This is a genomic window from Paenibacillus sp. J22R56 (genome assembly GCF_056269375.1).
This window is the reverse complement of record NZ_JBWDNV010000014.1, coordinates 1-57,671: the sequence shown is the minus strand read 5'-3', so window position 1 is coordinate 57,671 and position 57,671 is coordinate 1. Positions and strand designations below refer to the sequence as shown.

The 57,671-nt window shown below is 46.3% G+C and carries 47 protein-coding genes, 1 pseudogene and 1 riboswitch (1 of these 49 running past the window's edge); of the genes and pseudogenes, 41 read left to right on the top strand and 7 right to left on the bottom strand.

Features of this window, described 5'->3' with window-relative positions; genetic code table 11:
- From AC0YNT_RS28100 to AC0YNT_RS28050, 11 genes and pseudogenes are all read left to right on the top strand, one after another.
- Positions 1–632: the 3' portion of a DUF5808 domain-containing protein gene (locus AC0YNT_RS28100; protein WP_475807598.1), read on the top strand. 454 nt of this gene lie to the left of the window's left edge; the window shows 632 of its 1,086 coding nt (coding positions 455–1,086); the start codon falls outside the window, past its left edge; it ends in the stop codon at positions 630–632.
- Between the two features lie 25 nt (positions 633–657).
- Complete coding sequence (locus AC0YNT_RS28095; RefSeq protein WP_475807597.1) at positions 658–2,790, top strand: serine hydrolase domain-containing protein; 2,133 nt, start codon at positions 658–660, stop codon at positions 2,788–2,790.
- Positions 2,791–3,245: 455 nt separating this feature from the next.
- Positions 3,246–3,593 (top strand): annotated as a pseudogene (locus AC0YNT_RS28090) (formylglycine-generating enzyme family protein); the annotation flags it as partial.
- A 1,434-nt stretch (positions 3,594–5,027) separates the two neighbouring features.
- Positions 5,028–5,378: a hypothetical protein gene (locus tag AC0YNT_RS28085; protein ID WP_475807596.1), complete on the top strand. Its 351-nt coding sequence runs from the start codon at positions 5,028–5,030 to the stop codon at positions 5,376–5,378.
- Between the two features lie 725 nt (positions 5,379–6,103).
- Entirely contained in the window at positions 6,104–6,814 is a 711-nt protein-coding gene (locus AC0YNT_RS28080; protein ID WP_475807595.1) for a glycerophosphodiester phosphodiesterase, read from the top strand.
- A gap of 328 nt (positions 6,815–7,142) precedes the next feature.
- Complete coding sequence (locus tag AC0YNT_RS28075; protein ID WP_475807594.1) at positions 7,143–11,594, top strand: family 43 glycosylhydrolase; 4,452 nt, start codon at positions 7,143–7,145, stop codon at positions 11,592–11,594.
- A gap of 200 nt (positions 11,595–11,794) precedes the next feature.
- The gene (locus tag AC0YNT_RS28070) at positions 11,795–12,745 is read left to right on the top strand and encodes an ABC transporter permease (RefSeq protein WP_475807593.1); all 951 of its coding nucleotides are present in this window, start codon (positions 11,795–11,797) and stop codon (positions 12,743–12,745) included.
- A complete protein-coding gene (locus tag AC0YNT_RS28065; RefSeq protein WP_475807592.1) occupies positions 12,739–13,635 on the top strand; it encodes a carbohydrate ABC transporter permease in 897 nt (298 codons plus the stop codon). Before AC0YNT_RS28070 ends, AC0YNT_RS28065 begins: the two co-directional genes overlap by 7 nt.
- A gap of 126 nt (positions 13,636–13,761) precedes the next feature.
- Positions 13,762–15,351, top strand: a complete 1,590-nt coding sequence (locus AC0YNT_RS28060; protein WP_475807591.1) for an extracellular solute-binding protein — start codon at positions 13,762–13,764, stop codon at positions 15,349–15,351.
- A 226-nt stretch (positions 15,352–15,577) separates the two neighbouring features.
- A complete protein-coding gene (locus tag AC0YNT_RS28055) occupies positions 15,578–17,020 on the top strand; it encodes a response regulator (RefSeq protein ID WP_475807590.1) in 1,443 nt (480 codons plus the stop codon).
- A 29-nt stretch (positions 17,021–17,049) separates the two neighbouring features.
- Complete coding sequence (locus AC0YNT_RS28050) at positions 17,050–18,849, top strand: sensor histidine kinase (RefSeq protein WP_475807589.1); 1,800 nt, start codon at positions 17,050–17,052, stop codon at positions 18,847–18,849.
- A 71-nt stretch (positions 18,850–18,920) separates the two neighbouring features.
- On the opposite strand, the gene AC0YNT_RS28045 is transcribed toward AC0YNT_RS28050, so the two are convergent.
- On the bottom strand, positions 18,921–21,644 hold the full coding sequence (locus AC0YNT_RS28045) for an MGH1-like glycoside hydrolase domain-containing protein (RefSeq protein ID WP_475807588.1): 2,724 nt from the start codon (positions 21,642–21,644) through the stop codon (positions 18,921–18,923).
- A 129-nt stretch (positions 21,645–21,773) separates the two neighbouring features.
- Between AC0YNT_RS28045 and AC0YNT_RS28040 the strand changes: the two genes are divergently transcribed.
- The 6 genes from AC0YNT_RS28040 to AC0YNT_RS28015 all read left to right on the top strand — a co-directional run bounded on the left by AC0YNT_RS28040 (position 21,774) and on the right by AC0YNT_RS28015 (position 27,541).
- Positions 21,774–22,718, top strand: coding sequence for a helix-turn-helix transcriptional regulator (locus tag AC0YNT_RS28040; protein WP_475807587.1), 945 nt, complete (start codon positions 21,774–21,776; stop codon positions 22,716–22,718).
- Positions 22,719–22,907: 189 nt separating this feature from the next.
- Positions 22,908–23,011: riboswitch (purine riboswitch) on the top strand.
- Positions 23,012–23,136: 125 nt separating this feature from the next.
- Entirely contained in the window at positions 23,137–23,739 is a 603-nt protein-coding gene (locus tag AC0YNT_RS28035; protein WP_475807586.1) for a xanthine phosphoribosyltransferase, read from the top strand.
- A 2-nt stretch (positions 23,740–23,741) separates the two neighbouring features.
- Positions 23,742–25,013 (top strand): nucleobase:cation symporter-2 family protein, encoded by a 1,272-nt coding sequence (locus AC0YNT_RS28030; protein WP_475807585.1) that lies wholly within the window; start codon positions 23,742–23,744, stop codon positions 25,011–25,013.
- A 199-nt stretch (positions 25,014–25,212) separates the two neighbouring features.
- Complete coding sequence (locus AC0YNT_RS28025) at positions 25,213–26,079, top strand: ABC transporter substrate-binding protein (protein WP_475807584.1); 867 nt, start codon at positions 25,213–25,215, stop codon at positions 26,077–26,079.
- 75 nt (positions 26,080–26,154) lie between these two features.
- Positions 26,155–26,826 (top strand): amino acid ABC transporter permease, encoded by a 672-nt coding sequence (locus AC0YNT_RS28020; protein ID WP_475807583.1) that lies wholly within the window; start codon positions 26,155–26,157, stop codon positions 26,824–26,826.
- Positions 26,819–27,541, top strand: a complete 723-nt coding sequence (locus tag AC0YNT_RS28015) for an amino acid ABC transporter ATP-binding protein (RefSeq protein ID WP_475807582.1) — start codon at positions 26,819–26,821, stop codon at positions 27,539–27,541. The genes AC0YNT_RS28020 and AC0YNT_RS28015 overlap by 8 nt, the downstream gene beginning before the upstream one ends.
- Positions 27,542–27,626: 85 nt before the next feature.
- Here the strand turns inward: AC0YNT_RS28015 and AC0YNT_RS28010 are convergent, their stop codons facing one another.
- Positions 27,627–28,892, bottom strand: a complete 1,266-nt coding sequence (locus AC0YNT_RS28010) for an alkaline phosphatase (RefSeq protein ID WP_475807581.1) — start codon at positions 28,890–28,892, stop codon at positions 27,627–27,629.
- A gap of 144 nt (positions 28,893–29,036) precedes the next feature.
- On the bottom strand, positions 29,037–29,522 hold the full coding sequence (locus AC0YNT_RS28005) for a CAP domain-containing protein (protein ID WP_475807580.1): 486 nt from the start codon (positions 29,520–29,522) through the stop codon (positions 29,037–29,039).
- A gap of 103 nt (positions 29,523–29,625) precedes the next feature.
- Between AC0YNT_RS28005 and AC0YNT_RS28000 the strand changes: the two genes are divergently transcribed.
- Positions 29,626–30,105 (top strand): GAF domain-containing protein, encoded by a 480-nt coding sequence (locus tag AC0YNT_RS28000; protein WP_475807579.1) that lies wholly within the window; start codon positions 29,626–29,628, stop codon positions 30,103–30,105.
- A gap of 150 nt (positions 30,106–30,255) precedes the next feature.
- Positions 30,256–30,390, top strand: coding sequence for a sporulation protein YjcZ (yjcZ, locus tag AC0YNT_RS27995; RefSeq protein ID WP_167282572.1), 135 nt, complete (start codon positions 30,256–30,258; stop codon positions 30,388–30,390).
- Positions 30,391–30,479: 89 nt separating this feature from the next.
- On the opposite strand, the gene AC0YNT_RS27990 is transcribed toward yjcZ, so the two are convergent.
- The gene (locus AC0YNT_RS27990; protein ID WP_475807578.1) at positions 30,480–31,469 is read right to left on the bottom strand and encodes a diaminopimelate dehydrogenase; all 990 of its coding nucleotides are present in this window, start codon (positions 31,467–31,469) and stop codon (positions 30,480–30,482) included.
- Positions 31,470–31,664: 195 nt separating this feature from the next.
- Here AC0YNT_RS27990 and AC0YNT_RS27985 point away from each other — a divergent pair, with 195 nt between their 5' ends.
- The 3 genes from AC0YNT_RS27985 to AC0YNT_RS27975 all read left to right on the top strand — a co-directional run bounded on the left by AC0YNT_RS27985 (position 31,665) and on the right by AC0YNT_RS27975 (position 35,910).
- On the top strand, positions 31,665–32,645 hold the full coding sequence (locus AC0YNT_RS27985; protein ID WP_475807577.1) for a CobW family GTP-binding protein: 981 nt from the start codon (positions 31,665–31,667) through the stop codon (positions 32,643–32,645).
- Between the two features lie 96 nt (positions 32,646–32,741).
- Positions 32,742–33,200 carry a hypothetical protein gene (locus AC0YNT_RS27980; RefSeq protein ID WP_475807576.1) on the top strand — a complete coding sequence of 153 codons (459 nt, stop codon included), beginning with the start codon at positions 32,742–32,744 and terminating at the stop codon, positions 33,198–33,200.
- Positions 33,201–33,426: 226 nt separating this feature from the next.
- Positions 33,427–35,910 carry an EAL domain-containing protein gene (locus AC0YNT_RS27975; protein WP_475807575.1) on the top strand — a complete coding sequence of 828 codons (2,484 nt, stop codon included), beginning with the start codon at positions 33,427–33,429 and terminating at the stop codon, positions 35,908–35,910.
- Between the two features lie 59 nt (positions 35,911–35,969).
- Here AC0YNT_RS27975 and AC0YNT_RS27970 read toward each other — a convergent pair whose 3' ends face one another.
- Both AC0YNT_RS27970 and AC0YNT_RS27965 read right to left on the bottom strand, forming a co-directional pair.
- Entirely contained in the window at positions 35,970–36,632 is a 663-nt protein-coding gene (locus tag AC0YNT_RS27970) for a hypothetical protein (protein WP_475807574.1), read from the bottom strand.
- Positions 36,633–36,818: 186 nt separating this feature from the next.
- The gene (locus AC0YNT_RS27965) at positions 36,819–37,598 is read right to left on the bottom strand and encodes a helix-turn-helix transcriptional regulator (protein WP_475807573.1); all 780 of its coding nucleotides are present in this window, start codon (positions 37,596–37,598) and stop codon (positions 36,819–36,821) included.
- 137 nt (positions 37,599–37,735) lie between these two features.
- Between AC0YNT_RS27965 and pyk the strand changes: the two genes are divergently transcribed.
- Positions 37,736–39,157, top strand: coding sequence for a pyruvate kinase (pyk, locus tag AC0YNT_RS27960; RefSeq protein WP_475807572.1), 1,422 nt, complete (start codon positions 37,736–37,738; stop codon positions 39,155–39,157).
- A 126-nt stretch (positions 39,158–39,283) separates the two neighbouring features.
- Here the strand turns inward: pyk and AC0YNT_RS27955 are convergent, their stop codons facing one another.
- On the bottom strand, positions 39,284–40,003 hold the full coding sequence (locus AC0YNT_RS27955; protein WP_475807571.1) for a YqaA family protein: 720 nt from the start codon (positions 40,001–40,003) through the stop codon (positions 39,284–39,286).
- Between the two features lie 364 nt (positions 40,004–40,367).
- Here AC0YNT_RS27955 and AC0YNT_RS27950 point away from each other — a divergent pair, with 364 nt between their 5' ends.
- The 18 genes from AC0YNT_RS27950 to AC0YNT_RS27865 all read left to right on the top strand — a co-directional run bounded on the left by AC0YNT_RS27950 (position 40,368) and on the right by AC0YNT_RS27865 (position 57,582).
- Positions 40,368–41,747 (top strand): asparaginase, encoded by a 1,380-nt coding sequence (locus AC0YNT_RS27950; RefSeq protein ID WP_475807570.1) that lies wholly within the window; start codon positions 40,368–40,370, stop codon positions 41,745–41,747.
- 34 nt (positions 41,748–41,781) lie between these two features.
- Positions 41,782–44,226, top strand: a complete 2,445-nt coding sequence (locus AC0YNT_RS27945) for an asparaginase domain-containing protein (protein ID WP_475807569.1) — start codon at positions 41,782–41,784, stop codon at positions 44,224–44,226.
- 165 nt (positions 44,227–44,391) lie between these two features.
- Positions 44,392–45,627, top strand: coding sequence for a LolA family protein (locus AC0YNT_RS27940; RefSeq protein WP_475807568.1), 1,236 nt, complete (start codon positions 44,392–44,394; stop codon positions 45,625–45,627).
- Positions 45,628–45,791: 164 nt separating this feature from the next.
- On the top strand, positions 45,792–46,976 hold the full coding sequence (alr, locus tag AC0YNT_RS27935) for an alanine racemase (protein WP_475807567.1): 1,185 nt from the start codon (positions 45,792–45,794) through the stop codon (positions 46,974–46,976).
- Between the two features lie 214 nt (positions 46,977–47,190).
- Positions 47,191–47,472 (top strand): CopG family ribbon-helix-helix protein, encoded by a 282-nt coding sequence (locus AC0YNT_RS27930; RefSeq protein WP_041613299.1) that lies wholly within the window; start codon positions 47,191–47,193, stop codon positions 47,470–47,472.
- Positions 47,473–47,475: 3 nt separating this feature from the next.
- A complete protein-coding gene (locus AC0YNT_RS27925; RefSeq protein WP_015842701.1) occupies positions 47,476–47,826 on the top strand; it encodes a type II toxin-antitoxin system PemK/MazF family toxin in 351 nt (116 codons plus the stop codon).
- Between the two features lie 256 nt (positions 47,827–48,082).
- Positions 48,083–48,796, top strand: coding sequence for a CpaB family protein (locus AC0YNT_RS27920; protein ID WP_475807566.1), 714 nt, complete (start codon positions 48,083–48,085; stop codon positions 48,794–48,796).
- Positions 48,796–49,644: a CpaE/TadZ family protein gene (locus tag AC0YNT_RS27915; RefSeq protein ID WP_475807565.1), complete on the top strand. Its 849-nt coding sequence runs from the start codon at positions 48,796–48,798 to the stop codon at positions 49,642–49,644. Before AC0YNT_RS27920 ends, AC0YNT_RS27915 begins: the two co-directional genes overlap by 1 nt.
- Complete coding sequence (locus AC0YNT_RS27910; protein ID WP_475807564.1) at positions 49,641–51,008, top strand: ATPase, T2SS/T4P/T4SS family; 1,368 nt, start codon at positions 49,641–49,643, stop codon at positions 51,006–51,008. Before AC0YNT_RS27915 ends, AC0YNT_RS27910 begins: the two co-directional genes overlap by 4 nt.
- Positions 51,001–51,936, top strand: a complete 936-nt coding sequence (locus AC0YNT_RS27905) for a hypothetical protein (protein WP_475807563.1) — start codon at positions 51,001–51,003, stop codon at positions 51,934–51,936. The genes AC0YNT_RS27910 and AC0YNT_RS27905 overlap by 8 nt, the downstream gene beginning before the upstream one ends.
- Before the next feature lie 94 nt (positions 51,937–52,030).
- A complete protein-coding gene (locus AC0YNT_RS27900) occupies positions 52,031–52,903 on the top strand; it encodes a hypothetical protein (RefSeq protein ID WP_475807562.1) in 873 nt (290 codons plus the stop codon).
- A 50-nt stretch (positions 52,904–52,953) separates the two neighbouring features.
- Complete coding sequence (locus AC0YNT_RS27895; protein ID WP_167282607.1) at positions 52,954–53,115, top strand: hypothetical protein; 162 nt, start codon at positions 52,954–52,956, stop codon at positions 53,113–53,115.
- A gap of 12 nt (positions 53,116–53,127) precedes the next feature.
- The gene (locus AC0YNT_RS27890; RefSeq protein WP_167282609.1) at positions 53,128–53,274 is read left to right on the top strand and encodes a hypothetical protein; all 147 of its coding nucleotides are present in this window, start codon (positions 53,128–53,130) and stop codon (positions 53,272–53,274) included.
- The gene (locus tag AC0YNT_RS27885) at positions 53,271–53,696 is read left to right on the top strand and encodes a hypothetical protein (RefSeq protein WP_475807561.1); all 426 of its coding nucleotides are present in this window, start codon (positions 53,271–53,273) and stop codon (positions 53,694–53,696) included. The genes AC0YNT_RS27890 and AC0YNT_RS27885 overlap by 4 nt, the downstream gene beginning before the upstream one ends.
- Positions 53,697–53,721: 25 nt before the next feature.
- Entirely contained in the window at positions 53,722–54,207 is a 486-nt protein-coding gene (locus tag AC0YNT_RS27880) for a hypothetical protein (protein WP_475807560.1), read from the top strand.
- 170 nt (positions 54,208–54,377) lie between these two features.
- Positions 54,378–55,601, top strand: coding sequence for a M24 family metallopeptidase (locus AC0YNT_RS27875; protein ID WP_475807559.1), 1,224 nt, complete (start codon positions 54,378–54,380; stop codon positions 55,599–55,601).
- Positions 55,602–55,631: 30 nt separating this feature from the next.
- Complete coding sequence (locus AC0YNT_RS27870) at positions 55,632–56,111, top strand: PH domain-containing protein (protein ID WP_475807558.1); 480 nt, start codon at positions 55,632–55,634, stop codon at positions 56,109–56,111.
- The gene (locus AC0YNT_RS27865; protein WP_475807557.1) at positions 56,104–57,582 is read left to right on the top strand and encodes a PH domain-containing protein; all 1,479 of its coding nucleotides are present in this window, start codon (positions 56,104–56,106) and stop codon (positions 57,580–57,582) included. Before AC0YNT_RS27870 ends, AC0YNT_RS27865 begins: the two co-directional genes overlap by 8 nt.
- Positions 57,583–57,671: the final 89 nt, after the last annotated feature.

The window sequence follows — 57,671 nt, the reverse complement described above, 5'->3', positions numbered from 1 at the left end:
CGCTATGCATCTTCTTCGCCATTGTGAGGTGGGATACGATTCCGCAATGGTTCGCGTCGTATCTCGTAGATCATGACTCTTACAAATCCGTGCGGACGGTATTCATGTGGAACATCTGGCAAGTGCTGACGATTGCTTTATTTGCCGGTATTCATCTGATGATCGGTCGCACTAGGACGTCTCTCGATCCCCAGGACCGGGAAGGCTCTTTGCAAAAAAAGTTGAAGCTCAAGAAAATCTATTCGGTTCTGACTTGGAGCGCTTCGCTCCTCATGGTTGTATTCCACGGTGTAACGCAAGCTGTAACGTTGTACGGTTGGAATGACGATCTGATCTTCTGCTCCGGCCTCTCACTTTGGGTGGTGCTCTTCTTGGCACTAATGGGCGTCATGCTTTACCTGCGAGTCAGTGGTCTTGATCAATTAAGGGACTATCCGTCGCAGGAGGAAAGGCACTGGAAGTGGCTCGGCAGCGTTTATGTGAATCCTGAAGACCCGACGTTGTTTGTTCCGGATAGATACGGATTTTTATGGACGATTAATATGGCCAATCGGATTGGCAAGATCATCGCCGCCGCGGCAATAGCCTTTCTGGCGATCATCATTCTCGTAGGTGTCTATTTGATCAAATAAGGCAATCTCCAGGGGGAGAGTTCAAATGATGAAAAGTCGATGGATCATGGGGGCCGTGCTATCTTCCTGTCTGCTGCTAGCCTCCTGCGATGACAACAACAAAGCACCGGCAGAGACGCAGAACATAGCAGGGGTCCTGTCAACGACGGTAACGGAATCGCCTTCGAACAAAGCTATGATCACCTACGAGGATACCCGAAAAGCTGCACAGGAGAAGGCGGATCTCCTCACGACAACTTACGGCACGAACAGCGTGCAGTACGCCCTTATCGATCATGGTCGCATCGTCGTATCCGGCCAATCGAGCAGGAATGATGAGCAGGGGCTAATGCCGCTCACGAAAGACACGATGTACGGGATCGGCTCGACGAGCAAAATGTTTACCGCAGTTGCCGTCATGCAGTTGGTCGACCAAGGGAAAATCGATCTCGATACGCCAGTCGTCCGGTATATCCCCGAGTTTACGATGAAGGATGAACGCTACAGTCAGATTACGCCGCGCATGCTGCTGAATCATTCTTCCGGCCTGAACGGATCGTCACTTACAAATGCCTTTTTATTCGAGGATAACGATACTTACGCCCACGACACTCTGCTGAAGCAATTGGCCGATCAGACTTTGAAGGCGGACCCGGGCGCTTATTCGGTGTACTGCAATGACGGATTTACACTTGCCGAGATTCTGGTCGAGCGGGTCAGCGGCACGGACTTTACCTCGTATATACATCGCAATATGACGGAACCTCTGGGTATGCCCCATACGGAGACGCCGCTCGATTCTCCGGACGCAGCGAAGATGGCGGGACTTTATTCTCCTACCTATCCAGGTCAACTTCCCAACGAGACGGTCAACGTGATCGGAGCGGGAGGCATCTATTCTACGGCGGAAGATTTGGCTAGATTCTCTCAAATTTTCACGGGGGGAGCGGAAGAAGTCTTGTCCGACAAATCGGTTGCGGCCATGGTGCAAGACGAGTACAAGACGCCTATGTGGCCTGACGATGCGGATAACTCCTCATTCGAATACGGTCTAGGCTGGGACAGCGTCCATGTATATCCCTTCGGCGAATATGGGATAAAGGCGCTGACCAAAGGCGGGGATGCGCTTCTCTATCATTCATCGCTCATTGTACTCCCTGAGCAGGACATGTCGGCAGCTGTCGTCACTTCCGGCGGGAGCAGCTCTACCGACGAGCTTCTGGCGAACGAAATTCTGCTTCAGGCACTGAAGGAGAAAGGGACAATTGCCGAATTTAATTCTGAGAAGTCGTACGGAGTTTCAATAAAGGCCGATATGCCGGAGTCTGTGCTGCAAGCTTCGGGAATCTATGGTGCGTTCAGTGGAACGTTTAATATCGATATTTCCAAGAGCGGTGTCATGTCCATTACTTCGGAGCAATTGCCTAATAATCCGGCCCAGATCTACCAGTATTCGGCGGACGGCACCTTCCGCAGTACGGATGGGAATATGAGTATCAGCTTCGTGACGGAGGAGAACGGCAGCACCTACTTATGGCTTCGTCAATACGCTTCGGTGCCGGGTCTTGGGCAATGGGCTGTATCAGAGTACAACGCCGAGAAACTCCAGTCCCAGGATCTTCCAAAAGAGGCGACGGAAGTATGGGCTCAGCGCGACGGCAAGAAGTATTATCCGTTGAATGAGAAGTATTCGTCGATCGTATATTTGATGATGCACCCTCTCCAATTGAATGTGTCGAAACAATTGCCGGGGTACGTGTTGGATAAGCGAATAACAGGTCCGAATACGGCAGTCTCGGAATTGCAAATTTCGAGAATGAACGGACGGGATCTCTCAGGTTATACGTTTTTTAATCAGGACGGCGTTGAATATCTGAATGTCGGGGGAAGCCTCTTAGTAAGTGAGAACGCCGTGAAGCCCATCAACGTCGCTAAGAAGGCTAACGTTACGATTCCATCAAGCGGATACGCCCAGTGGTATACGATAATAGACCAGGATGAGGGCAAGGCCTTGAAGGTAAAAAAGCCTTCGAATGCCTCCTTCGCCGTCTATAGTGCGGAGGGAACCTGCCTTTACTTCAGTGTCATCGGAGGTGAGGATCGGGTCAAGCTGCCCACGGGAGGGAAGATTGTCTTTGCCGGGGATGCCGGAGCGAAGTTCGAGATTACAGCACAGTAAAACAACGAAGGAGTTTATCCCTGTAATACCTGGTTACCAGATCTTATCGTGCACTATGGAAGCATAGAGGGTAAACAGTTAACCGGTGAAGCCTGGACCGTACCTGTTAGAATTACAAGTTTAATTGAAGGCACTCATGATAGCTATGCAGATGTACGCTTTTTATTTGATGAAGCACCATGGCATCTTCTTGTCAGCGGATATATGTTTAAATTATGGGCTGGGAAGGAAGTTGCATCTGTTAAAGTCTTATAGTATGCAATAGGAAGTTGAGCTAACTGTGAACGTTAGTTCAACAAAACAGCAGCAGTCTAGGACTTTATTTTCACGTCCATGACTGCTGCTGTTCCATTTCTAGGGGTCAGTCTAATACTTGTTTTTCAGTGCCTGACGGTTTTGCAGTACGAAACTCCGCACGAATTCAATACATCCAGTCTAATACTTTATTTTCTCAGAACATTTGGCACGGTAATTTTCCCGTCAAAAATAACGCCAGCGACGGTTACACAGGAACCGCTCCCGCCATCTCTTTTACGTCGAATGGATATGGATTGCATAATATGTCCGGCAACGTATGGGAATGGTGCTCCTATTGGTTTGACAGCGGTTATCATCTGAATATCGCCTATGAGAATCCTTTCGGAGCGACTATAGGTGAGACGAAATCGATTCGAAGCGGCTCCGATTTATGTCATAAATCGTACTGTAATCGTTACCGGGTAGTCGCAAGAAACTCGAATACACCAGATAGTTCCACTGGCAATATTGGATTTCGCTGCTCGGCGGATAAAGATGCCATCTAGAGAGAGCCTAATCGCATCACACAAAAATGGATCAGGAAGCAAATACCCTCAGGAACGAAGATAAATCAAGGGAAGCTCGCAAGTTGTGTAACCTGGATAATAATTTTCCTTCATTAATATAGCGAAACAAACTTCTACACCATCAAGTGCAGTGTTTGATTCTCTTTTGAAAGAGACTAATTTATATATAAGTAAAAACCACTAGGCCATAACGACCTAGTGGATTTATTCAGAATACAGGTAGCTTATTTGACTACAAATAAGGGTAACAGAAGGGTAACCCATGCTAGTGAAATACGGTTCTCTTTAGTTAAAGATGTTACAACAACAATCTACAAAAACCTTGATTTTTCGCGCTTTAGTTAATTGTTGTGAACAGTGTTACAGCCTCTGACCTTATGGGCGGCATGATGTAAGAAGGGGTGAAATCCCTTTTAGAATAAGTGGGTTTGAAGTGCGGGGACTGTGTTTCCCCACATTTTCCCCACATGCGGTTAAATGAGAGGCTTTGCATGAGTTGAGAAAACTTGTGCGAAGCCTCTTTTTTCGTTGTCTTGGTAACGTGTATGTAAACATTACGGGTAGTATGTGACGGAGTGAATGTGGAGTTATCGTTTCATTTAACTTTGCAATCTTCAGCAATCAACGCATCCGATTTTTAAGTTGATATCCCCCCTGCGTAACAAAATGGTGGAGCATCTATTCTTGTTCCAGCTCCTCGATCGTTTTCTGAACAAGTGGTAGCTTTGTATACTGCGTAGGGTTATTTTTTATTACATCCATCGCAACAGCTTTTGTAAAAAGCATTCTTCCGATGGTTTTCTGACACTGTGAGGTATTAATAAAACATTACAAAGTCAAAGAAATTTATAGAGGCATTTTCTAAGAATTATCTACTACTTGAAGAGATTACTGAAATGTTAGGCGATGTAATAAAATGCTTCCAAACAGATGATCCAGATAATGCAAAATTTACTAGGAGACTTTTACTTATTACCTCTCATTACTCCACTCTCGCATAGTGTAGCCCTATTTCTAATAAATATTTCTAAAAAGTAGCTTTTCGCTTCTGAAAAGCTACTTTTTTATTTGTTCTTTAAGGGATAACAGCTGCTGCAGAGCTCGCTGACGACGTCGGGCACAGTTGCTTGGCGGATTCTCTCCGCGCTGCATGGGATCGTTAAGCCAAAAGAGAAGTTCGATCCGTATGACTTTACGCTGACGCTGGTAGGACAATGTGACAGGGCTATTTTGTGTTTTCTTAGGGTAGCTTCGATTCACTACCCGATTCGCGGTTTGGAGGGGCGCTTCATAAAATGAGATGTTTTGTACAGATGTAGAGCCTAAGTAGAGCCCATTTAATAGATTGGTATAAATAGTACAAGCGAAACTTGTCCGGTTACATAGATTATAGGGACCAGAAAGGAGTGTGATTTGTTATGTGTTGTTGTAAAAAAAGCTGTTGTTGTAAAAAAAGCTGTTGTTGTAAAAAAAGCTGTTGTTGTAAAAAAAGCTGTTGTTGTCAAAAAAACTGTGATTGTCATAAAAGCTGTGATTATCAAAAAAGCTGCGGTCAAAAAAACTGGAGTCAAAAAAGCTGCGGTCAAAAAAGCTGTGATTGTCAAAAAAGCTGCGGTCAAAAAAACTGGAGTCAAAAAAGCTATGGTCAAAAAAGCTGTGATTGTCAAAAAAGCTGCGGTCAAAAAAACTGGAGTCAAAAAAGCTATGGTCAATAAAGTTACAGTCTTAAAAGCTATGGTTGGTGAAAGTACTATTGCCGTTTAATCTCCAAAAAGACGATTACAGTGTAATCAGCCGTAATCGTCTTTTTTTGATAGGGCTTTGAACATTATACCCCGGTCTTAAAGCGTTGAGGGAGACGCCATAATGAATAAAAGGTTGGATCAGCAATAAATGGGAGAAACCAATCAATGGCTTCTCCCAGATATTTGTTTATTAGCGTTACTTAGCACCTTTAGTATCGAAAGCCTGGCAGAAAAAAATCAGCGGCAAAAGTCTCCCTGGTATGCCCAAGAGAAGCTCAGCAGCGGGTCATTTTCCGCATTTATTGCGCTAACCATAATCATATAAGCTCATTTATGACCGCATCATCAAAACAACCGACCTCGCTAAAGGTCGGTTGTTTCTGCTTATCAACTTACTTCAGTATCGCCTTCGCTACGATCGCGAGGTCTGTGATACCTATCATGCCGTCCTTGTTTAGATCGTATTTCGAAACCTGCTGCCAAATTTATCTGGTCTAAACAGCAACCTCCGTATTCACTCCGATCGACATTGCTCGGGGATTAATCCAAAGCCAAATCATTAACCTGTTGAAAGGATTTAAAAGAGCAGTATAAAATTACTTATATATAAATCTCATACAATTTGTATAGCTATGGCGAAAAAGGATGAGGTAGAAGACGAGGGCGATTATACGGAACATATGAACAATACAAATAAAATCGTGGAGGGAGCTCCTGTTCTACGATAAAAGGAGAGTGGTTTGATTGAAGCGGCCATTGATAGGCGCCCATACTGGCAGCGGCGCAAGTCCTGATAACACGCTTGCTTCGTTCATGGAGGGTGTCCAAAGTGGGGCAGATATCGTGGAGGTGGACGTGCATGCCGCGATGGACGGTACGGCGGTACTGCTGCATGACGATTCTCCTTATCTGCAGACCTGCACGTTCGAGCAGTTGAACCAGCCTGAGATGCGGCGGTGGCTGAGCCCGGCTTACGCAGAGCATGAAATCGCAACGCTGGAGCAAATATTTCAGATATCGGATCGGCTTGGAACGAAGCTGAATATCGATTTGAAATCGGCGCACAGCATCGAACCGGCCGTCAAGCTCATTCGGCAGTACGGCGCATGGGATCGGGTCCATATTACCGGCTATTCGGAGACAATGACGGCTCGCTTCCCTGATATTCCGGTCATGATCAACACGACGCTCGAGATCGATCCGAAGCAACTGGAGCAGTACGACAAGATCGCGCAGCGCATCTGCGAGGCGGCGAGGCGAGAAGGGTATGCTGGCCTCAATATGAATTATAGGACGTGCATCGAGCCGATCGTGGAGACGGCTCACAAGCACGGGTTAACCCTGTGGGTCTATACGGTTAACGAGCCAACGCAGATGGAGAGATTCATCCGGATGGGCGTAGATGCCATTACGACACGTAAGCCGGAGACGTTGCTTAGCCTCCTGGGGCAATAATTGAAGAAACCGCCTTTTGAGGCCTCACATGAGTTATGTAACTTATGCGAGGCTTTTTTCTATGTCTTGTGATTACATGCATCATTTAGTTATCAATTTTTTCTAAAACGGTTACAAAAACAACTTAAGATAGTACATTTTGTAAGTTTTCTTCGGGAGGTAGAATGAGAACACTAGCCAGAAAAATCAAGTACAACAGGGAGATGAAAAAAATGAAAGCGGTTTATTTTGGCCGTAGGGCTGAGGGGGTGACGTTCGGTCCGAGAAGCAGGTGAGAAGCCATTAGGTTTTCTAAGAAACCATGATAATAGACCAAGGAGGATTGCAAATGCAAAGGAAAAGATTCAGGTATCTGCTGCTTTGTCTCGCAGTGCTGTTAATGCTGCCGCAATGGAGCGGAGCAGTTGCAGCAGCAGAGCCGACGTCAGATACAATAGATTCATTGCCGGCGTCGACAACAGGGGGGGGTGAAGTGTCAAATTTCTATAATGTTATTATGCAGACAGGAGCCGACCCATGGGTTTACAAGCACACGGATGGCTATTACTACAACGTCTTTGTCAACGGTAGCGGCATCAATATCCGTAGATCGAAGACTATCACCGGCATTGATACGGGCGAGAGAAGCCTAGCCTGGACACCGGTTAAGGATACCATGTACAGTTCCGATGTTTGGGCGCCAGAAATGCACTATCTCAAAGATACAGATGGCAATTACAAATGGTATATCTATTTCGCGGCTGACAATGGAACCAATGCAAACCACCGCATGTACGTGCTGGAGAACGCCAGTGATAATCCTCTGACTGGAACCTGGGAGTTCAAAGGGAAAATTACCGATTCCACAGACCGCTGGGCGATCGATGGAACAGTGATGACTGTAAATGATAAACAATATTTCATCTGGTCCGGCTGGGAAGATACAGACGGTAGTTTTCAAAACTTATATATTGCGGAAATGAGCGATCCACGGACCATCAGCTCGGAACGGGTATTGCTTTCGACACCTGACCATGATTGGGAAACGTCTCCGGGTCGAATCAATGAAGGTCCAGAAGTAACTATACATGGTAACACGATCAACCTGGTTTATTCCGCAAACGGAAGCTGGACAGATAGTTACTGCCTTGGTCTAATCACTGCCAAGATTGGCGACGATTTGATGAACCCCAGCTCCTGGGTAAAACAGGACAAGCCGATTTTTTCCAGCGCCAACAGCGTTTACGGACCTGGTCATCATAGTCTCACCACTTCTCCAGATGGCAGTGAAGACTGGATTATCTACCATTCCGCCCGCTGGTCAGGATCAGGGTGGACTCGTAATGTCCATGCACAGAAATTCACCTGGAATGCAGACGGAACGCCGAACCTGGGAGAGCCCGTCGACCCTAACAAACCGATTGCTATACCTTCAGGGGAGCCGATACGTCAACGTTATGAGGCGGAAGCGGCCCTATTAGTGAAAGATCCGAGCGGAGAGACAGGTCCCAGTGTCTTAAGGGAAAATACGGCTTCCGATGGGAAGAAAATTACTAATATTAAGAATGCAAATGATAATGTCCAGTTTACAGTCAACGTGCCAGAGGCCGGAATGTATGTGCTATCCGTGCGAAATGCCAACGGCTCATCGAATGGAGCGGATGCTTCCCATATCTTATCGGTAAACGGAAAATCCGGAGCCAACTTGAACATCGTCTATTCCAGCTCGAATCGTTGGGGTGCCTCCACAGCGAAAGTCTATTTACAGCAAGGCGACAATATCATCCGCTTCTCGAAGGGGAATAACACTGCCGAAATTGACAGTATGGATGTCTTCAAGCTTGATTCGTCAGAGTTGGTATTCGATTCTCCGGGGTATACGCTGGGTCTCGGTGAAAGTCGCAGTTTGCCCGTGTATGTGGTAACGGGCACTACCAATTCTCGTATTGATAGCGGGGTTTCTTTCAGTTCCTCCAACAATGAGGTTATTGAGATTAGTGGGGCTCAGATCAAGGGACTTAAGGCGGGCAGCGCCACGATCACCGCCGCATATAACGGGAAAACGGCCACGGCCACGGTTGTCGTTGCTGCTGAACCTAAGTCAGTCCAATCCATTGCCATCAGCGGATTGGATAATATACTGACCAGCGGGATGACCAAGCAACTGCAGTTAACTGCAAACTACAACACCTATGAAGCTCAGGATGTGACAGCTGGCGCAACATATTCCAGCAGCAGCCCCAACGTGGCTAAGGTCACAGATGCCGGTCAGATCTATGACGCTCAGCCGGGAGAAACGGTGATTAAAGCGGCATACGATGGCAAGGAAGCAACGTTTAACTTGACGGTAACTCCTGATCCGTCGCAGCTTCCTCATGTTCTTTCTCAAGTGAAAACTCCTTCTGGAGTAACACCTAGGTTGCCTAGCGTTGTTGACGTCGATTATAACGGAGAGAAAAGTACTGCCGAAGTCAGCTGGAAGCTTGAAGGAATTGACTTCAATTCACTGGGCATTGTACAGGTGCCCGTCCTATTGACCCTGAATGGTGAGGAGATTCCGTCCGCTGTTTCTGTGGAGGTTATCCCGGGATGGGGCCTTGATGAAATTGTGAATCAAGTTCGCAGCAGAATAGACAATTTCTCGTACCCTCTAGGAGAGGGCTTGGGCAGCTATAGTCGGTCTGCTTATGATGCTCTTCTGGATAAGCTGGACCATGCGGAGGAAATATCCACAGACGCCAGTCTGACGGAAGAGCAGTTCAACGAGGAACGGACTTCCCTTGCCGAGCTGGAAGCCGATCTGTTAGGTTCGCTTAATAGTACACAGGATGGCGTGTTCTATAATGCTTATCGGGACTTCTCCAGCGATCAGACGGGCAAGTACCCGTTCGGGTTTACTGCAGAAGACCTGACCAACGGCGCTGCCGCTACTGTACAGGATGAAGACGGGAATAAATTTCTTCGCCTGACCACCACCGCTACTTCTGGCAAAGCTAACCTGTTTCTGCCCTATCTGAATGAAGTGACAGCTGCAGCGGATCAGCGCATCGTTATCGAATATCGCGCCAGATTAAACACCAACTTCCAGTACGCCAATGGTGCCATGACGAGGAATGACAGCGGTACTAGCAACTATTCGATGGTCACGGCTTTTGATACAGGTAAAATAATGGTGCAAAATGGAGCTTCCAAGAAGTCCGTCCTAAACTACACACTTAATACCTGGTACAACATTAAAATGGTGGCAAACTGGGATGCCAAGACTTATACCGTCTATATCAACGATGATCCAGTTCCCGTGGCTACTGACTTCGTCTTCCGCCATACAGGCGGCAGCAAGCTGACCGGACAGCGGTTTGGTATCGACGGCTACGCCAACGCGTCAATTGACTTTGACGACTTCAAAGTGATGGTTACCGGAGGAGCTAAGGCTGCTCCCGAGGGGCTTGGGACAATGAATGAAACTGCGGCAGGTGCCAATGATGGACGCATTACCGGCGTGAACACCTCCATGGAATGGTCCTCCAATAACGGAGGTACGTGGTCTAATGTAGAGGGGGATGCCATCCCAAATCTGTCTCCGGGGACCTATTGGGTTCGTTACCGTGAGACCGAAACCCATAAAGCAAGTCCCCATATGGAGCTGTCCCTTACGGCTTACAGCCAGCCGAATTCTGTCACCGGCGTGAGTCTAGACAAGACCACCGCCCAGCTGTACACCAACCATGGAAGCACTACCGTCCAGCTCACTGCAAATGTGGAGCCTGCTGATGCAGCTAATAAGACGGTGACATGGACTACATCAAACCCAGCAGTAGCTACTGTTGACGAAAACGGTCTTGTGAGCGTCCACACCTCCGGCACAGCAGTGATTACGGCAACGACGGCAGATGGCAGTTACACAGCGTCCTGCACGGTAACTGCGGCAGTATATACCACTGGCGGCGGAGAATCTAGTGGCTCTACTAACACGTCTACTACCGTTAAGAACGAGGACGGCAGTACCACTACCATCGTCACGAATAAAACAACCGGCGCGTTGACCGAGACGACCACTTGGCCTAATGGAGTTAAGGTGGAGACTATTACGACTTCCCTTGGGGAAGTAACAGCGAGCGTTGATCTGCCAGAAGGAGTGGCAGAAGCACGGATTACGATTCCTGTTAAGAATGCATCTGTCTCCACGGTAGCCTATACGGTAAGAGCAGACGGCTCTATGAAAATCATCGGGGACTCTGTTCTAACGGAAGACGGAATAAGTTTCATAGCCAGAGGCGATATGACGGTGAAACTGATAGACAACAAGATCAGCTTCACGGATGTGCCTGATAGCTACTGGGCGGCCGAAGCCATTGCCTTTACCGCAAGCCGAGAACTGTTCCTTGGAACAGGACAAAATGTGTTTACTCCCAATGCATCCATGAGCCGCGCCATGCTCTTCACCGTATTAGCCCGGCTGAACGGCGTTGAGACCGAAGGCGGCGTAAATTGGTACAGCAAGGCGCAAGAGTGGGCTATGACTGCCGGGATCAGCGACGGCAGTGCCCCGGAAGCTGGCATTACCCGGGAGCAGCTGATCACTCTCCTGTTCCGGTACGCCGGACAACCAGCTGTGAATGATAACAGCAAGAGCTTTGCGGACATTAGTGCAATTTCCGCTTGGGCAAAGGAAGCCATGGATTGGGCTGTGGAGACGGGTATCCTGAACGGAAAGCCGGGGAATCTTCTGGAGCCTGGCAATGTTGTCACTCGGGCTGAAGTGTCCGCTATACTTGCACGTTTTATAGCTTGGCGAAACTAGTGAAATGAAAAAACCAAGGAGCCAGGCGGGTTGTTCCCGCCCGGCTTCTTGGTTTTTCTAAGCTCAGTTCTGACTGGTATATATCAGCCACCATTTTAAGTTATTACCAAATTCATTTAAATGAGTACATTTTCTAAATTTCCCCGGAAGATATAATGAAAACATGAGAGCTCCTTAATACAGCCGGAGGGATGAGAGAAATGAAAGCGGTTTTAGACCAATCTCGAGAGTACGCTGCAACCAAGAAGAAAAACAAATTTCTGCACAACATCAAAAGAGACGCATGGTTATACATCCTCTTGCTGATGCCCTTTGCATATATCCTGATCTTCAAGTATGCCCCGATCTATGGCGTGATTATGGCATTCCAGGATTATAACATCTTTGCAGGAATTAAGGGGAGCGAATGGGTAGGACTAGATGTGTTCCAGTTTATTTTCCAGCAGGACAGCTTCTACCGTGCGCTCAAGAATACGCTGGCCCTGAATGTTTATGACTTAATCGCTGGATTCCCGGCACCTATTATTCTTGCGATTTTGCTCAATGAAGTAAGAATGGCAAAATTCAAGAAAATCACACAGACCGTGTTATATCTGCCTCACTTTTTATCCTGGGTTATTATAGGCGGTATGGTCTATCTGATGTTCTCTAACAGCGGCATGGTCAACACGTTCTTGGCTAGTCTAGGTTTAGACAAGATAGAGTTTCTATCGCAGAAAATACCTTGGTTAGTCACTTATATCTCCGTTGGCGTATGGCAGCATATCGGTTGGGGCACGATCATCTATTTGGCGGCTATGACCGGAATTAATAAGGAATTGTATGAGGCTTCCGATATTGATGGCTGCAGCAGGTTTCGCCAAATATGGCATATTACACTGCCAGGCATTAAATCAACTATCAATATTTTGCTGATTCTCCAAATTGGCAGAATGGTTTCCATCGGGTTCGATCGTCCCTTTGTTATGGGGAATTCACTGGTTAGCGAATATTCGGATGTTATTAGTACTTTCGTATACAGAGTGGGTATTAGTTCAGGGGATTTCTCCCAGGCAACAGCGGTAGGATTGTTCCAATCCGTTATTGGCTTGATCCTGCTGCTTGCTGCTAACTATATCGCGAAAAAATTGGGTGAGGATGGGATATGGTGAGTATGGCGAGCAGCATGGGCAAAAGGAAAAAAATGAGTGTAGCAGATATCGTGATTATCGTATTTATTGTAGCATTGTCCTTTACATGTATCGTGCCGTTCCTATATATGATTGCGCTTTCCCTAAGCTCCAACGAAGCGATTATTTCCCAAAAAGTAGGACTGTGGCCGGTAGGCTTCACATTAGAAACGTACAAAACCATCTTAAGCGATGTGGAGATGCTTTATTCACTTGGATACAGTATTGTACTTACAATTATGTACACTGCGGTATGTATGTTTCTGACCATTTGCGGAGCGTATCCGTTAACAAAGAAACGGCTGATGGGAAGAAGTTTTATATTGTCAGCTTTGGTCTTCACCATGTATTTCAGCGGCGGTTTGATTCCTTCCTATATGCTGGTTAAAAATCTAGGCATGATGAATACGGTGTGGAGTTTGGTTTTACCAGGCGCTATGAGCGTGTTTAACTTAATCATTCTGAAGACCTTCTTCACCAACCTTCCGGAGAGTCTGGAGGAATCGGCTGCCATTGACGGGTGTTCGGATCTGGGTATTCTCATCAAGATTGTACTTCCTCTGTCGCTGCCTTCGATCGCCACATTAAGCCTCTTCTATGCGGTGGATAGATGGAACGGATTCCAAGATGCTTTGTTCTATATAACAGATAAAAATCTGTATCCTTTGCAATTGAAGCTGTATCAGATCATTTCGGCCAATCAGCAGCTGGACAGCCAACAAGGAGGAGAAGGAAGTGTCGGCGCCTTCATTGTGCCGGAGTCTCTGAAAGCGGCCAGCGTTATGTTTACAACCATCCCGATTCTGCTCATCTATCCCAAACTGCAGAAGTATTTCGTAGATGGTGTGATGACGGGAGCTATCAAGGGCTGATAGGGATACAGACAAGGATGAAAGGGGTGATTCCCGGGCTGGTGGATGGTGGATGTAAAAATGTTTTACAGTGCGAATAATTTCAATACATATCATTTGAAAGGGTGGTTTAAAGTGAATACAGGCATGAAAAAGAAAGCAGCAATTCTGTTAGGTACAGCGCTTCTAGCAAGTGTTATGGCAGGCTGTGGAAATAACAGCAATAATGAACCAGCACCGGCGGCATCTAACGATGGATCAGCAGCAGCCTCTACCGGCCCTGCTGAAACCTTGACTGTGGAAGTGTTCGACAGAGGTATTCAGGGACAGCCGGACTTAAACAACAACACATGGACCAAATATGTGAATGAAAAATTCGGCAAACCTAATAACGCCATTGTAAAATTTGTAACGGTACCCCGCTCCCAGGAAGTCGACAAGCTGAATGTATTGATGGCAGCCAACGAAGCTCCTGATATTTCCTTCACCTACGACGGCACTACAGTAACCCGCTTTGCCAAAAACAATGGCCTCTATACACTGGACGAATTGCTCGAGAAGTATGGTCAGCAATTGAAATCTTACTTGGGCGACACGGTTCTTTCCTACGGGCAATATGAAGGGAAACAAGTGTCCATCCCGGCGAAGCGGACCCTACTTGCCTGGAACGGCATGTTTATCCGCAAGGATTGGCTGGATAAGCTGGGACTGCCTGTTCCGACGACTAAGGATGAATTGTTCGATACACTCGTTGCCTTCCGCGACAAGAACCCTGGTAATGTAAACGGCGTCATTCCGTGGGCAACAGCAGCTGCCGGGATGAACTACACGTTTGGCAACCTGGTTCCATCCTTCTGGGGTCCGATGTCAGAAGAGGAGTTTGTTACCACCACCAATTGGCTGAAGCCGGGCAACAAGGATGCGTATAAATGGCTGAACAAGCTGTACTCTGAAAAGCTGATCAGCCCCGACTTTGCACTGGACAAAACGGCTAAACAAGCGGATGCTGATGTTACCAACGGCAAGGTAGGCTTCTATGGGGCTAACTGGGATTATCCGCTTACTGCAAAAATTCGTGAACCGCTGAAGCAAAATGCGCCGGATGCTAACTTTGTTGCTATTGATACCTTCAAGAACGCCGACGGGAAATATATAAAAGAGACGTATAATGAAAACGGACTTTTCTCCTTCATTCCGAAAAGCAGCAAACATGCAGAACTGGCTATGAAGTATCTGAACTGGATGGCTGATCCGGAGGTACTGTTCTTCCTGCAGTTTGGTGAAGAAGGTGTCAACCACACGATGGTGGATGGCATCCCGCAAGGGATTGCGCAAACCGGTGAAAATATGCAGATGAGCAATCTGAATCTGGATTATACGCTGGTTGTAAACGGTGCAGAGCTGGGCGATACCGAAAAGAATGTCAAAACGTATGCAGCAGCCTTGTCAACCGGAGATCAGAGCTATGAGAAGCTGGCTGTTGATTCCTACAAAATCAATACGACAGACGGCTATACCGGCTTCTACTATGGTGTCCCGAACGAAGCTAGTATTAAATTCGGCAAGACGCTTGGTGATATGAACAAGCAAATGATGGATAGGCTAATTGTTGCCAAGCCGGCAGAATTCGATGCTTTGTATGACAAGCTGGTGAAAGAATATATGGACGCTGGCGGTAAGGCTATTCAAGATGAGAATGTGAAGCACTACAGAGAAATTAAAGAGAGCAGCAAGTAATAGTTTAGTATACGGATAAGCCATCGAACACCATGGTTTATCCGTATTTTCAACCACATAATGTATAAGTTTCCGAGCAATCGGATACTCAAATTCTTATTGGCGATAAAACCTACCTATCAACGCGGTCGCTCATCTTCGAAAGACTTCGATAGAGGTTTTCTCATTGCTATTCCCGGAAAGCTTTGCTATCATTCGGAGAATTCATGTGTTCAGGAGGCTACCCATGTACAAGGTCATAATTGTAGATGATGAGTCGTGGGCGATTAGAGGAATCCGCAACGCCTTTGACTGGGATAAGTACGGTTTTGAAATCATAGGGCAATTTACAAGCGCTTACAACGCGTGGGATGCTATTTTATCGAAGAAACCAGATTTGGTGTTTACGGATATTCGTATGCCGGACATCTCGGGATTGGATTTAATGAAGAGGGCTAAAGCACATGATCTGGACACCCAGTTTGTTGTCGTAAGCGGATATGCAGAATTTGAATATGCTCAGGAAGCGATGCGTTACGGCGCGCTTAATTACTTCTTGAAGCCCTTGGATATTGATATGGCTGATCCGTTCATTGAGGAGCTGGCCATGCACTTCTCCCAGAGAAGCGTATCACGCAATCACCTTCTTCTGGATGCACTGACCTCATCGGATCAGGACGAGATAAAGCGGTATTTACCGATTCCCGATTGTGAAGCTATATTCTATTACCAGGTACTTTCCATCTATTTCGAAGGTGAGAACAAGGGTTTCATACAACTGCTTTCTTTGGAAGGAAAGCACGTTTATGCTCTGGAAGTTGAGGCGGGGGCCAGACAAAAGCTGATTATTCTGATGACGGAGCAGAGAACTTGTTTGGAAGGGCATTGGGAACAATTAGTCGTGAATAATACTGGTATTAATACTGTGGGCATCAGCAGCATTTCCAGCCAGCTGCAACATATGAGCAGGCTGATTAAAGAAGCAGACCTGTCAGCCTCCCAAGCTTTTCTAAACGAAGCTGCATGCGCCGTTCATTTCGAGCCGAAGCTTCATCTGGTGAAGCCATGTATTGATGAGGTTAATCGTATCCTTCAGGAAAATCAATTTGATGACATGGATGGGTACGTTAATGGGCTGCAGGAATACTTCAAGGATCAGCATCTTGGCATGAGTGAGGTTGTCTACTTGTGGAATCAGGCAGTCGGGATACTTATAAATACATATTCTGAGGAATTAAAAGATATGGAACTGGAATTTCTTAATTACTCCGAGATCAAGGAACGATTTGAAAACTTTGAGTCTCTGTGCAGCTTTTTGCAAGATGTCCTTGCCTCTATCCTGCAAGGAAACAGTCGCTCCTTGCATGAGGGGGACATCCTGTCCTGCTTTAACCGGATGGTAGCTTATATCGACAGTCACTATGAACAGAAATTGTATTTGAAGGATTTATCGGCGCAATTCTTCATTAATCAGGTGTATTGCTGCCAATTATTTAAGAAGAATCTGGGTAAAACCTTTTCCGAATATGTATCGGAGCTCAGGATCAAGAAAGCCCGCGTACTCCTGAAGCAAACGGACCTGTCCATAGAGGAAATTGCCATTAAGACCGGTTATGTGGAATATTACTATTTCAATAAAGTATTCAAGAAGCATTGCGGGATCACGCCCACCAAATTTAGAAAGAGTTAATAGGAACGGAGCGGCGGCGGGCTATGAAAATGAGTAAATTGAAATTGAAACATCAGATATGGCTTATCTTTTTTTTCGCTATCGTTATTTTCACAGTCTTCGTATTTTATTTTTTTAATAGTTTCTCTAATCTAACCCAGAATAGGGCTGCCAATTTCGGCAACCAAATGATTGAGCAAACTCGAGGTAAGATTGATTCCGTATTTAACGATATTAGGGTCAGCACCAGCATTGCGGTCAATAGCAAACTGATACAGGAATATTCCGTAGAGGATGATGATTACAAAAGGGCATTTGATAGCGGTAACTACGCACTGGATCTCATGGATTATATGAGGTCCTTTAATTCGTATGTGAGCGGAATGGTCATTGATGATATTCGGGGGAAACAGCTTTACAGTCTGGATTCCTCAGGCGGAGATGTTTTTTTTCTCAATCGTTATGAAAGCTTTATCCGAGCATATAAGAATGATTCTTCGCTTCGCGATAAGGGGATGTTCACCACCATCTTAAAAGACGAGAGTACAGAAGCGGAACAGTTCTTTTATATAGCGCCAATTGTGGAATCCCTTGGGGGAATTAACTTCTCCCAGATTACGGGTTACTGCACAGTGATGGTCAATATGGAGAAGCTGCAGGGGCTTGTGGAAAATACGGAATTAACGCCTAACTCTATCTTGTACATTCTCAATAATCGGGATGAGGTTATTGCATCCACCAATTCTAATGACCAAGGCACATTGTTAAGGGACGTTCTGTCTATGGATAAGGACACCTTGCTTAACGGTGTGAAAACAACGATCGACAGGGAATCCATTCTTGTTCAGAGCAAGGGCTTGGAGCAGGCTGATGGGTGGCGGATTATTAGTATGATTCCAGTTCATGAATTAACTGCGGACATGAATCCCATGCGGAAGGTCAGTATTATCGTTGGAATTGGGATTATTCTAATTATGATCATAATGGGTATTTTCTTTATGAATAATCTGATGGGTCCGGTGATGGGACTTATTATGGATATGAAGAGGGTGGGAAGGAGGGACAGAGGCTTCCGTATTAAAGTCCGGTCTACCAATGAGGTAGGCTCGCTGGCTCGCGACATCAATCGAATGATGGATGAAATGGATGAAATGACAAGGGACATGTTCAATACCCAGGCCAGATTATACAAATCTGAGTTAAGCCAGAAGCAGGCGGAGTTTTCTGCCCTGCAGAGCCAGATCAACCCGCATTTCCTCTATAATACTTTAAATTGTATAAGCAGCATCGGATTAGAATATGGAAGCAGAGAGATCGCGCAAATGACATCATGCATGTCTAAGATTTTTCGATACAGCATTAAAAAAAATGAACTAGTACGGATCCGGGAAGAACTGGACTGTATTCAGGCATATATGAAGATTATCTCTATACGGTACGAAAATAAATTCTCCATGAGCATTGATGTCGAAGAGAGGCTGCTGGAGATGATGACTCCGAAGATGATTCTCCAGCCTATTGTGGAAAATTCGGTGTATCACGGACTGGAGCGGATGGACCAAGGGGGGGAACTCCAAGTTACCGGAAGCATGGATGTAGATGGGGATATGTGCTTCTGTATTATGGATACCGGGAAGGGAATGGAGCCGGAGGAGCTGGCCGCCCTTAAGGCTAAGCTGGATAATGAGTATTCTGAGCTTGTGCCAGACGGCCAATCAGAGAAAAGCATCGGCTTATCCAATATTCACAACAGACTGCGGTTATTGTTCGGAGAGCGGTATGGGATCACTGTAGAAAGTCAGATTGGCCAGGGAACAACAGTGACCGTGAAAATCCCGTCATTGGACTAGCAAGTAAGTAGAGTGGGCCGTCTCAGGACGGCCGGAAGTAGTGGTGAAAAACGTAAATTTTAGTGCTGGATTTAAGCTGGTTGAATTGAAATAGAAGCTTGCGGCAAACAGTCGGTGACCAGCAATTCCAGACCTCCGCCTGGATGTTTTGAGCATTCCACCTTGCAACTTGTACCTGTTGCCACAAACTGTATGTGATCAGCCAGATTAACCAGTATGGTAAATGCGTCGCTGAGAGCTCCCGCATAATGAAATTCTGCCTTGTATTCCGTGTAATCTTCATTGAGGGACTGCTGAAGCATCCACACGTTGAAGCCGGTCGTAACCTTGCCTAGCTTATAATAAGCAGCAAACCAATTGATTACAGGTGCAGATAATCCACCGAAATGATGCCAGCCTGCACCACGTCCGGACTGAACGATAAAATGCTCATAACAGTTGTAGGTAGTCTCTGTCTCTGCCTTCCATAATTCAAGTGCTGTATAGGCTATACGGAAAGCAAGCTCCGGACGACCGAGGTCGAGCATCGTCTTCCAATAGAACCACTGATGCGGCATCCAGACTGCGCCATTCCAATAGCCGTCAGCCCGATAATAGGGGGCGCTTTGGTCAACAGTTGATAGACCAATTGGTGTCCATAAGCGTTCTTTATCAAACAATGCGGCGATCAGCCGTTCTGCACGATCTTTCGTGCAGATGCCTGCAACTAGTGGATACAGACCGTCCATCCCCATATTGTAATTAGCACCAGAGTCATGTCGAAGAAGATCTATGGCTTCTCCTTTCTCGTCATGGATTACATAACCGTAATAGCCAGCTTCTTCATCCCATGCGTACGTTTCCAATGCTTTGCTCCACAGCTTAATATCGCAATCGTATTCTTGGATATCCATGTGCCAGTCTTCTTTCATTGCCGCTGCCATTCGAAGAAGCTTGGCGATCCGAATAACCTGACTGGTTGTAATAATGGGAGCAGCAGCTGCTTGCAATCTCTGCTCATGCACATATTTCTGCGGAGGATAATCATCCCAGCCCCCTGAGTTATAGAAGTAATCCCATGTTTTAAGCAGGCCTGTACGTAACGTATTTGTCGTCGATCCATTGATTTTACCTGCTAAGAATAAGTAGTATTGCCGCAGCCGCGGGTAGAAGTGGTTAAGAAAAGCAGGCGATTGTCCGCCATTCCACAGCTCATGAAACAAATAATGCTGCACAGGCACAGGGCTTCCGTGGTGAATAAAAGCAGCTCCAGAATCTCCAGGTTCCGTCATATAGGCGTTCAGGCAGTCAATCGCCCGTTTATCATCGAGGTGGGCGAAGCCGAGTCCGATAAATCCGGAGTCCCACGTATAGAGGGAATCCCACCATCGTCCTGGTGTGTTGTGCCGAATAAATGTACGTTTCGTATAGACAGGGAATACGGTATTCGTCAGCAAGGTAGCCTGCATGAGCTGCTGGCTAAAAGCATAGCGGTCTCCCGTAGGATAATAAGGAGGCGGTTCAAGCTTCGTGCGTTCAGCTTGATAGCTAGACTCACATTTTTCATAGTCCAGTGTAAAATTTGAGAGATAGGAATACACCTCTTCAAAGGTTCCAGAGCATACCATGCCGTGAAGCAGGGTGGATGATTCCGGAGAGATAGGAATAGGACGCATAAACACATTAGTATAGTGTCCTCTTCCATTCCCATGCAGTATGGCATCAACATGATTATGTACAGTGTGGCGGGCAAATTGATCCAACTCATCACTTCTGAATTGTCTAATCTCAACATCGGAGTAATTCCACATCAGGCCGTAATAATAGGGACCTTCCGGATAATGAAGGATTAGACTGCCTGGAGCAGGACCTGCCAGCAATTCAGGCTCAATAGACCATGGACGATCGACAACCACAACTTTTCTAGAAGTATCTCGCTCAGTAATGGTAAATCCGTCGATGATTAAACCATTTGAGCTCAAAGTATGGAGGCGAACAGTGAGTTTGCCGGAAGACAGCATCCCTATTGGCAGCTCAGCTAAGATTAAGGTGTCGGACGATTCCAGATCAAAGCGAAACTCCCGTTGTCCAAGCCGGAGCTCCAGCTCCCCTTCTTGCATAGCCTGACAGCGAAGCAGAAACACGGCGTCCTGATAGGAGTGATCGAGGTCGATCTCGTAGAGTAGCGTGTCTTCGATATTGACTCCGAACTGGCATCCTATTGCCGAACCGTTGGTAAAATGCTGCCCGCGGATCTCTCCTCGTATAAATCCATCATAGACTAATCCATCTGATGGCCGCGGTTTACCGAAGATCAGTTCCTTATAGTCCAGCGCATCGATCCACTTCGCACCATCAGGAAGCTGTACTTCCGTCATGATTTGTATTTCCCCATGGCCTGGAAGCCGGGGCGGCTGGAGCGAGGCCAACCAATGCAGCACTAGATTTTGCGGCTTGTCCGTTTGATTGACTAAATGCGCTCGGATGAGACGGCTCTCATCGTTAAGCTTACTGAATGAAATGTCGGCATAGACACGATCCTTCCATTCCAACTCGTGACGGTGGGAATAGCAGCTGAAATCCGGCGTCGCTTCCCACGGATGATAGCCAGATTCCCACAGAACATTAGGGATATCTATTTTTCTTCGATAGAACCCTGGAAATAAGCTTAGATCAAATCGTACTCCCTTCGACTGGTCACTGATATGAGAGAGGCCAATATATTGTTTGGTATATGGGCCCCAGGCGGGCAATGAAAGGTCATGATTTGCAGGAAGTCTCTCGAAGTCGTCATGCATATCTTTTTGCTCCTTCACTTGTAGAGGTTCTCTTCATTATAAAGCAGCAGGTTCAAATAAAGCTTCTTGAAAGCAGTCTCCTTTATCTTGAAAACGGACATCCGTGCTAGGATAGGAGCAAGATGTGATGAGGGAAGGTGCGGCCATATGCCAGTAAGTTTAACTGCCTACGATAAGGAACAAGTCGATTACGTTGATCCAAATTTTCGGATGAAAATATGGACAATCACTCATCCGAGTCAAATCAATAGTCAGTATGGTCCTTGGCACTACCATGAAGAGGTGGAGTGGATTGCTGTTCTAGAGGGGACAATGAGAATAGAGACAACAGTTCATCATTATCAGCTGCAAGGCGGCGATGTGGTGATGTTAGGCTCAAATGAGCTTCACCGTGCTCATAAATATGGACAATCTGATCTAGTCTATATGGTTTGCCATGTCGATATGATCGCTTTTATGGATCCGTCACTACTAACCTATCATGCTGCATGGACTGGCAGATCAGCTCATTTAACCTTATTGAATGAATCGATAATTAAATTCCCGTCCGAAAGACAGACGATGTATAATCTCCTCAATCAGATGAATCATGACATGACCTTTAAACCTAGGGGCTACGAGCTTGCCGTAAATGCATGCTTTAAAAACCTTTTGTATACGCTGATCCAAATAGACGATGCACACGTGATTACACCTATGGATCCGCAAATAGCCTTGAAATTGCGACCAGCGTTAAATTGTATCGAGCAGCAATTGGAATCAGCATGCCAAATCGCGGATATTAGCAGTCAGATGAATTACAATAGCAGTTATTTTGCCAAGCTGTTTAAGAAAGGGATGGGAATAACCTTTAATTCTTATGTTCAGATGCGCAGAATGAAGCGGGCCCAGCAGCTCTTGCTGACAGAAGGATGGTCAGTAACCGAAATTAGCGGTAAGGTAGGCTTTACAAGTCCTGCTCAGTTTTATCATTTATTCAGAAGATATTTCGGCTGCACTCCGAGACAATACGTGAACCGCTACAAGAGGGATAAACAGCTTACCCCCACCCTGGGTTCCTATACTGACTATATTGTGTCAGTTGAATTGTGATTTCTTCCTTCATTAATAAATAGGGAAGTATTGAGTAGCTACCCGACACAAGTTCAATGCGGAAATTCAGTATGTAAAAGTAGATTTCTCACGGTTCTAACGAACTCTGTGAGAAGTTTTTTTATTTTGGTAATAATTCCCGGTTGTTATCTATTAAATATCTCTAGTAATATTAGAAATGCTTTTTTTTAAAATACTCATTTTTTTTCTCATATAATCATGGGAATATGGCCCATAAGTTTCTACCGGATAACCATTGTAACTATCCGACTATGAGTGATTCGCTTTTTTACATTTTATCTCAATGTTCTATGTAGTTCAGCGTACACTAAAATGGTTTTTGTAGGGACAGGTCACACTTAAGCTTTAGCTTAAGTGGCTTGTCCCTTTTTTTATTCAACTAGAGGAGCGGAAGAGAATGAAGTTGCTACAAGATCGAATACGCGAAGAAGGATTGATATTGTCCAATACGGTACTTAAGGTGGACTCCTTCTTGAATCATCGAGTGGACACGGCGCTTGCATTAGAGATTGGGAAGGAATTTGCCAGACGGTTTGAGGACAAGACTATTACGAAGGTGCTGACGATTGAAGCAAGCGGCATACAATTTGCGATGGCTGTTGGCATCGCGCTTAATATTCCTTTTGTTTACGCCAAGAAGAAGAAGGCCATTACCCAGTCCGAGCAGGTCTACGCCGCGTCTGTTCATTCTTTTACTAAACAAGAAACCTATCAGGTGACGATTTCGAAAAATTACTTGGGACCGGAAGATAAAGTGCTCATCGTGGACGACTTTCTTGCAACGGGCGCAGCGCTTGTTGGTTTAGTCCAAATCGTAAATGAAGCAGGAGCTGAACTGGCCGGCGTAGGCTGTGTGATTGAAAAAGGGTTTCAAGAGGGAAGAGGCTTGCTGGAGCAGATGAATGTGAGCGTTGAGTCGCTTGCCACTATATCTCGAATGGCTCCAGGGGAAATCTATTTTGAGGAACCTGCCAAAGAGCTCGTAAAGGAGACCGTATAGATATGCTGGGCAAACAGAGAGCAATTACATTAGGATTTCAGCATGTCTTAGCTATGTATGCGGGTGCGGTTGTTGTTCCATTAATAGTTGGCGGCGCACTCCATTTGAACGGCACGCAGATGGCATACTTGATTGCAGCAGATTTGTTTACATGTGGTCTTGCCACGCTCTTGCAGGTGCTGGGCACCAAATACTTTGGCAGCAGACTGCCGGTTATACTCGGTTGTACGTTTACCGCGGTAGGTCCCATTATTGCGATTGCTTCGACTTCGAATTTAGCAACCGCTTATGGAGCGATTATATTATCTGGCTTATTTGTTGTATTGGCAGCACCGTTATATGGGAAGCTCTTAAAGTTCTTCCCTGTTATTGTAACCGGTTCGGTTGTTACGATTATTGGACTCTCCCTGATTCCCGTAGCAATGAATAATGTAGCGGGTGGTCAAGGAAGTAGCGATTTTGGCATGCCGCGCAATTTACTCTTGGCGCTATGTACACTTGTCGTCATATTGCTTGTGAATCGGTTCGCGAAGGGTTTCTTACGATCTATTTCCGTTCTGATCGGGCTTGCAGTTGGTACAATTGTGGCGTATTCGATGGGCATCGTTAGCTTTACTCCTGTATCGGAGGCTTCATGGTTCAACATCGTTCAGCCGTTCTACTTTGGCACACCGCAGTTTAGCCTAACCGCTATTTTCACCATGATTATCGTGAATATTGTAAGTATGGTTGAATCTACGGGCGTCTATTTAGCAGTCGGACGAGCAACGGATCAGAAGGTTGAGCAGAAGCAGATCATTAACGGACTGCGTTCCGAAGGGGCAGCGATTATGCTGGGCGGCTTATTCAACGCATTTCCATATACAGCTTTTTCGCAAAATGTTGGCTTGATCACGCTCACTCGCGTGAAGACCCGTGACGTCATTTTTGCAGCTGGCGGCATTATGGTTATACTCGGTCTGCTGCCGAAGCTTGCTGCTATTACAACCGTTATCCCAAATGCTGTGCTTGGCGGAGCGATGATTGTTATGTTCGGCTCCGTTGCGGCATCCGGTATCTCGATCTTGTCCGAAGTGGATTTACGCAAGGAGCGTAACCTGCTCATCGCAGCCTGCAGCATTGCTGTTGGTCTTGGATCATCAGCGGTCCCACAAATATTCGACCAATTGCCAGATTTTGCGAAGATGCTGCTTCAGAACGGAATCGTAACCGGATCCGTTACAGCCATTCTGCTGAACTTGCTTTTATCCAATAAGAATAACTCAGAGGCTTGAATATAGAAGGATGAATTTTTTAACAAATAAGTTGCAGGAAGAATTGTCTTGAAAATGGGAAAGCTTCCTTAGAAGATTGTTTTTAGGCCTAATGCCTTAAAAAACTGAAAATAATGGGAGAATAAACCTGTATCTTTATGCGTGATTATGAATTATAATCAACTAGTTTTTAATGAACAGACATCAGGAGTTGAATAACATGACGGTAAAAAAAAGCTTAGTTTTTATTCTAACATTAGTTGTTGTGTTGTCGCTGGCGGCTTGCGGCGGTAACAAAAACAACGGAAATAACTCTTCTAATGCATCTGAAAGCCCAGCTGCTTCCGCAGATAATGGTGCTGCAGAGGCGACAGGCAAGCTGGCGGATATCAAGAAAGCTGGCAAGATCGTACTTGGGACAAGCGCTGAATATGCACCGTATGAGTTCCACAAGAATGTAGATGGCAAAGATCAAATCGTTGGTTTTGACATCGAGATCGCCAAAGAAGTAGCTAAGGATCTGGGTGTTGACCTAGAGATTAAAGATATGGACTTCGGCAACCTGCTTGCAGAGCTTAAGCTGGGCAAAATCGACTTCGTTATCGCTGGTATGACACCAGATGAGGAGCGTGCGAAAGCGGTAGACTTCTCGAAAATATATTATCAAGCGAAACAAGGTGTCCTTGTACGTGCTGAGGATAAAGATAAATTTAATACGATGGCTGATCTTGAAGGTAAAGCCATTGGTGTTCAAATGGGTTCCACCCAAGAGAAAATCGGTCAAGGCATCAAAGGCGCTAAGCTGAAATCTTTGGGTAAAACAACGGATCTTGTTCTTGAACTTAAATCGCAAAAGGTGGATGCTCTGATCGCCGAGCTTCCAGTAGCTCAAGGCTATGCTAATGTAAATTCAGATTTATTCTTATCGCCTATTTCGCCTGAATACGAGAACAGCGGGTCTGCTGTCGCTGTTAATAAAGGTGAAGCTGATCTCTTGGCAGCAATTCAAAAAACACTTGATCATCTGACTGCAGACAAGAAGATTGATCAATGGGTATCGGAAATGACAGCTATCTCGGAGAAATAAACCGATGATTAGGGAAATAGGGGAGCATACCGCTATTTCCCTTTTTACGTGATTACAGAAGGCAGGGTTGACAACATGGAACTAGCGTATCATTGGGATTTTTCTTTTCTAAACGATTATGGCTCCTATTACTGGACAGGCATCAGGATGACCTTGGAGGTGTCCTTGCTTGCCGTCCTTAGCGGACTTATATTAGGGACGCTTGTATCATTTTTGCGACTATCGGGACTATGGCCGCTTCGTTTGATTGGATCTATTTATGTTGAAATTATTCGCGGGACACCACTTATCGTCCAGCTGTTCTTGTTTAACTACGGACTACCGATTTTCCTAGGATTTGATATCGGAATCTTTACAGCTGCATACCTTGCCCTAACCATTAACAGTGCCGCGTATATCGCTGAAATTATGAGAGCGGGGATCCAAGCGGTGGATAAAGGTCAAATGGAGGCCGCTCGATCGCTTGGGATGTCCAGAAGCCTCGCGATGCGTCAGATTATTCTTCCTCAAGCGTTCAAAAATGTCCTGCCTGCGCTTGGCAACGAATTTGTTGTTGTAGTAAAAGAATCCTCGGTTCTATCCGTTATCGGCTTCGCTGAATTGACTTATCAGGCGAATGCCATTCGAGGAGCGACATTTATTTCGATAGAGCCTATGCTTATATCGGCGCTTATCTATTTCATCTTGATCTTTACGATGTCCAAGCTGCTTGGCATTGGCGAGCGGAGGTTGAAAACAAGTGATTAAAGTTAAGGGACTAAAGAAATCATTTGGCAAAGCGAATATTCTAAATGGTATCGATGCAGAAATCGCCAAAGGCGAAGTCGTCGTAGTTATTGGACCAAGTGGTTCAGGCAAAAGTACGTTCTTAAGATGTCTGAATTTGCTCGAGACGCCTACTGGCGGAGAGATTGAATACGAAGGCAAGCTGCTGACGGACCGTAAAGTGAATATCAATGAACTGCGTCAAAGCATGGGTATGGTATTCCAGCAGTTTAATCTGTTCCCGCATAAGACGGTTCTGGAGAACGTGACACTTGCTCCAATCAAGGTACAGAACATGTCGAAGGCTGAAGCGGAAAAGATTGGTGTTGAGCTGCTTCGTCGCGTTGGGCTAGAGGGCAAGCAGGATGCCTATCCGAATCGTTTGTCCGGCGGGCAAAAGCAGCGTGTAGCTATCGCGCGTGCACTTGCGATGCATCCTCACGTTATGCTGTTTGACGAGCCTACATCAGCGCTTGATCCTGAGATGGTTGGTGAGGTTCTGGACGTGATGAAGTCCCTTGCGAAAGAGGGGATGACGATGGTCATCGTAACCCATGAGATGGGCTTCGCTCGTGAAGTAGGAGACCGTTTGTTATTTATCGACGGTGGTTTGATTGTTGAGCAAGGACCTCCTCGAGAGGTGTTCAGCAACCCTCAGCATCCACGGACGAAGGAATTCCTTAGCAAAGTATTATAATGAGCGAAAAAAAGAGACTTCTCTGGAGCGTAGACGCTCACGGGAAGTCTCTTTCGTGTTACGTGGATTTTTATTGCCGGGGGAATTATTTCTTAACGGTAATGCCCATCGCTTGAGCGAGCTTGCTGAAGATTTGTGTATTTTCATAAATACCGGAGAAGATCTCAGCTCCTGCACCAGTTACGGTAACGGGGACATCCACACCTGTATGTCCGGATGTTGTCCAATCCACAATAAAGCTCATTTTCGAGTTGGCAATGGCAAATGGTCCATCTTCACCGGAGATTGTAGTACCGTCAGTGGACTCATCCGAAGCATCCACTTCTTCTACAGAGAAGCCGCCTGTTTCATGGTCAGCAAGGACGAGGACAAGCGTATCTGGATGCTGTTTAGCGAAATCCTTGGCTACTTTAACGGATTTGTCCAGCTCTTGACCAGCTTTGATCGTCAGTTTGGCATTATTGTTGTGAGCCATTTCATCCGTCGCTTCTTCTTCAACCATAAGGAAGAAGCCTTTTTTGTTTGTAGAAAGAGTATCGAGTGCCTTTTTCGTCATGTCAGGCAAAGATACGATTGGATTGTATACATCGCCTTGACCCTCTGGCTTCTGCTGGAACATCTCTTCGTTTGCGAACAGGCCAAGCAGCTTGCCTTTGGCTTTCGACATATCCGTTTTGTTCGTCACGTAAGTATAGCCAAGCGACTTCGCCTTTTTGACAAGGTCGCCTTGTGTCCCTTTGCTTTTCTCAGAAGGATCAGCTGGTGTCTCGTCTTTAAAAGCACCAGTATTTCCAGCCGGGAACCAGAAGTCCTCGCCGCCGCCGAGCAGAACGTCAACTTTTGATTTGGTCAAGTATTGCAGGGCAATATCGCTTTGCTTAGAGCGATCTTCAACATGAGAAGCAAAAGCGGCTGGTGTTGCATCTGTAATTTGACTTGTTGTAACAAGACCGGTAGACATGCCTTTATCTTTCGCATATTCCATGATTGTTTTAACACTCTTCTTATTGGCATCCACGCCTATTGCGCCATTATAGGTTTTCACACCGCTGGCATAGGCAGTTGCAGAAGCAGCAGAGTCTGTGATCGCTGTTGTGGAGCTTGTATGGATCAGACCAACGTACGGCATCGAATCCATAGCCAGCTGTCCGGATTCACCTACTGTTGCAAGGCGAATAGCATCACGTTGAGCTGTCCCCATACCGTCGCCGACGAAGAGAACAACATTTTTTGCTTTTGTTGTAGCTGCTTCAGCCTTGTAATTCCCCTGAATCCCTGTGTAGCTCGTTATGACAAGAGCAGCTGCGGCTGTCCCGATTAATGCCGTTTTCCAACCTGTGATGACTTTCATTGCTTGTATCTCCTCCTATTAGTTCGCTCTGTTACAACTGCATCTTACCGAGCTTCTATTAAGAGAATGTATGGGACAAGTGAATGTTTTGTAAATTGCTTACATAAATAGGGGTAAAGTAGTGGGTTTTGTGCCGAAACAGGTCTAGAGCCTTACAAACTCCTGCACCCAATAGGACCGATATCGACTATCTGATGTTCCTGGTGCATAGCCGACTCCTAGATGAGTGAATTTTGGTGATAAAATGTTAGCACGGTGGCCGGGACTGTTCATCCAAGCTTCCATCACAGCTGCTGGCGTTCGCTGCCCGGCAGCAATATTCTCGCCATAAGCGGTCCACTCTACGCCATACTGAGTAAGCATTTGTCCGGGAGTTCCATAAGTAGGGGAAACATGATCAAAGTAATTGTTATCCCGCATATCTAATGCTTTTATTTCAGCAACCTCAAATAGAATCTCAAGTCTGCTAAGAGGTAGTAAACCCGCTTGTACCCGTTCCTCATTTACAAGAGCAAATACTTCATCGGCAAAAGTAGTTTCCTGCAAAGGAAAAAAAAGCTCCGTTTTATGATTGGTAGAAGTCTTTTTTGCTACTGATTTCCGCTTTGTCACCGTTTTCTTCTTCGTCACCCAATTATCCCCCTAATCGATCAAGCTGGAATATGATATTCTATTCATACAATCAAGTCTTGTTTGGATGGTTGGTCAGGTTGATAGAGTAGGAGTGATCATAATGTTTAACGGAAGCTTATATACAGGTACAAGAGAAGAGAATTATAAGCTGCTTAACAAGCAATTAACGGCATTAGTAGAGGACGAGCGCAGCAGAATTGCCAATTTGGCGAATGCATCAGCACTGCTGCAGCAGTTTCTTGAAGATATTAATTGGGTAGGTTTTTATTTGCTTGAAGGGGACGAGCTGGTGCTTGGTCCTTTCCAGGGGAAACCAGCTTGTACGCGGATTGCAGTTGGAAGAGGAGTGTGCGGCACTTCTATTGCGCGTAAGGAAGCGATCCTGGTTGATGATGTTCATCAATTCCCAGGACATATCGCCTGCGACAGCGCCTCTAATTCGGAGGTTGTTATCCCGCTGTACAGCGGCGGCCAGCTTATTGGGTTACTTGATATCGACAGCCCGCTGTTTAGCAGGTTCGACGAAACAGACCTGCAGTATTTGACCATTTTTACAGAGCGTTTAGGTGAATATCTGTAAAAGTTAAGGAAAGAATAGGTCCAAGCTCAGCTCCTTGGATTATGTGCATGTAATACCAAAATTGAGCAAACGCACAATTTTGGTATATGCCTATACCCTTTGGGTTTTTAAACATAGGATACTGTACATTAGTTTAAAGGAGATGAACAAATGAGCTACGGAGTAGGTCCAGTTGCAGGAGGCTACGGCGGCGGTTATCCGCATGGTGGAGGCCAATCTTCATTCGGATTCATTCTCGTCCTCTTTATTCTGCTAGTTATCATAATCAGATCCGTTTGGTTATAATCCAGCATTAATCTACACTTGCTGGCAATAGAAAAAAGGCTGCACCTCGCCAAATGGCGTCGTGCAGCCTTTTTTATTGTCGCTCGTCCCTACAGAAGCTCGCGACGCAGCTCTTCAGCTGATTTTGGCGACAGCAGACCAAACGGAATATCGAAGACCGTTTTGGCACCGGATTGGCCGCTTGCGCTCAGGCGTTGTGCCCCTCTTGCGTAAGCAACTAGTACGCTTGCCGTAAATTCAGGATTGCTCTCCAGCTTAAGTCCGAATTCAATCAGCTGCTTTGTACCTTCACCCGTTATGCCGCTGCGAATGACGAAGCCGCCGTGAGGCATGCCTTGATGCTCGGATTTCAATTGCTCTTCGGTAATGAAAGTAACAGTTGTATCATAATCAGAGAAATAGTTCGGCATATTTACAATCGTTTGGCGAATTTGCTCTTGGTCAGCGCCTTCCTCCGCAACGACGTAACATTCACGCAGATGCTTCTCACGTGTCGTAAATTCAGGTGTTTCACCCGAACGGATACGGTCAATCACGTTTTGAACAGGGACCGTATATTGCACGCCGCCTTTTACGCCTGGTACACGGCGGATCGCATCCGAGTGGCCTTGGCTGACACCTTTGCCCCAGAACGTATAATCTTTGCCTTCCGGCAGGATTGCTTCAGCAAGCAGACGGTTCAGTGAGAACAGGCCTGGATCCCAGCCAGTGGAAATAACGCTCAGGTTGCCATTGCTTGAAGCTGCTTTATTAACGACCTCGAAGAACTCTGGAATTTTAGCATGGGTATCGAAGCTATCAACGGTATTGAACATACTCGCAAGGAATGGGGTTTGTTCAGGAAGGTCGGTTGCTGATCCTCCACACAAAATCATAACGTCGATTTTACCTTTATAGGACTCGGCATTGGAGATGGATTCGAAACGAACACCTTCCGTGCTTGCTGCCAGATCAGAAGGCTCCCTCCGAGTGAAGATAGCAACCAGCTCCATGTCGCTGTTTTGCGCAATGGCTTTATGTACACCTTTTCCAAGATTGCCGTAACCTACGATGCCAATTTGAATCATTTGATTGCTCATTGTGAAGCTCCCTTCTAGGATTTGTAATAGCGGTTAACTCCTAACATCCTAACATGTCATGTAAGATATGTCTATGGCTCTTCGTTATTATAAACAGCGTTGGAACGATACATCCTCTTACAAGAAACATTGTTGCAGGCACTGCGAGAGCGCTATAATGAAGGGAATAACGGAAGATGAAAGGGAACAACAAATATGAATGACTCCATAGTACCTATTTATTTGCTGTCTGGCTTTCTTGGCAGCGGCAAAACGACATTGCTTACCGGACTGCTGGACAACTGGAAGGCGCGAGGGCTTAAGACAGCCGTAATTATGAATGAATTAGGCGATATCAATTTGGACGGACAAATGGTCGACGATGATGTTCCGATGTCGGAAATGCTGAGCGGCTGCATCTGCTGCACGATTCGAAGCGATCTGAGCCTGGAGATCAAAACTCTTATCGATGAACATAACCCTGATGTAATTGTTATTGAATCTACAGGGGCTGCCAACCCAATGGAGATTATGGATGGCGTAACGGAAGCTGCTCTATACTGCAAGATCGAGCTGAAAGCCGTTATTACGGTAGTAGATGGCCCAGAGCTGCTGCATCGTAACCGTAGTGGAAAAGGCAAAACGTTTAAGCTGATGCGCGAGCAAATAAAATGTGCAACAAAGCTGTTGCTTAATAAAATCGATAAGCTGGAGCCGGACGAGCTGGTAGAGGCGCAGCAGCTGCTAAGAGAAATGAACACAGTAGCTCCTATGATCCCTACAATCCGCTGTAAGGTGGATGATTGGGCAGCTCTGGAAGGCACAGCGGAAGACGTTATATTAACATCATCCGGTGGTCAAAAGGAGCATGAACATAGTCATGATGATGGTCATCATCATACCCATGAGCATGTTATGGTGATGACTCATTATATGAATGGGGCGGTGGACAGCGAGAAATTTGAGGCGTTTCTCAAGCAGCTGCCGGACAATGTGTATCGTGCAAAAGGGATTGTTTCCTTCTCGGATACGGCAAGCCGGTTCTTGTTCCAATATGCCTATCGGGAAACCGACTTTATTCGGATTACTCCGCAGGGTGACGTGAATGATGTTGCTGTTTTTATTGGTGAGCATTTCTCCAAGGAGATGGTGCTCGAGGAACTTCTTAAACTCGAACATCAAGAATCGACAGAATAATTAGTAAAGCGACATGGCCATGTCTAATCAATCGTATGCTTGGGAAAAATAATCCAGTAGGCATCACGAATTTTGATTAGGAAGGTGTGGCAAAGCATGAACAGAAAATGGATCATTAGCACATTAACAGCAACGATGCTGCTGCTTGCGGCTCCAGTCTATGCGGCTCAGCCGGAGGATGCTGCGCAGGATAAGCGTGTAGAGGAGCATGGTCATCATCATGGCCTGCACGGCAAGGATAGAGAGGCGCATAGACTTGAGAAGCTCCGTTATATGGCGGATTATTTCGGAATTAAGACAGAAGGCAAGACGGCTGAGCAGCTCAAGACAGAGCTCGAGGCTGCGAAGCTGAAAGATAAAGCGAAATGGGAAGCTTTCAAGGCTGAGCATAAAGCGAAGCTCTTGGAGCATTTGCGTGAGAAGGCCAAAGAAAACGGCATTGCCACAGAAGGCAAAACAGCTGAGCAGCTTCGTGAGGAGCTTCATAAGCTTCAACGTATGCATCATAAGAGTGGAGCGCAGCCAGAGCCGCAGCGTGATGTGAAGCAGGGCTGAATAAAGAAAAGAGGCAGTTGGAGGCATAAATGCGCTTCAACTGCCTCTTTCTTTTTGACCAGGTACAAAGTTACAAAATCCGACATTATCCTGTCGAAAAAATGATTATATTGTAATAATAATTGCTAGTTTTCCGTTGAATTTATCTTATTTTGTCAAGTATACTAGAACCATATCATAAACTGGGAAAAACGAAAGATAGGTCTAGAGGCGGAGGAGGATAGATTTGAAGAAATTAAGGCTCAGCATCGCACAGAAACTGATTACTGCATTGGGAGTTCTTATGCTGTTGTCTTATTCTTTAGTTGTTTCTGTCTATCTTACCAAGCTCTATGACGCTAGCCTGCAGAAAGGCGAGCTGCTTGCGCAAAAACAATCTATCCAATATATCGACGAAATTACTCAATCCATTAATAGAAGTTTATCCTCGCTGACAATGGTAAGAGATGGGCTGCTGCAAATGCGTATGGATTCGGTACAAAATCGTCCCTATGCCGTGCATTTGCTGGAAGCGGTTGTACGCAATAATCCTGATTTAATAGGTGCCTATACGATATGGGAACCAAATTCCTTCGATAACGAGGATGCCAGCCATCAACTGACGAGCAGTTACGATGATGTCACAGGCCGATTTATTCCCTATGTAGTACGTACGAATGATGGTCTAATTACGATTCCTTCCGTTGACTATAGTGAGTTGAACGATAAAGGGGACTATTATCAAGTCGCTAAGCAATCGAAGAAGTTTACGCTGCTGGATCCCTATCCATACGATCTGAACGGAAAGGAGATAATCGTAACCTCTTTTATCCTTCCAATAATGGATGAGAACGGGCAGTTTCTTGGTATTGTTGGTGGTGACATTTCACTGCAAACCGTGCAGGAGAAGATTCGCAACATCCGTCCATTGAATGGCCATGCAAGTATTATCACCTCAAATGACTATTACTTGGCAAACGGCGCTTACCCGGATCTTGTTATGAAGCCTTACCAGATGTGGGAGAACGGCGGCTCCATCAGCGATTATAAAAAGAATTTTGCAACGATACAATACACCTCCGATCGTCATATAAAAGGGCAAATGCTGCGGATGATTATCCCGATCCCAATTCAAGACTTTACCTGGCATTTTGAGATGGCCATTCCGAAAAATAACATGTTAACAGAGTATTATACATCACTTTGGAACTCTATTATTATCGCTGCCATTACCCTTATATTAATGTCTTTACTTGCGCTGCTGCTTCTGAAAAAGATCGTACTCGAAAATATTAAGAAGGTTATCCAGGTTACCTCTGCCGTTGCGATTGGCAATGAGAAGCAGAAGCTGGATATTCGGACGAATGATGAGTTTGAGACGATGGCTAATCATTTTAACCGGATGGTGGATTTCCGTAAGGAAGCGGAGCATTTGATCCAGCATCAGGCTACACATGATTTGGTAACCGGGTTCCCTAATCGTTATGGCTATACGCGGTACATAGAGATGAAGATAAATAGTGATAAGCATGTTGCACTGCTCTATATCGATTTAGATCGTTTCAAGATTATTAACGAAACGTTGGACTATACGATGGGGGATTTGCTGCTAAAGCAAGTCGGGAACCGGATTGTTGAGGTTACTGGAGAGTCCGGTCAAGTCTATCGTTTTGGCGGTGATGAATATGTTGTACTGCTTGATGAGATTAGCAGCGCGGGACAAGCTACAGCTATAGCGGCGCAGATTTTGAGTGTAATTGCAGAGCCGATTAAGATGAATGGGCGGCTCTTCTATCTGACGGCCAGCATCGGTATGAGCGTAGAGCAGGAATGGACGCCAGAAACAGGTGATCGGCTTGTGAAGGAATCCGATATTGCCCTGTATGTGGCGAAGAAGCAGCGGAATACGTATAAGCTGTACTCACCGCTGATGAATAACGTACCAACGAAGGAACTCATATTAGAGAACAGTATGTTCGAGGCGCTGGAGAGCAACCAATTTATGCTTCATTATCAGCCAAAGCTTGAGATCGGAACTGGTCGTATTCATGGTGTTGAGGCGCTGCTTCGCTGGAAGCATCCGGAGTTTGGCATGGTATCTCCTCTTGAATTTATTCCGATAGCGGAGAAGACAGGCTTTATTATTTTGCTGGGAGAATGGGTGCTGCGGACGGCTTGCCAGCAGGTTAAGCAGTGGGAGCTGATGGGGCTAGATTCTATCCTGGTCAGTGTAAATATGTCGATGATGCAGTTCCAACAGAAGAACATTGTTCAAAGTATCCAATCGATTATTACGGAGGAAGGCGTTCGACCGGAGCAAATCGAGCTGGAATTAACCGAATCAATATTTATGGAAAATCCGGAGCATACCCTTCGAATTTTGCATGAGCTTCAAGAGCTTGGTTTGCAATTATCGTTGGATGACTTTGGCACGGGGTACTCCTCACTCAGTTACTTGCAGAACATCCCCATTCATTATTTAAAGCTGGATAAATCATTTATCCGCGGCATCGTAACCGATATACGGAAGCAGATGATATTCAAATCAATTATCGTTATCGCCCATAACCTGAATATGATGGTTGTTACGGAGGGTGTGGAGACGGCCGAGGAGCTGCAAATTATTAAGGAACACAACTGCGATTTGATGCAGGGCTATCTGTTTAGTCCACCGGTCACACCGGAACGATTCGTAGAATTATTCCAATCCGTTAAAGTTTCAGGTGAATAGTAATGTACGCAAAAAGGGCGCTCTTATTGTCGGGATGACAATCAGAGCGCCACTTGCTGTTATATGGTCCATTGGGAATGCACAATCGCGCGTATATACCAAGCTCCGTCTTGCTGTTCCAGCACGAGTATGAGGCTTTCCCAATCCATTCCGCTATACTCGGGATCAAATCCGCTGAAGTGATAATCGAAGAAGGTGCTGCCTTGGAAAACATCCTGGATATTGACCAGCGTATTCCCTTGACCAAGCACTTTATTATGACCAATAGCTTCAGCCTCCGCAAAGTTTTGATCATAAATGAACTTTTTGTAGTAATCACTGAAGCTTAAGGATATTGGCTCGCCTGAACCGTCAAAGCTTCCCCATTCATACACTTTCGGGTCCTCAAAAGCTGGAAGTTCGCCAGAGTGGAACGTAATCGCATTGTCCGTCTCGATATGAGCATAAGGGGAAAATAGCAGCCCTTTTTCTGGATGAATGTAGGATGTGAGTGCTGCTAAATCTTGCTGTTGTAATGCGGTCATGATTGCTTTGGCAGCCTCTTCAGCAGTAGCCGCATAAGGGGCTGAAGGGCTAGGTTCTGGTGAAGCAGAAGGCTCAACCGACGGTGAGGTCGTTGGTGATGGATCCGGTACAGGAGACAATGAAGTGTCGTTCCCACCTAGTCCAAAACAGCCGCTAAGAAGCAGAAGAACGGTAAGTATACTCAATTGACGCAGCATGAGCTTCCCTCCATTTCAGAAAACCAGATTAGTTCTATCTTATTCCTCCTAAAATGAATGACCACCCAAATAGCCATGAATTCAGGCCAGTGTGATGATTCATTGCTTCGAAAGCATAAGCTAAACGAAAAAACAGACTCGAATGTTGCGGTTTCGCTCTATTTTCCACTACTGCCCTGTGAGATGTTAAGGGATTGGTGTTGGCCGATCCTTCATATAGGCGGTTGGGATTTTCCCGGTCTCGCGTTTGAAAATTCGCTGGAAGTAGGAGAGGTCGCGGTAACCTACAGATTCTGCAATTTCCCCTACAGTAAGTGTCGAGTCAATCAGCAGATATATGGCCTTCTTAACCCTGGCCTTATGCACGTATTCACTAATCGTTTGTCCGGTTACCCGGCGAAACAATGTAGCCGCATAATTGGGGGACTTGTGAATATGCTCGCCAAGCTCTTCTTTTGTAATTTTCTGCGGGTAGTAATTCATAATAAAGTTCTTCATTCGTTCTACCTGCTGATGGGCGGCGGAAGTAGCAGGTCCTTCATCCAGCTCCCGGTTCCAAAGCGCTAGACATTCATACAGAATAGCAAGACCAAGTATATCCGCATACAGATGCTTCTCTGTCCATTCGTTATGCATCGTTTTTATCCGTTCAAGAATCAGTTCGTAAGCGCCAATTCGTGATTTCATATAATGACTGCTTTGCAGAATGGGGAGTGGAGAATCGGTTACCGTAAATTCAATGACGTATTTTTCATGAAACACAGTTGGCACACATTTGCCATAATACGATTGGCTGGCAGGAATGAATAAGAAATCACCTTTCTCCAAAATAACTTTTTCATGCTCAATCCAGTAAACCACTTTGCCATAGCTCACCAATATGAGTGTGCACGCGCCTTCCGGCCGATTGCCGTCATCGAACCATTCGCTTCCTCGATCTTGTCTCACCTGTGTCAGGCGCAGCATTGTTCCAAGTTCCTCCTTTCTTTATCGTACTATGTTTCTATAAGAGTACTATAATTCATAGTCTGTTGGGAAGAAACGAGCTACAATATGGTTATCAATGTTCATCAGACTCGTACAACCAGGAGGAATAAGACATTATGCGCAAGACGAAAATTGTTTGTACCATGGGACCAGCATGTGAATCGAAAGAAGTATTAATCGACATGATTGATGCAGGAATGAATGTTGCACGATTGAATATGGCTCACGGCGAGCTTGAAGATCATGCGGGACGTATTGCAAAAATTCGGGAAGCTGCAGCTGCTACTAACAGTGTTGTCGCTATCCTGCTTGATATTAAAGGTCCAGAGGTTCGGATCGGCAAACTGGAGGAAGCTTCGTACCTGCTGAAGGTTGGTGAGAAGCTGACTCTGACGACGGAAGAAATTATCGGTAATGGCGAGCGTATTCATGTGAATTATGCGGAACTGCCTCAAGTTGTAAACCCTGGCAACAAAATTTTGCTGGATGACGGCTTGATCGAAATGGAAGTTGCAGCGGTTAACGGGACAGAGATCGAGTGTACGATTCTGAACGGCGGCGTTATTAAAGCGAGAAAAGGCGTTAACCTGCCAGGTATCCGCACGACACTGCCAGGCGTAACTGAGCGTGATATCCGTCATATCCTCTTTGGTATTGAGCAGAAAATTGATATTATCGCTCCTTCCTTCGTAAGAAGAGCGGAAGATATTTTGCAGATCCGCGAATTGCTTCGTGAGAGTGGCGCAGGTCATATTCAAATTATTTCGAAGATCGAGAATGAAGAAGGCGTTAATAATCTGGATTCCATCATTGAAGCATCTGACGGCATTATGGTTGCCCGCGGCGACCTTGGTGTAGAGGTTCCAGCTTGGGATGTACCGATGATTCAGCGCGAGATGATTACAAAATGTAATGCTGCCGGCAAAGTTGTTGTCGTTGCAACGCAAATGCTGGATTCGATGCAAATTAACCCTCGTCCATCCCGTGCGGAAGTTAGTGACGTAGCGAACGCTGTTCTTCAAGGAACCGATGCTATTATGTTGTCTGGTGAAACAGCTGCCGGCAAATATCCCGTACAATCGGTTAGCATGATGGCTTCGATTGCGGTGAAGGCAGAATCCATGCTTGATTATTTTGAAGGCTTCCAACAACGCAGAAACGCACAGCCAACGACAATTACGGAAGTGATCAGCCAAGCGGTAGTAAGCTCCTCCCTTGAGCTTGATGCGAAAGCTATCGTAACGCCAACAGAGAGTGGCTTTACAGCTCGTATGGTATCGAAATACCGTCCGAAATCGCCAATCATTGCCGTTGCTTCTGATGAAAAAGTACTGCCTCGCCTCGCAATCATGTGGGGAGTTATTCCGGTTAAAGGCGGCAGACCTAACTCGACAGACGATATTTTTGAATCAGCTTTAACGAATGGCGGAAGCACAGGCCTCTTGGAAAAAGGCGACTATGTTGTCATTACAGCAGGTACGCCAACAGGTAAAGCCGGCGCAACCAACCTTGTGAAAATCGCACAATACGGCCTATAATAGTTATATATAACGGCGAAGCACGCCCATCTAAAACGTCTCGTGATGTTTTAGATGGGCGTTTTTATTTTCTACAGGGTACATAAAAGCCCCTTCCGATTATGGAAGGGGCTTGTTATATGTCCACTATGTGTGACTTACTGAACTATTTGTGGAGATGCCTGCATCGACGACTACTGTACTTTCTTCTACAGTGGCTGAAGCCTCTGAGGCTGCAGTATGCTCCTGGATGTTTTGTTCAGCAGCACTTGCTTCTGCGGCTTCTGCTGCCGCTGCTTTAGCGGCCTTTTTCTTGCGGCGCTTCTTCCGGAAGAATAGGAACAAGGCGATCAGCGGAACCGCGATGGCGAATAAATATAGGGATACGTTATGGACCATGTTTTCAGCGGCTTGACCGTAAAAGTAAATGAGTGCACCAACTAAATAAAATTTAGCCGCTCTGCCTACCGCTGCGTACATAAGAAGGCGCCATAGCGGGAAATTCAGAGCACCAGATAAGATTGTGAATACTTTAAACGGAATTGGTGTAAATGAACCGATCAATACGGCTGTATCTCCGTTTTTCTTGAACATGGTTGTAGCAGCTTCGATCCATTCTTTTTTAAGTATTTTGTATAGGATGGAATTGCCCAGAAGTTTGCCGATTAAATAGCCGATAGGGGTGCCTATCAAACAACCGATATATCCTACGGTAGCCAGTAAAAACGCATCTGACGGATTTACTAGACTTAGTGGAACCTGGAGGAATAAAGCCGGTATTGGAAAGATGATTGCATCAATCATGGAATGAACAAACAAACCCCAGGGGCCAAATTTCATTAGGAAGTCAACAATATCTTGGAGCATGAAAAAGGCACACACCTCTCTACGCATGGAAAGCCGTAGTTAATTATACGATAGTTTAGGACTTAGGTTTCACTTTTTTTATGGTCACAAAAGAAATTTAAGTAAATGTACTTTTTGTACCTAAACGATGCCTTGCTCCTTCGCACACGATACTTATGTTCTATTTATGTTAAATCAATGTTAGTTTATATAACAAACAAATATACTAGATTTCATTAATAATGGAAGGAAAACGAAGCTAAACTCAGATAAAAACTGATGTTAACGCTTTACCGGGTTGTTTCTAAATTTGTTAATATATGTGACATGAAATAGACTGAAATTGTTGAAAAAAGATAGATAGAATAGGGAGGAAGATAAAAAAATGACGAACATTGTCAAGAGTGCGTTAGGTAAGAGGTTTGTTGCACTACTTCTTTTGCTGTCGATGATTACAGGAACGGTTGTTGTTTCGAGAAATTTGGCAAATGCTGCCGAACCTGTGCCGCTTCCTACATTTAACATTCCACCGGTTTCTGCTGAATTTGTAGCATCCGAGAAGCCTAATGTACTCGTTGTCGCGACAGGGGGAACGATTGCAGGCGCTGCAAGAGACGGCGATAAAACCAATTTCCAGAACTACGCAGCCGGCACGTATACCATGGCTGATATGGTCGCTCAATTGCCATTACATAAAACAGCAGACGTCTCTACTTTCCAATTTGGCAATAAAGGCTCAGGCAGCTATTCGATAAAGGACTTATACGATCTCTCTTTGGCAGTAGATACGGCTCTTGCTACCTATGATAGTGTAGTGGTTACAACGGGGACGGATACGATGGAGGAGATTGCTTATTTCCTTGATCTAACCGTACGCAGCGAAAAACCTGTTGTCGTAACGGGGGCGATGAGGCCTTGGGATGTTATCGGTACAGATGCTCCTGCTAACCTGTATCAAGCGATTAAAGTAGCAAGCAGCAACAAAACTAAATGGTTTGGAACCGTTCTGATGCTGAATGATGTCATTTATGCAGCGCGTGAAGTGACCAAAACAAATGCTCATCGTTTAGATACGTTTGATGCACCGATGTTTGGTGCGCTTGGGTATGTGGATGACCCGGCTGTCCGTATTTACCGTGCTCCTGCAAGAGCGATTAAAGCCGGTACAGAAGCATGGTCAACACCGTTTGATCTGAAGACGATCGCGAAGGACAACCTTCCAATTGTCGAAATTGCTTACAGCTACCAAGAAGCGGGTGGCGGTGCAATCCGTGGATTTGTAGAAGATGGTGCGAAGGGTATCGTTACGGCAGGCACGGGAGCTGGAGGTATCTCTTCCAAAATGAGCCAAGCTCGCTCAGCTGCCATTCAACAAGGTGTTGTCTTCGTGACAACAACCCGTACAGGCTCCGGAACGATGTATGACAGTGGTACAAGCAATACTATTGGTGGAGATAACCTCAACGCTGCGCATGCGCGTATGCTGCTTCTTCTTTCATTGGCCTTTACAAGTGATTTGCCTACAATCCATTCCTGGTTCCAATCATTTGGTACAGGGGATGTTGAAATTTCTGTCGACGAAAATACAGTTTTGACAACTTCAATCGAAGAAGAATCTGTCGTTGAAGAGCCGGTCGTTGAGGTTGAAGTACCGACTCCTTCTGTGGAGCCTACTGTTGAACCTTCTGCGGAACCAACACCTGAGCCGGAAAGCTCAGCACCGGTTGAAACAACTCCAGTAGAAGAGCCTGTTGGGGTTAAGTAAACAGGAATAGTATACGAAGGGAGGGTATCCGGTTATGACGGTCATAAGTAACAATCGCACATTGCGCAGATTTCTTGCACCATTATTGATGCTAGCTCTTCTCTCGGGATTCATGGGTTATGCGCGAGCTGCTGAAGAGGTTCCTCCGCAGCTGCCGACATTTGATATACCTGCGTTGTCGGCGGAATCCATAGCTTCTCCACTGCCGAATATTATGGTAGTGGCTACTGGAGGTACGATAGCTGGAGCAGCATCACGCGGCGATAAGACAAACTTTCAGAACTACGCGGCCGGCACGTATAAAATGGCAGATATGGTCGCTCAGCTTCCTACGCATAAGAGTGCTGATGTATCGACCTTTCAATTCGGTAACAAAGGCTCTGGCAGCTACTCGATGAAAGATCTTTATGATCTGTCATTGGCTGTCGACCAAGCACTTGATGTTTATGACGGCGTTGTAGTGACGACGGGCACAGATACAATGGAGGAAATCGTTTATTTCCTTGATCTGACTGTTCGCAGTGAGAAGCCGGTTGTTGTAACTGGTGCGATGAGACCATGGGATGTCATTGGTACAGATGGACCAGCAAATCTTTATCAATCGATTAAAGTAGCGGCAAGTAATAAGACAAAATGGTTCGGCACAGTTCTTATGCTCAACGATGTCATCCAGGCAGCGCGTGAAGTGACCAAATCGAACGCGCATCGCCTGGATACGTTTGATACTCCAATGTTTGGTGCGCTTGGGTATGTGGATGACCCGGCTGTCCGAATCTACCGGTTGAATGCCAGAGCGCTTAAGGCAGGCACACCAGAATGGGCTACGCCGTTTGATCTGCGCACGATATCGAAGGACAAGCTTCCAATTGTCGAGATTGCGTACAGTTATCAGGAAGCGGGCGGCGGCGCCATTCGTGCTCTGGTAGAAGACGGTGCGAAAGGGATCGTAACCGCCGGCACGGGAGCAGGAGGTATATCTGCAAAGATGAGCCAAGCGCGAAGTGCAGCCATTCAGAAAGGTGTTGTCTTCGTCACGACAACAAGGACGGGATCGGGAACGATGAGTGGTGGAAGTAACGGCGTCATAGCAGGGGATAACCTTAATCCTCAACATGCCCGTGTTATGCTGCTCTTGTCATTGGCATTCTCGAATGATTTTAATACAATCAAAGATTGGTTCGAAACCGTTGGAGCCCAAGATATCGTGATGGATGACCCAGCTCCTCCTGTATGGCCGGCAAATGCCGTGCTCTCCTCAGATGAGCAAACCAAGGAAAGTATTAAGCTAAGCTGGCCGCAAGCAACAGATTCTACTCGAGTGGCAGGGTATGCGATTTACCAAGGCTCGGAAGGGACGCCGATTACCAAAGTTGCATCCTCAGTCACAAGCTATACGGCTAAGGGGCTTTATGCGAATACATCGTATACCTATACGGTCAAAGCCTTTGATGATAAGGGCAATGAGAATGCTGGTCTAACCGGCATATTTAAGACAAGCTCATCCGGTTCGGGATCAAGTGGAGGTTCTGACTCTTCGAATAGCAATGAACTTACCGTTCCGGCTGGTGGCTCTGGGCAGCTGAGTGTCTATGACAACAGTATCACTCTCCAGGTACCAAGCGGGGCAACAAGTGAGCAGCTGCTTATTACCATTCAGAAGTTAGCGCAGACAGGCGGCTTAATACAGGCAGATGATGTCCTTCTGTCGTCGATCTTTGAAGTCGTGAAGAATAAGGCTGGTAACTTCCTCGTTCCAGTTACATTGACCTTCAAGTTTGATGTATCGCTTGTGAAGGAAGGGAAGAAGCCGTCGGTATTCTATTATGATGAATCCAAGAAACAATGGATGGAGATGGGCGGCACGGTAAGCGGAAGCCAGATCTCCGTAACAACGGATCATTTCACGAAATTTGCAGTATTTGCAGTAGATGATGATGAGCCTCCTGTTCTATTCTCCGATACCTCAGGACATTGGGCGGCAGCATCCATTAACAAAGCGGTATCTGCCGGCATTGTTAACGGTTATAGCGATGGCACCTTTAAACCTGAGCTCACTGTTACACGTGAGGAGTTTATCGTCATGCTGATGAGGGCATTGAAATTAGAAGGGGCAGGGGCAGACCTTGCTTTTACAGACTCATCTGCTATTGGTTCATGGTCGAAAACTGCGGTGTCACAGGCAGTTCAGGCGGGCATTATTAGTGGTTATCCTGATGGAACCTTCAAACCGGGCAGCCGGATCAGCCGCGCTGAAATGGTCGTCATGATCGCTAAGGCCATGAAGCTTGCTTTAACGGCGAATGCCGAGACAAGCTTCTCTGATAACGAAGAGATTCCTGTGTGGGCAAGAGGTGCAGTGAAAGCAGTAGCGGATAAAGGCCTTATCCAAGGTCGTTTGAACAATCGTTTCGTTCCGGAAGGGACGGCAACAAGAGCTGAGGCAGTAACCGTTATTATCAAGCTACTGGATTCCAAGTAATATAGAAGAGCCGCTTTGCAGGTGTGATCACCTAGCAGAGCGGCTTTTTCTATGTGTTATTTTTCATACAAGCCCCAGCTTGTCAAACTAGTCCGCATAATTGTCCAAGTTCCCTCATAGACATGTTACCAGTCGGAAAAACAATGTGAAGAGGGGATGATTGTAATGCGTCGCATGACATGGGCAGCGGCAATCTTGTTAGTGTTTTCACTCGTACTTAGCGCCTGCGGAAAGAAGGACGCCGAGTCCGTGGTCAAGGAACTCGACAAAGTGGTAAGCAACATGGAGAGCTATCAAGGTACGGGAACGATGAAGCTTCATACCGGGCAGCAGGAGCTGACGTATGACGTAGAAGTTTCTTACCAGAAACCACACTTTTACCGCATTAAATTGACAAATGCAGAGAAGGATATTACACAAATTGTCCTTCGTAATGATGACGGTGTATTCGTCCTTACACCACGTCTGAACAAAGTGTTCCGATTCCAAAGCGATTGGCCGCAAAATCAGGGACAAGTGTATCTCTATCAAACGCTGATTCAAAGCATCCTGCTCGACAACTCGCGTCAATTTGCGGTTGATGATAAATCTTACGTCTTTGATGTAATGGCTAACTATAATAATGGCACGCTCGCCAGACAAAAAATCTGGTTGAACAAATCCGATTATAAGCCTGTTCATGTTGAAGTAAGCGATGCTAATGCAGCTGTTATGGTACAGGTAGACTTCTCGAATTTTGAATTTGGACCAAGCTTTGACAAAACAACTTTCGAGACAGAAGCAAATATGAAGTCCTCACCTTCAAGCACTGGTACTAGTGATCAAGCAACCATTGCCGATCCCGATCAATCGGAAGATATGAACGGCAGCACAAATGCAAATGCCGAGGAAAACCAAGATGCTGTAACTCCGGACAAATCGACGGATGCGAAGGGTGACAGCCAAGCAGACAACAAGGCGGATGATAAGGCAACAGGTGAAGACGGCAAAAATGCAGCAACAGAAGATGAAGAAGATGCCGATGACACAGCAGCACAGCCACAGGATGAGTCGGCAAGCGAGCTTCAAGTGATGGTGCCAACTGATCTTCCACAAGGCGTAACCTTAAAAGATAGCATGGACATTGTATTTGGCGGATTGCCTGGCGTTGTATCCCGCTATACTGGCACATATGACTTCTCTATTCTCCAAACTCAGCCGAAAGATATGGCAGCTACGTACGGAGTAGAAGGTAAGTTCCTCGATCTCGGCTTTACAATCGGTGAATTGACTGGCGGAGATGATCAAAAGACTCTGACTTGGATTGTAGATGGCAATGAGCTTCGCCTCTCGAGCGCAACGCTTCCAGAGACTGAGATGATCAGGATTGCGCAATCTGTTCAAGTGGATCCAACTAAATAAAACAGACAAGAAAGTATGAAAAAGATGTTTTTTCCAAGACGTGCTATCCGATTCCGGACGCCATTTAATTGACAGCCCAAGCGACAGCGTTTAACATTATTTCTATTGATGTTTAAATGGCTCGGGTTTGTTGCGACTGCTAGGGCGAGGAGAAGGTGAACGACTTGGAATTGTATTATCGCCCGACACGGGTAGAAATTTCACTTGATGCGCTGAACCGCAATCTGCAAGCATTCCGCAGCGCTATGCCGCAAGGGCGCCTATTAATGGCTTCGGTCAAGGCAAACGCCTATGGGCATGGCGCAGTGGAAATCGCTCGTGAGGCTGAACGGTTTGGCGTTGATTATTTAGGCGTAGCCTTTTTGGATGAAGCGCTGCAGCTTCGTCAAGCAGGGATTCGGACGCCGATCCTTGTACTCGGTTTTGTACCGTCTGAAGCGCTTGCGCTTGCCCGCGATCTAGAGATTGCAATCGCCTTATTCCGAGATGATATATTAGAAGCGGCGGCTGCACTTCCTGTACACGAGGAAGGGAAGAAGCTCAACGTTCATATTAAGATTGATTCTGGTATGGGCCGGCTTGGCATCATCGGTAAGGAAGAAGCAATTGCATTTATCGACAGAGCTCTTTCCGTGCCGCAGCTTGAGGTTGAGGGGTTATTTACTCACTATGCCAGAGCCGATGAGGCGGACAAAAGCTATACGAAGCAGCAATATGAGCGTTTCCAAGCGGTTGCTGAACATATTCGAAGCCATAAGCTGCCTATCCGTATTATTCATGCGGCTAACAGCGCAGCGGGAATGGATACGCCGGAATACGGCGGAGACATGGTCAGGCTTGGTATCAGCATGTATGGCATATACCCTTCAGATGAAGTGAATCAGCAGACGATCACGCTTGATCCGGTGCTTTCGCTTAAGACAGAAGTGGTTATGGTCAAGGATGCACCGCCAGGCTGGGGCATTAGCTACGGCTCTCGTTATGTGACGAAGGATGTAGAACGAATCGGCACGCTGCCGATTGGTTATGCAGACGGCTTCAGCCGATTGATGAACGGCAAGGCACATGTGCTTGTGCGAGGCGTGAAGGTGCCTGTACTTGGAACAATCTGCATGGATCAGTGCATGATTGCCTTGGATGGCGCTGCAACTGCTACTGCTGTTGCGCCTGGTGAAGAGGTTGTTCTTCTGGGGCGTCAAGGCGATGAAGTGATTACAGCGGAGGAGCTGGCTTCCCAGCTAGGAACGATTCCTTATGAAGTGACCTGTATGGTTGCAGCCCGTGTGCCCCGCGTCTATGTGAGAGACGGGAAGGTCGAAGCAGTATCGAATCCGCTCGTATTGGGGTAGGAATTAATTACTAATTGCGACTATTCGCGGAAATAGAGGATTTTTGTTGTCGATAGCGAATATGTTAAAGCAATTTGTATATGCTCCGGGATACAGTTCATCATACAGCATAATTGATATACGCAGAACATAGATATGATGAAGTATAGTGGCAGCGTATTTAAGTAATAATGAATATTAATGGTTTTGGAAAAGTTTTGGGGGTGCTAGTTCGGTGGCCAATATGCAGAACACCAAGAGGATCATGATCAGCTTGCCGGATCAATTGTTGGAGGAGGTCGACGGTATCGTCGCGAAGGAAAATTCCAACCGAAGCGAGTTTATTCGGCAGGCCATGAAGCTGTATCTTGTGGAACGGAAAAAACGGCAGATCCGCGAGTCCATGCAGCGTGGGTATCTGGAAATGGCGAAGATCAACTTGAACATGGCCTCCGAAGCTTTTCAAGCGGAGGAAGAAGCCGATCATACGTTAGGCCGTCTCGTAAGCGGGGTGTAGAGGTTGATCGTAAAACGCGGAGATGTGTTTTTTGCGGATTTGTCACCGGTCGTCGGATCAGAACAGGGCGGAGTAAGGCCAGTACTTGTCATTCAGAATGACATTGGCAACCGCTTCAGTCCGACGGTCATAGTCGCGGCCATTACGGCGCAAATCCAGAAAGCCAAATTGCCTACGCACGTTGAAATGGAAGCGGCGGCGCACGGCTTCGACAGAGACTCCGTCGTGCTGCTTGAGCAGATTCGGACGATTGACAAGCAGCGTTTAACCGACAAGATCACCCACCTGGACGATGAAACGATGCGAAAAGTGGACGACGCTTTACTCATTAGCGTTGGTTTAATTGATTTTTAATCGCGAGAAAAAAAATAAGGACAGCCTATGCTGTCCTTATTTTTTATGAAGAAATAGTCGAATAACAACGAAATACTGCACAATTGTTCGAAAAAACCTATAGACAACTATTTAATAAATTGCTATTATATGGTCAATTAGTTGTTAAATACATATACGTGCACGGCTTAGCGAAGAACGCAAGCGGAACAGCCCTATTAGGGGCTTCTGCCTGCGTTCTTTTTTTTCGCCTGGTGGACGAGAGAAGGGAGAGAAGATGAACAGAAGGAGAAATGCAGGTATTGGCTTACTCGCCGCCTTGCTGTCAGGTTTGCTGGTGTATGGATTGTTTCAACTGCAGAAGCTGCAGGTTACCCGGCAAGAAACAGTAGAAGTTGTGATTACGAAGCAGTTTGTCGAAGCAGGCAATCGGCTGACGGAAGAGGATGTCGCATATAAGCGTATCCCCCGTGAAGGTTATGAGAAGGAAATGCTCGTTGATTTGAAGCAGGCGGTAGGGATGGATACGGTTATCCCGCTAGGGAGCAATGAGCCCATTCTAGGTTGGAAAATTGACCGCTATCATTTGCTGCCGGCAGACTCGGAGGCGACTTTTCAAATTCCGCGCGACTATATACGTTCCATTTCCAATGGCATCCGGGCAGGAGATAAAGTTACCCTGTATCTCTCGGGCGAGAATGAGCCCTCAAGGCGAATCTTTGATTCTCTTGTAACCGTAGCCTCGGTCAAATCCTCCAGTAACGTTGAGATCGACAATATGAAGGATCCTAATTTGCTGTCCTTAGCGGAAGGCGATAAAGAACGAATGTATGCGTCAAGACGCGATGCGAATGGCATGATTGAATATATTAATTTGAATTTGACAGAGCAGCAGTGGCTGCAGATCGACAGCTATTGTAAGGACGGCCTTCACAAACTGGTTATCGCTTACAGTCCGGAATCATTGCAGCTTGAAGAGGAGGATCGTTAGTGAACGCAACATCGGCACCGCTCATCACATTTATAGGGACAACGCCGAATATAGGCACAACCGCTGCAGCATTTGCCGCTGCCTTCCGAATCGCGGAAGCAAGCGGGAGGCAGGTTGGCTACTTATGTATGCATTTGAAAAGCGCTAAGCTGCATCGATACTTAGGTATCACTGAGCCAGCTATTACGCTGGACAAGCTGCGGCCGGAGCTACAATCCGGCTCCTTAACACCAGAGAAGCTGATGCGCGCGGTACAACCGGTAAGAGGGATGCCGAATTTGCATGTATTATTCGGTAATCTGATGAGGGATCAAGCGGAATTTTATTCGCCTGAGGAGATGGAGCATTTGCTCCGGGTTGCGGAGCAGACCTTCTCTATCGTCATTATCGATGTTGGAGCGTATTGGGATAATGCCGCTACCATATGCGCTATAAGGGAAGCGAGTACACGGATCGTGGTAACGACCGATGCCTTGTCTCATTTTCAAGAGGACGGTAAGCGTTGGATTTCGCAAATTTCACCGTTATTCGGAATAGCGACAGAGCAGTACGACACGGTTGTTATATATTCGCCATGGAGCACAGGAGGCTATCGCATGAAAGAGATTTGCAAAGAAATGGGCACATCAAAACTCGGGGAATTAAAGTTTGGTCATAATTTTTACGCACAGCTCGACAGCGGGCATTATGGACAATGGCTGAAGGAGGATCCGGCTGGCAAGCTTGCTATGCAGGAGAGTGCAGAACAGCTGATGGACCGGCATCATATACGCAGAATTACGCCAACAATAGCCGTTCAGCCTTGGTATCGTAAGCTGCTCACCCATCGAAATGGGGTAGGGTCTTGAGTACAAGCGGAAGCAAATTTTCTCCTTCCGATTATTCCGCCCGGCTGCGGCTGGACCAATCTTCTTCTGATCCGCTGGAACGAGGAGATATGGCAAGCCGCGGAGCTGACTTTGGACGGCTGGCCGATGAGATTAGATCCTATCTAGCGGCTCCAAGGGGGTTAACAGAAGAGGAGCGGCGACAGTACAACGAGACCTTGAACCGGGCGGTGCTCGGTTTTGCATCAGAGCGGGAGCAGGTTTTAGCGATTATAGCCGACAGGTTAATTCGTCTCCGTATTCATCAGCTAGATGGTTACAAGCATCCGTATGCAACTCTTGCTGAAGCTTTGTTTGCGGAAGTTATCGGTTTAAATGTTCTGGAGCTTGTTCTTGCAAACAAGGACGGATTGGAAGAAATCCAGGTTGTAGGCTCCCAAATCTATGAGGTGCGTGACGGTCAAACCATTGGTTCTGCTTATCGCTTCGACCACGAACGGGATGTAGAACGGATTCAGCAAAATCTTGTACTTTACAATAATGACCGTATTAATCCGCGGAAACGGTGGGCGGAAGTGATGCTGCGAGATGGTTCGCGTGTGACGATGACAGGCTTTGGATTCACATCCAAGCCAACGCTCACGATTCGATTTTTTACCGTCCGAAGCTTTAGTCTTCAGACGTTATGCACAGAGCCCTACCATACGATGAGCCTGCCGATGAAGGACATGCTTATGGATGTGTTAGATGCTCGCTTTAATCTCGTAATTATCGGCCCGACGAACTCAGGCAAGACGCATCTCATGAAGGCGCTTATTGCCGAGCTGCCGGATGAGGAACGGATCATTACGATAGAAGGACGTTTCGAGATGATGCTGGGGCGGGATTTTCCAAATAAAAATACGGTCGAATATGAGGCAGATGAGGATGATCTGCAGCATAGGGCGGAACAAGCCTTTAAGCTGGCGCTTCGCCAGTCCCCTCAGCGTATCGTACACGCGGAGATTCGTGATATGGATGCGAATATATACGTGCGGGCATGCACAAGGGGGCATTCCGGCAGTATGACGACGGTACATGCCAATACGCTTGAGGATGTTCCTGAGGCGATCACAGATATGTGCATGTTAGACGGCCGCGGCATGAATCCAGAACGGTTGACGAAGAGGATCACCGAGTACGTCACGCAAATTGGTATTGAGATGCGTTATCTTGGCGGCAGAAGGGTGATTGCCCGGATCGGTGAACTGGGCTGGTCGAGCAATGAAGTTATTGTCAGGGATTGGGCGCGATTTGATGAGGGGAGCGGGCAGTGGATTTATCCGCAGCAGCCTTCTTTGAAAGCGATGGCACGTCTGAAGAGAGGGGCTGGCGCTATTGATTAAGCTCTCAATCGCCGCAGCCGGATTATTATTATTCAGCTTGTTATTTATTGCATTATTCAACGCTTTGCTTGCATGGACAGATAATCAAGCCCGAAGGGACAGGCTGTCTTATCCCGTCAGGAATCGGCTAAGCTATCGGTTTACAGAGAGACTGAAGCGGTTCGAGAGAGTGTATCGTCATTTATCAGAGCTGCTTGAAACGCTGCAGCTTAAGCTGAAGCCATCCGGACTGATCGTGGGCTCGATACTCCTTCTGCTGGCTGGAGTTACATTAGGCGGATTTTTCTTTCAGAGCATTAAAGGAACTTTGTTGTTTGGCGTTGTTGTCGGCTGTCTGCCATACACCATTTTGCGAACGATGCTCGTTCAAAGGCAAATGCAGCTGCAGATGGATTTTTTACCGGCAATCGAACTGTTCTATCAATGTTATCTTGTGACAGGCGGCAGACAGGTGAGAGGCGCGCTTCAGCGAACCGTGGAAGAACGGAGGCTGCTTGGACCGATGCAGTCCGTGTTTGAACAGTTGTACCGCAACTTATCGGTGCGTGGTGATGATGATGCGAGTCTGCGGATTTTTGCTGGTGCACTAGGTCATGTCTGGGGAGATTATTTCATTAATATTATGCGGGTGGCCTTAGCTGAAGGCTCGCCGATAGCGGAGAGCTTGAAGGAACTGCTGATTGATATGCGCAAGGCGAGAAGGGCGAATGAACAGGAACGCAACAAATTGCTTGAAATTCGAATTGCCAATTTTACGCCTATCCTTTTTCTTGCCTTTTATATCGGGATTAATGTCCGTTACAACAGAGAGAATTCCTATTACTACTACCTGATCGATCCGCAAGGCAGAGATATGCTGCTGAATGCTGTTGTCCTTATTTTTGCCTCCTTTTTAATGGGGCTTTGGCTGTCGCGCAAAAAGATGTAGAGCTAACGCTTACGAAGCAAGAAGTGCACCGCAATTCTTTAAGCTAATGCTTACGAAGCAAGAATTGCACCGCAATTCTTTTAGGAGGGCAGAAATGGATTTGGAAATAGCGATACATCTTCTTATCTTGGCGGGAGAATTTATATTTGGTTTTATTGGTGCTTATATGATCCTTCGGTTATTGCCGAGACGACGGCCAAGATGGTTCCATCTCGAATCGCTGGATTGGAGAACGAACGAGATGCCGGATAAGTGGCTTAAACGGCTTCATTTATCGCGGGAACAGGAATCGTATATCGAACGTGCATCCCTGCTTGCAGGCTGTGGGATTACGGCAGATGCTGCATGGTATACAGCGGTTAGAAGGGGGCTGCTGATTCTCCTGCCTGCCCTCGCGGCTGTATATACAGCGCTTCGTATCCAGCAGGGAGCATGGCTTTTCTATACGTTTCTCTTGGTGGTATTTATTCTCCTCTACTGGGATTTGCCCTGGCTGCGCTCTGTAAGACGGGTTCGTGCCCAGCGGATCACGAAGGAAATTTATCTCATCAGCAATCAACTGCTTTATCTATCGGAATCGACTCTCCATATTCATTCGAAGCTGACGCGCTGCGTTCCGTTTACCCGGACTTTGCGTGGGGATCTGCAGCGATTACTCGCAGAATGGTACCACGATGCCGAGCAGGCACTTCGACGGTTTAAGCATCGGATTGGAACGGATGATGGCATGAGCTTTGTGGAAACGATTGATTCCCTACGTCTGCATGAGAGTCCGGAATATTACAGACTTCTTCGCGAGCGGATTCAAGATTACAAAGAGAAAATTGAGCTTGCCAAAGAAAGCCGCAAAGAGTCTACTTCATACTTCTTATTTGTAATAGCAGGAATCCCGATTCTGTACACCTTTCAGATTTTTATTTATCCATGGGTGCAGGAAGGGCGTAAGTTATTCGAATCTTTAGGCTGATCCATAGCTTGGTTTTCAAAGAGGAAACTCTACAAGGGAGGTGAATAAAGATGCGCAATATTTTAATGACCGTCATGCTGCTTGTTGTCGTTATCGTTTTGTTTAACAACATTATTGCGGATAACACAACAGGAACAAGCAAGCAGATCCAAACACAAGGCAGTTCGGCTAATACAAAGATTGGTTCCATGTTAAGCTCTGGCTCAAATTAAGGAGGAGCGGCATTGAGAAGTTTACTTATATCGATGCTGCTTCTAGTGACCGTTATTCTGCTGTACACAGGTATTACTGGCGGCGATGACGGTACGAAGCGGCAAGTGGAGCGTTCCGGATCAGCTATCGGCGCCTATATCCGGCAGATGAGCCCATGAGAAATATATTAGTATTTGTGCTCTTTGCTGCCATGGTGTGCTGGATGATGTTTTCCCCTATCTATAAGCATGTGCTTATCGCAAGACAGGCGGTGCTTCAGCAGGAGACTGATTATTTGCTGGAGGTTGGTGCAAGCGGGAGTTACGGCTATATTGATACAGCCATGATGGAGCAGTCAAGAAAACGTTTGGAGGCATTTGGGATGCAGCCTGAACTGGTCGATTTTGAGGTGACCGCTGATAACGGACTTATGGCGACAGATGCAGCCTCCCCACTGTCGCGCGGTACGGGGATTATGCTAAGTATGAGTTATCCTTACGAGGATTTGTTTCAGATCGATCGGTTAATCGGACTAACTCCACCGTCTCCCGGCAGTCGTATGAGGACGTTTGGGATGAAGATGAGCGAGTTCATGCCATAAGCATAAGCAAAGTCGAGGAGAGACCATGTATAAGCTGATGTTGATCGTATTAATGATGACCGTATGGGTATCTGTACATTTTCTGCAGACGGATGAGGAAATAGCGATGAAGATTCTTTATCAAGGGAAGCATGCCCTGAACCGCGCCGCTCATGCTGCTTCCCAGCAGCTTGACTCAGAAGCATTGGCGGAAGGGATTTTGCGAATAGATCCTGATGCAGCAGAAACGGCTGCTGCTTCTTATTTGCAGGCGAATCTGCAGTTAGACGCGGACGGGAATCCATTGCCAAACTCGCCTGTTCGGGAGCGGGTGAATGTGCTCGTATTTGAAGTCATTAATAACGATCATACCTTTCCTTATACGTACCGGAACGAGCAATACGATTATGCAGCTACCCTGCAAAAGCCTGGAGTTGTCCTTATCATACATGTCGTTTATCCGCGGGCATTTACAATGCTGGGACCAATTGAATGGGATATTAAAGGCGTATCGGAGCTGACGGTGAGGTAGCGAAAGCGAACGTATTTTGAATAATCACAGAGAGCTCAAGCATCGCTACTTTTTATCATTATTCATTTTAGGAGGAGGATAAGGAACGAATCCTTTCGTTCCCTGTTGACGATTGACCATAAAATTGATGTAATAAAGGGGGAATATGGAAGTTAGGAGTTGGGCTTCGAATGGATATAACAAAAGATATTTCTGAGGAAATAGTACGGGACCGCACGGACAAACTGCAGGAAGCGATGCGTGCTTCGGCGGTAGACGGATTTCTTCTCACGCAAAATATAGATCTTTATTATTACACCGGCTCTATGCAAAGCGGATATGCCTTTTTTCCGTCGCATGGGGAACCGGTCTTCTTTGTGAAAAGAAGCGTTGAGCGTGCAAAGCTCGAAAGTGACATTACAGTAAAGGAGCTGGGTGCATTCCGCTTATTTGGCGAGACGCTGGCTAAGGCATTCCCACATATCTTCAGTGGAAAAGGCAGTAAGGTGAAGATCGCCGCAGACCTCGATGTACTCCCCGCACAAACCTATCTCAAGCTATCCGAGCTGTTACAAACATCCGGCCCTTGCGCACTCGTTGACGGCTCGCCGATCATTCGACGGCAGCGGATGATCAAATCCCCCCTTGAGATCAGCAGGTTTGAAGCTGCTGCAATAACGGTAGACGAGGCACTTAACGAAGCGCTGAATTTCTTGAAGCCAGGTGTAACAGAGCTGGAATGGATGGCACGTGTGGAGTATGAGCTGCGTATAAGAGGACATATCGGATTGATGCGAATGCGCGGCTATAATCAAGAGATCGCGACAGGCATGTTTATTGCAGGTTCGGCTGCGGCTATCCCTACTTATTTCGATGGTCCCGCAGGAGGACTTGGTCTTGGAGCAGCTTCACCGCAGAGTGTCAGCCGCAGGGCCATTGAGCGTAATGAACCGATCCTGATGGATATAGGATGTTGTATAGATGGCTATGTGATTGATCAGACTCGGACAGCAGTAATTGGAGAACTGCCTGAGAAGCTTGTTCATGCCTATGAGGTTTCGGAAGCTATTATTAGAGAGGCCGAGAGGGGAATGGTACCTGGTGCTATTTGCTCGGCGCTTTACGCGAAGTCGCTGGAACAGGCAGATGCAGAGGGGCTTTCCTCACATTTTATGGGCTTTGGCGCAGATCAGGCTAAATTTTTGGGGCATGGTATTGGACTTGAGATTGACGAATGGCCGGTGCTTGCGAAAGGCTTCGATATCCCGCTTGAAGCTGGGATGGTTATTGCAGTCGAGCCGAAATTCACTTTTCCTGGTGCTGGTGTTGTTGGCATTGAGAACAGTTATTTGATTACAGAAGGAAGTCCTCGAGCTTTAACGTTTACCAAAGAAGGATTAATCAAGTTGCCGTAAGCATTTGGTAGACTGGGGAGGCTTCGTAAAATGTATCGTGTATTATCCAAGAGACTGCATCGTGACTACATCACTGTATATCGTATAAGCTCGTTCTTTACGCATCTAGTGCTTTATCTTCTTGTTATTACTTATATTACGTTTGCAGCATGGAAGCATTGGACGTTTATACCGGGTTATATCGGGCTGGTTGTTGTCAGCTTGTCGGCCTTTTTATTTATTAGTCTAATCCCTCAAGTGAAATACCGTAGGTTCAAATATGAGCTGTTTGACGAGGAGCTTGAAATCCAGTCGGGGCTTATCATTATTCGTAATGTACTTGTCCCGATGGTACGTGTGCAGCATGTGGAGCTGGAGAGCGGGCCGCTTATGCGCCAATATGATCTTGCAAGTGTGGCTGTAGTAACAGCTGCTACGACACATCGAATTAGCGGGCTCAAGCAAAGTGAAGCACAGCGGTTGAAGAGACAAATTGGTCTGCTCGCGAAAGTAGATGATCCTGATGATTAAGCGGCATAAAGCTCGCAGGCTTCATCCGATTTATATTGTTTTTCCGTTGTTTAATACAGTGAAAGGCTTGCTACCGCTGCTTATTATTACCCTGCTGCAGGGAGTCAACTGGTCTTCATTAAATGGCTACATCTATTTAGGCATTCTGGCTGGAGTGACGTTACTGCTTTTTGCTGGATTATGGGGATGGCGTAAGTTTTCCTTTACGCTTGAAGAAGATCGAATTGTCATTCGTAAAGGGATCCTGTTTCGGGATGAGAAGACGATCTACTTTGGCCGAATCCACTCCGTTAACCTGGAGCAGCCGCTGCTGCAAAGGCTGCTTGGCGTTACACAGGTTAAGATCGAAACACCGGGCGGGAATAAGAAGGCCGAAGGTATTCTTGCTGCATTGTCCGAGCAGGATGCAAAGCAATTGCATAGGCTGCTTACGTCAACTGAACCGCAAAAGGAAGCTGCCGAGCAGTCTGGCGACATAAAGCATTCACCCTTTCAAGATCTAAGTACAACGACGCATGTCAAATTAAGCTCGGGGCAGCTGCTATTAGCTGCTGCGACATCCCTTAACTTTGGCCTCGTAGCTGCATTTATCGCAGGTATGATCTCGTTGGCGGATGACTTTATTAATGAATTGGCTCCGAATTTATATTCAACGATCTACAACAAATCAACAAGTCTTAATCCCGATTATATGTTTATTGCAATTATGGCTGTTTCTGCGCTTGCACTAGCATGGCTGCTTTCGCTTGTTCTTTACCTTATCAAGTTTGCAGGTTTTACCGCGGAAAAGCGCGATGAGCAAATTGCGATCTCTTATGGCATTCTGGAGAAAAGGATCCACCACTTTGATGCTAAAAAAGTGCAGGCAGTTATTGTGCAGGAAGGTCTTGTTCACCAATGGATAGGTTACGCGCAGATCCAATTGCAAGTGGTCTCCTCAGATAAAACGGAGCGACTGATGCTGCACCCTTTTCTGCCTATATCGGCCTTGCAAGAGACAGTTGCTCATTTTGTACCTCAGTATACAGTGAACGAGGTAACAGAGACAGCTCCGCGGAGAGCTTATTTTGATTATATCTGGAAGGCACTTCTCGTTACTTTCTTTGTTTGTGCCGTTCTCATTGGCCTTTTCCATGATAGAGGGCTGTGGTCGCTCATTTTAATTCCAGTTACTGCACTTTGGTGCTGGAGCTGTTTATCGGCTGCTGGTATGAGGCTGGAGCATGGCCAGTTAACTCTCCGCAAGCGAAATTTAGCGAGGATTACTTGCTACATGCGCAGACCACAAATTGTTTCGATGAACATCGGAAGGACGAGAGGGCAGCAGCGCAGGCAGCTCTTGTCGGTCTCAGCCCATGTGCTTGGCAGCTTGCAGGCGTATCGGGTATTTTGCTTGGAGCGGGCAGATGTGGAGCGAATCTGGCGCTGGTATAGCAGAAATAAGAAAATAACTCTTAGGCCCCCTAATTAAACTGGAGTACTCCCTTCCAATAAATTAAACTTAGGACAAGGGAGATGATCCAATATGGGAGGCAGAAGATTAGGTGAAGACATACAGCT

What these genes read in the sequence shown, in the direction of transcription:
- AC0YNT_RS28050 (WP_475807589.1), top strand. Translation starts at nt 17,050, where the DNA reads ATGAGTAAATTGAAATTGAAACATCAGATATGGCTTATCTTTTTTTTC.
- AC0YNT_RS28040 (WP_475807587.1), top strand. Translation starts at nt 21,774, where the DNA reads ATGCCAGTAAGTTTAACTGCCTACGATAAGGAACAAGTCGATTACGTT.
- AC0YNT_RS28030 (WP_475807585.1), top strand. Translation starts at nt 23,742, where the DNA reads ATGCTGGGCAAACAGAGAGCAATTACATTAGGATTTCAGCATGTCTTA.
- AC0YNT_RS27965 (WP_475807573.1), bottom strand. Translation starts at nt 37,598, where the DNA reads ATGCTGCGCCTGACACAGGTGAGACAAGATCGAGGAAGCGAATGGTTC.
- AC0YNT_RS28035 (WP_475807586.1), top strand. Translation starts at nt 23,137, where the DNA reads ATGAAGTTGCTACAAGATCGAATACGCGAAGAAGGATTGATATTGTCC.
- AC0YNT_RS27865 (WP_475807557.1), top strand. Translation starts at nt 56,104, where the DNA reads ATGATTAAGCGGCATAAAGCTCGCAGGCTTCATCCGATTTATATTGTT.
- AC0YNT_RS28025 (WP_475807584.1), top strand. Translation starts at nt 25,213, where the DNA reads ATGACGGTAAAAAAAAGCTTAGTTTTTATTCTAACATTAGTTGTTGTG.
- AC0YNT_RS28075 (WP_475807594.1), top strand. Translation starts at nt 7,143, where the DNA reads ATGCAAAGGAAAAGATTCAGGTATCTGCTGCTTTGTCTCGCAGTGCTG.
- AC0YNT_RS27980 (WP_475807576.1), top strand. Translation starts at nt 32,742, where the DNA reads ATGAACAGAAAATGGATCATTAGCACATTAACAGCAACGATGCTGCTG.
- AC0YNT_RS27950 (WP_475807570.1), top strand. Translation starts at nt 40,368, where the DNA reads ATGACGAACATTGTCAAGAGTGCGTTAGGTAAGAGGTTTGTTGCACTA.
- AC0YNT_RS27885 (WP_475807561.1), top strand. Translation starts at nt 53,271, where the DNA reads ATGAGAAATATATTAGTATTTGTGCTCTTTGCTGCCATGGTGTGCTGG.
- AC0YNT_RS27895 (WP_167282607.1), top strand. Translation starts at nt 52,954, where the DNA reads ATGCGCAATATTTTAATGACCGTCATGCTGCTTGTTGTCGTTATCGTT.
- AC0YNT_RS27920 (WP_475807566.1), top strand. Translation starts at nt 48,083, where the DNA reads ATGAACAGAAGGAGAAATGCAGGTATTGGCTTACTCGCCGCCTTGCTG.
- AC0YNT_RS27875 (WP_475807559.1), top strand. Translation starts at nt 54,378, where the DNA reads ATGGATATAACAAAAGATATTTCTGAGGAAATAGTACGGGACCGCACG.
- AC0YNT_RS27940 (WP_475807568.1), top strand. Translation starts at nt 44,392, where the DNA reads ATGCGTCGCATGACATGGGCAGCGGCAATCTTGTTAGTGTTTTCACTC.
- AC0YNT_RS28020 (WP_475807583.1), top strand. Translation starts at nt 26,155, where the DNA reads ATGGAACTAGCGTATCATTGGGATTTTTCTTTTCTAAACGATTATGGC.
- AC0YNT_RS27985 (WP_475807577.1), top strand. Translation starts at nt 31,665, where the DNA reads ATGAATGACTCCATAGTACCTATTTATTTGCTGTCTGGCTTTCTTGGC.
- AC0YNT_RS28055 (WP_475807590.1), top strand. Translation starts at nt 15,578, where the DNA reads ATGTACAAGGTCATAATTGTAGATGATGAGTCGTGGGCGATTAGAGGA.
- AC0YNT_RS28010 (WP_475807581.1), bottom strand. Translation starts at nt 28,892, where the DNA reads ATGAAAGTCATCACAGGTTGGAAAACGGCATTAATCGGGACAGCCGCA.
- AC0YNT_RS28060 (WP_475807591.1), top strand. Translation starts at nt 13,762, where the DNA reads ATGAAAAAGAAAGCAGCAATTCTGTTAGGTACAGCGCTTCTAGCAAGT.
- AC0YNT_RS28095 (WP_475807597.1), top strand. Translation starts at nt 658, where the DNA reads ATGATGAAAAGTCGATGGATCATGGGGGCCGTGCTATCTTCCTGTCTG.
- pyk (WP_475807572.1), top strand. Translation starts at nt 37,736, where the DNA reads ATGCGCAAGACGAAAATTGTTTGTACCATGGGACCAGCATGTGAATCG.
- AC0YNT_RS28065 (WP_475807592.1), top strand. Translation starts at nt 12,739, where the DNA reads ATGGTGAGTATGGCGAGCAGCATGGGCAAAAGGAAAAAAATGAGTGTA.
- AC0YNT_RS27870 (WP_475807558.1), top strand. Translation starts at nt 55,632, where the DNA reads ATGTATCGTGTATTATCCAAGAGACTGCATCGTGACTACATCACTGTA.
- AC0YNT_RS27970 (WP_475807574.1), bottom strand. Translation starts at nt 36,632, where the DNA reads ATGCTGCGTCAATTGAGTATACTTACCGTTCTTCTGCTTCTTAGCGGC.
- AC0YNT_RS27900 (WP_475807562.1), top strand. Translation starts at nt 52,031, where the DNA reads ATGGATTTGGAAATAGCGATACATCTTCTTATCTTGGCGGGAGAATTT.
- AC0YNT_RS27955 (WP_475807571.1), bottom strand. Translation starts at nt 40,003, where the DNA reads ATGCTCCAAGATATTGTTGACTTCCTAATGAAATTTGGCCCCTGGGGT.
- yjcZ (WP_167282572.1), top strand. Translation starts at nt 30,256, where the DNA reads ATGAGCTACGGAGTAGGTCCAGTTGCAGGAGGCTACGGCGGCGGTTAT.
- AC0YNT_RS27990 (WP_475807578.1), bottom strand. Translation starts at nt 31,469, where the DNA reads ATGAGCAATCAAATGATTCAAATTGGCATCGTAGGTTACGGCAATCTT.
- AC0YNT_RS27945 (WP_475807569.1), top strand. Translation starts at nt 41,782, where the DNA reads ATGACGGTCATAAGTAACAATCGCACATTGCGCAGATTTCTTGCACCA.
- AC0YNT_RS27880 (WP_475807560.1), top strand. Translation starts at nt 53,722, where the DNA reads ATGTATAAGCTGATGTTGATCGTATTAATGATGACCGTATGGGTATCT.
- AC0YNT_RS28070 (WP_475807593.1), top strand. Translation starts at nt 11,795, where the DNA reads ATGAAAGCGGTTTTAGACCAATCTCGAGAGTACGCTGCAACCAAGAAG.
- AC0YNT_RS28000 (WP_475807579.1), top strand. Translation starts at nt 29,626, where the DNA reads ATGTTTAACGGAAGCTTATATACAGGTACAAGAGAAGAGAATTATAAG.